General features: G+C 70.7%; 40 protein-coding genes and 1 pseudogene (2 of these 41 cut by a window edge). 25 read left to right on the top strand and 16 right to left on the bottom strand.

Annotated elements, in window-relative coordinates; all coding sequences use genetic code 11:
• From OC490_RS32955 to OC490_RS32940, 4 genes are all read left to right on the top strand, one after another.
• Positions 1 to 414 carry the 3' portion of a phosphotransferase family protein gene (locus tag OC490_RS32955; RefSeq protein ID WP_262061711.1) on the top strand. 498 nt of this gene lie to the left of the window's left edge, so the window shows 414 of its 912 coding nt (coding positions 499-912); its start codon lies off the left edge, out of view; it ends in the stop codon at positions 412 to 414.
• Between the two features lie 332 nt (positions 415 to 746).
• Positions 747 to 902 (top strand): hypothetical protein, encoded by a 156-nt coding sequence (locus OC490_RS32950; protein ID WP_262061682.1) that lies wholly within the window; start codon positions 747 to 749, stop codon positions 900 to 902.
• A 435-nt stretch (positions 903 to 1,337) separates the two neighbouring features.
• Entirely contained in the window at positions 1,338 to 1,847 is a 510-nt protein-coding gene (locus OC490_RS32945; RefSeq protein ID WP_262061681.1) for a hypothetical protein, read from the top strand.
• A gap of 253 nt (positions 1,848 to 2,100) precedes the next feature.
• Positions 2,101 to 2,697, top strand: coding sequence for an MBL fold metallo-hydrolase (locus OC490_RS32940; RefSeq protein WP_262061680.1), 597 nt, complete (start codon positions 2,101 to 2,103; stop codon positions 2,695 to 2,697).
• 362 nt (positions 2,698 to 3,059) lie between these two features.
• Here the strand turns inward: OC490_RS32940 and OC490_RS32935 are convergent, their stop codons facing one another.
• Positions 3,060 to 5,042 carry a hypothetical protein gene (locus OC490_RS32935; RefSeq protein ID WP_262061679.1) on the bottom strand — a complete coding sequence of 661 codons (1,983 nt, stop codon included), beginning with the start codon at positions 5,040 to 5,042 and terminating at the stop codon, positions 3,060 to 3,062.
• 287 nt (positions 5,043 to 5,329) lie between these two features.
• Between OC490_RS32935 and OC490_RS32930 the strand changes: the two genes are divergently transcribed.
• On the top strand, positions 5,330 to 5,623 hold the full coding sequence (locus tag OC490_RS32930) for a hypothetical protein (RefSeq protein ID WP_262061710.1): 294 nt from the start codon (positions 5,330 to 5,332) through the stop codon (positions 5,621 to 5,623).
• Between the two features lie 82 nt (positions 5,624 to 5,705).
• On the opposite strand, the gene OC490_RS32925 is transcribed toward OC490_RS32930, so the two are convergent.
• Positions 5,706 to 7,025, bottom strand: a complete 1,320-nt coding sequence (locus OC490_RS32925; protein ID WP_262061678.1) for a DEAD/DEAH box helicase — start codon at positions 7,023 to 7,025, stop codon at positions 5,706 to 5,708.
• A 278-nt stretch (positions 7,026 to 7,303) separates the two neighbouring features.
• On the opposite strand from OC490_RS32925, the gene OC490_RS32920 reads away from it, so the two are divergent.
• Together OC490_RS32920 and OC490_RS49635 are read left to right on the top strand one after the other, a co-directional pair.
• Complete coding sequence (locus OC490_RS32920) at positions 7,304 to 7,798, top strand: peptidylprolyl isomerase (protein ID WP_262061677.1); 495 nt, start codon at positions 7,304 to 7,306, stop codon at positions 7,796 to 7,798.
• Between the two features lie 117 nt (positions 7,799 to 7,915).
• Positions 7,916 to 8,053: pseudogene (locus tag OC490_RS49635) on the top strand (hypothetical protein); the annotation flags it as partial.
• A 166-nt stretch (positions 8,054 to 8,219) separates the two neighbouring features.
• Here OC490_RS49635 and OC490_RS32915 read toward each other — a convergent pair.
• Positions 8,220 to 9,536, bottom strand: a complete 1,317-nt coding sequence (locus OC490_RS32915; RefSeq protein WP_262061676.1) for an amidohydrolase family protein — start codon at positions 9,534 to 9,536, stop codon at positions 8,220 to 8,222.
• Between the two features lie 39 nt (positions 9,537 to 9,575).
• A complete protein-coding gene (locus tag OC490_RS32910; RefSeq protein ID WP_262061675.1) occupies positions 9,576 to 10,751 on the bottom strand; it encodes a trans-sulfuration enzyme family protein in 1,176 nt (391 codons plus the stop codon).
• A gap of 155 nt (positions 10,752 to 10,906) precedes the next feature.
• On the opposite strand from OC490_RS32910, the gene OC490_RS32905 reads away from it, so the two are divergent.
• The gene (locus OC490_RS32905) at positions 10,907 to 11,350 is read left to right on the top strand and encodes an Lrp/AsnC family transcriptional regulator (RefSeq protein ID WP_262061674.1); all 444 of its coding nucleotides are present in this window, start codon (positions 10,907 to 10,909) and stop codon (positions 11,348 to 11,350) included.
• 19 nt (positions 11,351 to 11,369) lie between these two features.
• On the opposite strand, the gene OC490_RS32900 is transcribed toward OC490_RS32905, so the two are convergent.
• Positions 11,370 to 12,218: a PhzF family phenazine biosynthesis protein gene (locus OC490_RS32900; protein WP_262061673.1), complete on the bottom strand. Its 849-nt coding sequence runs from the start codon at positions 12,216 to 12,218 to the stop codon at positions 11,370 to 11,372.
• A gap of 386 nt (positions 12,219 to 12,604) precedes the next feature.
• Between OC490_RS32900 and OC490_RS32895 the strand changes: the two genes are divergently transcribed.
• From OC490_RS32895 to OC490_RS32880, 4 genes are all read left to right on the top strand, one after another.
• A complete protein-coding gene (locus OC490_RS32895) occupies positions 12,605 to 13,606 on the top strand; it encodes an Lrp/AsnC ligand binding domain-containing protein (RefSeq protein ID WP_262061672.1) in 1,002 nt (333 codons plus the stop codon).
• A 147-nt stretch (positions 13,607 to 13,753) separates the two neighbouring features.
• Positions 13,754 to 15,772 carry an ATP-binding protein gene (locus OC490_RS32890; protein ID WP_262061671.1) on the top strand — a complete coding sequence of 673 codons (2,019 nt, stop codon included), beginning with the start codon at positions 13,754 to 13,756 and terminating at the stop codon, positions 15,770 to 15,772.
• Positions 15,773 to 16,155: 383 nt separating this feature from the next.
• Positions 16,156 to 16,440 (top strand): hypothetical protein, encoded by a 285-nt coding sequence (locus OC490_RS32885; protein ID WP_262061670.1) that lies wholly within the window; start codon positions 16,156 to 16,158, stop codon positions 16,438 to 16,440.
• Between the two features lie 107 nt (positions 16,441 to 16,547).
• Positions 16,548 to 17,315, top strand: a complete 768-nt coding sequence (locus OC490_RS32880; protein WP_262061669.1) for a transglutaminase-like domain-containing protein — start codon at positions 16,548 to 16,550, stop codon at positions 17,313 to 17,315.
• 15 nt (positions 17,316 to 17,330) lie between these two features.
• Here the strand turns inward: OC490_RS32880 and OC490_RS32875 are convergent, their stop codons facing one another.
• Both OC490_RS32875 and rutA read right to left on the bottom strand, forming a co-directional pair.
• Positions 17,331 to 17,963 (bottom strand): isochorismatase family protein, encoded by a 633-nt coding sequence (locus tag OC490_RS32875; RefSeq protein ID WP_262061668.1) that lies wholly within the window; start codon positions 17,961 to 17,963, stop codon positions 17,331 to 17,333.
• 97 nt (positions 17,964 to 18,060) lie between these two features.
• Positions 18,061 to 19,134 carry a pyrimidine utilization protein A gene (gene rutA, locus OC490_RS32870; RefSeq protein WP_262061667.1) on the bottom strand — a complete coding sequence of 358 codons (1,074 nt, stop codon included), beginning with the start codon at positions 19,132 to 19,134 and terminating at the stop codon, positions 18,061 to 18,063.
• A gap of 333 nt (positions 19,135 to 19,467) precedes the next feature.
• Here rutA and OC490_RS32865 point away from each other — a divergent pair, with 333 nt between their 5' ends.
• Together OC490_RS32865 and dacB are read left to right on the top strand one after the other, a co-directional pair.
• Positions 19,468 to 22,425, top strand: coding sequence for a SpoIIE family protein phosphatase (locus tag OC490_RS32865; RefSeq protein WP_262061666.1), 2,958 nt, complete (start codon positions 19,468 to 19,470; stop codon positions 22,423 to 22,425).
• A 141-nt stretch (positions 22,426 to 22,566) separates the two neighbouring features.
• Positions 22,567 to 23,886, top strand: a complete 1,320-nt coding sequence (gene dacB / locus OC490_RS32860) for a D-alanyl-D-alanine carboxypeptidase/D-alanyl-D-alanine-endopeptidase (protein WP_262061665.1) — start codon at positions 22,567 to 22,569, stop codon at positions 23,884 to 23,886.
• Positions 23,887 to 23,904: 18 nt separating this feature from the next.
• On the opposite strand, the gene OC490_RS32855 is transcribed toward dacB, so the two are convergent.
• From OC490_RS32855 to OC490_RS32820, 8 genes are all read right to left on the bottom strand, one after another.
• Positions 23,905 to 24,678 carry a maleylpyruvate isomerase family mycothiol-dependent enzyme gene (locus OC490_RS32855; protein ID WP_262061664.1) on the bottom strand — a complete coding sequence of 258 codons (774 nt, stop codon included), beginning with the start codon at positions 24,676 to 24,678 and terminating at the stop codon, positions 23,905 to 23,907.
• 71 nt (positions 24,679 to 24,749) lie between these two features.
• A complete protein-coding gene (locus tag OC490_RS32850; RefSeq protein ID WP_262061663.1) occupies positions 24,750 to 25,430 on the bottom strand; it encodes a hypothetical protein in 681 nt (226 codons plus the stop codon).
• A gap of 3 nt (positions 25,431 to 25,433) precedes the next feature.
• A complete protein-coding gene (locus tag OC490_RS32845; protein ID WP_262061662.1) occupies positions 25,434 to 26,312 on the bottom strand; it encodes a TauD/TfdA dioxygenase family protein in 879 nt (292 codons plus the stop codon).
• A gap of 38 nt (positions 26,313 to 26,350) precedes the next feature.
• Positions 26,351 to 27,046 (bottom strand): hypothetical protein, encoded by a 696-nt coding sequence (locus tag OC490_RS32840; RefSeq protein ID WP_262061661.1) that lies wholly within the window; start codon positions 27,044 to 27,046, stop codon positions 26,351 to 26,353.
• Positions 26,991 to 28,049: a GSCFA domain-containing protein gene (locus tag OC490_RS32835; protein ID WP_262061660.1), complete on the bottom strand. Its 1,059-nt coding sequence runs from the start codon at positions 28,047 to 28,049 to the stop codon at positions 26,991 to 26,993. The genes OC490_RS32840 and OC490_RS32835 overlap by 56 nt, the downstream gene beginning before the upstream one ends.
• A 10-nt stretch (positions 28,050 to 28,059) precedes the next feature.
• The gene (locus OC490_RS32830) at positions 28,060 to 37,176 is read right to left on the bottom strand and encodes a non-ribosomal peptide synthetase (protein WP_262061659.1); all 9,117 of its coding nucleotides are present in this window, start codon (positions 37,174 to 37,176) and stop codon (positions 28,060 to 28,062) included.
• Entirely contained in the window at positions 37,176 to 41,159 is a 3,984-nt protein-coding gene (locus tag OC490_RS32825) for a non-ribosomal peptide synthetase (protein WP_262061658.1), read from the bottom strand. Before OC490_RS32825 ends, OC490_RS32830 begins: the two co-directional genes overlap by 1 nt.
• Positions 41,160 to 42,221: 1,062 nt before the next feature.
• Entirely contained in the window at positions 42,222 to 42,662 is a 441-nt protein-coding gene (locus tag OC490_RS32820; RefSeq protein WP_262061657.1) for a RidA family protein, read from the bottom strand.
• 142 nt (positions 42,663 to 42,804) lie between these two features.
• Here OC490_RS32820 and OC490_RS32815 point away from each other — a divergent pair, with 142 nt between their 5' ends.
• The 8 genes from OC490_RS32815 (at position 42,805) to OC490_RS32780 (ending at position 51,998) form a co-directional block, all read left to right on the top strand.
• Positions 42,805 to 43,629, top strand: coding sequence for a fumarylacetoacetate hydrolase family protein (locus OC490_RS32815; RefSeq protein WP_262061656.1), 825 nt, complete (start codon positions 42,805 to 42,807; stop codon positions 43,627 to 43,629).
• Between the two features lie 2 nt (positions 43,630 to 43,631).
• Positions 43,632 to 44,117, top strand: a complete 486-nt coding sequence (locus tag OC490_RS32810) for a cupin domain-containing protein (protein ID WP_262061655.1) — start codon at positions 43,632 to 43,634, stop codon at positions 44,115 to 44,117.
• Complete coding sequence (locus tag OC490_RS32805) at positions 44,114 to 45,046, top strand: acyl-CoA thioesterase (protein ID WP_262061654.1); 933 nt, start codon at positions 44,114 to 44,116, stop codon at positions 45,044 to 45,046. Before OC490_RS32810 ends, OC490_RS32805 begins: the two co-directional genes overlap by 4 nt.
• A gap of 70 nt (positions 45,047 to 45,116) precedes the next feature.
• Positions 45,117 to 46,775: an AMP-binding protein gene (locus OC490_RS32800; protein WP_262061709.1), complete on the top strand. Its 1,659-nt coding sequence runs from the start codon at positions 45,117 to 45,119 to the stop codon at positions 46,773 to 46,775.
• Entirely contained in the window at positions 46,772 to 49,141 is a 2,370-nt protein-coding gene (locus OC490_RS32795; protein ID WP_262061653.1) for a bifunctional salicylyl-CoA 5-hydroxylase/oxidoreductase, read from the top strand. Before OC490_RS32800 ends, OC490_RS32795 begins: the two co-directional genes overlap by 4 nt.
• Positions 49,138 to 49,587 (top strand): acyl-CoA thioesterase, encoded by a 450-nt coding sequence (locus OC490_RS32790; RefSeq protein WP_262061652.1) that lies wholly within the window; start codon positions 49,138 to 49,140, stop codon positions 49,585 to 49,587. The genes OC490_RS32795 and OC490_RS32790 overlap by 4 nt, the downstream gene beginning before the upstream one ends.
• A gap of 12 nt (positions 49,588 to 49,599) precedes the next feature.
• Positions 49,600 to 50,451 (top strand): PaaX family transcriptional regulator C-terminal domain-containing protein, encoded by an 852-nt coding sequence (locus OC490_RS32785; RefSeq protein WP_262061651.1) that lies wholly within the window; start codon positions 49,600 to 49,602, stop codon positions 50,449 to 50,451.
• A gap of 443 nt (positions 50,452 to 50,894) precedes the next feature.
• Positions 50,895 to 51,998 (top strand): acyltransferase family protein, encoded by a 1,104-nt coding sequence (locus tag OC490_RS32780; RefSeq protein ID WP_262061650.1) that lies wholly within the window; start codon positions 50,895 to 50,897, stop codon positions 51,996 to 51,998.
• Between the two features lie 89 nt (positions 51,999 to 52,087).
• On the opposite strand, the gene OC490_RS32775 is transcribed toward OC490_RS32780, so the two are convergent.
• On the bottom strand, positions 52,088 to 54,643 hold the full coding sequence (locus tag OC490_RS32775) for an alpha-L-rhamnosidase C-terminal domain-containing protein (RefSeq protein ID WP_262061649.1): 2,556 nt from the start codon (positions 54,641 to 54,643) through the stop codon (positions 52,088 to 52,090).
• Positions 54,644 to 54,994: 351 nt separating this feature from the next.
• On the opposite strand from OC490_RS32775, the gene OC490_RS32770 reads away from it, so the two are divergent.
• The 3 genes from OC490_RS32770 to OC490_RS32760 form a co-directional block, all read left to right on the top strand.
• Positions 54,995 to 55,651 carry a class I SAM-dependent methyltransferase gene (locus OC490_RS32770; RefSeq protein WP_262061648.1) on the top strand — a complete coding sequence of 219 codons (657 nt, stop codon included), beginning with the start codon at positions 54,995 to 54,997 and terminating at the stop codon, positions 55,649 to 55,651.
• A gap of 309 nt (positions 55,652 to 55,960) precedes the next feature.
• Positions 55,961 to 56,095, top strand: coding sequence for a hypothetical protein (locus OC490_RS32765; RefSeq protein ID WP_262061647.1), 135 nt, complete (start codon positions 55,961 to 55,963; stop codon positions 56,093 to 56,095).
• 121 nt (positions 56,096 to 56,216) lie between these two features.
• Positions 56,217 to 57,671: the 5' portion of a sensor histidine kinase gene (locus tag OC490_RS32760; protein ID WP_262061646.1), read on the top strand. It continues 303 nt past the right edge of the window; 1,455 of the gene's 1,758 nt are visible here — the first part of the coding sequence; its start codon is at positions 56,217 to 56,219; the stop codon falls past the right edge of the window.

Genomic DNA, 57,671 nt, shown 5'->3' with positions numbered 1-57,671 from the left:
CCGCCCTACGAAGGGCGATTCCTGCACCGGGACTTCCACCCCGGCAACGTGCTGTTCGACGTGTCGCCCCCATCCATGGCGGGTCCGCGGATCACGGGGGTCGTCGACTGGGTGGAGACCTCCTGGGGCCCGGCGGACCTCGACGTGGCGCACTGCTCCACCAATCTCGCGATGCTGCACGGACCAGCCTGGGGCCTGCGCTTCGCCGACGCGTACGAGGAGGCCGGCGGGATCCTGGCGTCGACGGCGAATGAGCGGTTGTACTGGCGCTTGCTGGACGCGCTGGCATTTACGGGTGGCGTGGCACTCGTGGTCCGGCCGTGGCAGCACACCGGGAGGGTGGAGCTGACGACGCGGGCGGTGGAGGAGCGGCTGGATGCCTATGTCACCGCTCTGATGGACGCGCTGGGCTGAGCCAAGGCAGTCCGGGGTGCGGGTACGGCAGCGAGCGACAGGCCCCGCTCCCAGGTCCGGCAACGGAGCCGATCGCACAGTCGCACCGGGGCATCCCCAGTACGGACTGGCTCCCGGTCGGCGGCTCTGCGACGCCGTGCTGCCAAACCGCGGTCCCGGGAAACGATGGTGTTCGACAGGATCGACGACGTGGACGTCGAGAAGGTGGCCGTCGGGTTCGGCACGGTTGACATCACGGCGAGGGGGCGGTCTGTTGGTGAGCTCTGCCCGGACTGCGGTTGCTTCTCGGACTCGTGACCCTGCTACGGGTCCGACGCTTTGCCTGCGGCAACGTGAACCGTCCGCGCCGCATCTTCGCCGCGCCGTTCTCCCAGCTGACCGTCCCGTACGCGCGCGTCACCATGCGGCTCAACCACATGCTGCAGCGTGTCGAACTCGCGCCGCCAGGACGGGCGGTGCCCGGCTCGCCGCCCAACTGCACCTCGTAGCAGGGCGAATGCCCGTGCTGCTCCGGGTCATGGCGCTGCCGGATCCGCAGTTCACCACGCCTCGGGTGCTCGGGTGGACGATTTCGCCGCCCGCCGCGCACACTCGTACGCCTCCGTGATCACGAACGGCGAACGCCACCGCCCCCCTGGACGTCCTGCCCGGCCGCGAAGCGGCGCCACCAGCGGTATGGCTGACCGCGCGGCCGGGCGTGGAGGTGATCTGCCGGTGCCCACCCTGAGGGCGCCCGCGTACCTCGCCGCGCACCGCAAAGGGCTGGTCTGATCGATACTCGGGATGCTCGTGGTGGTGGTCGTGGGCTGGAGTCCGCCGAGAAGGGCGTCTGTCGGCACGGTTGCGCCGTAGAGAAACGCGATGCAGCAGTGTCGGCGGATGTGCGAGCCTTCTTTTCCGAAACGCCGACCGAGAAGACACCGATGACCCGCGATGAAGCCCTCAAGCAACTCAGCCACATCGCGCACGAACGGGCATTCGGTAGACACGTCGGGTCCGACCGGCTCATCCAGGCAGGGCTTGACGCACTCATGGCCGAGGTCGACAGTCCCTCCCTCGCCATGTTGGCCGGCCTCCTGCGGAGCGAGGAATCCGAAGCGCCAGCGCTCTTCGACCAGGTACTGGAGGAGCTGGGACTGCTCTTCCGTCCGCCCGGCGACCCCGGGGCCGCAAAGTGGGCGATGGCCGACTGGATCGCCGGTCAGATAGCCGACGGAACCCTGGATCCCGCCACCGGCACCCACCTCATCTGGTCAGACATCGCCTACGAACTCGGCTACCCCGAAGAGCTGCAGTCCCTCGTCTCGTGCGCTCTCAACCTGGATGAGTGCGAGGAGAGTTGGGGAGTCCCCGTCGAGGAGCTCAACAGGGAAGCAACCGAGGCGGCGAAGCGGTTCCTGCGCAAGAGGCTGGTAGTAGAAGGGGGCAGTTGACCGTTTGGGTCTTGCTCGCTGCAGTTCGGCCGCCCCCTACGATCGATTCCGTGCATGCTGGATCCCGAACTGCCGGAATGGATCACCGTGCGCCGTGCGGAAGCTGGGCGAACCCGATAGCAGTTGGCCAAGCAATTGGCAGAGGTGCGGGCCGAGCACGACGAACGCACCCAGGCCGCGCCGATGCCCAAGCAGGTGGCAGCTCCGATCCGATCCGGGGATCACGTACGGGACATCCCCTAGGCTCACGCGGATGCGGATTACCAAGTACACCCATTCCTGTGTCCGGTTGGAACACGGCGACGGCACGCTGGTCATCGATCCCGGCATCTGGAGTGAGCCCGAGGCACTCGTAGGCGCGGACGCGGTCCTGGTGACCCATGAACACTACGACCACGTCGACCTGTTGCGGCTGAGGGGGTTGGGCGTCCCCGTCTACGCCCCCAGGACCGCACGGATCCCTGGCCTGGACTTCACCGGCGTCGTCGCCGGCGAGGAGTTCAGCGCGGCCGGCTTCCGTGTGACCGCCCACGGCGGGCGGCACGCGCGCATCTACGGCGACCGCCCGGACTGCGCCAACCTCGGCTACCTGGTCGAGGCCGACCTCTACCATCCCGGGGACTCCCTGCACCTCCCCGACCAACCGGTGGAGACCCTGTTGGTCCCCCTGCAAGGTTCATGGATGAAGACGGACGAGGCCATCGACTTCGTGCGCGCCATCGATCCGGAGCGGGCGTACGGCATCCACGACGGTCAGGTCAACGAGCGGGGACTGAGCAGCCTCAACGGCTGGCTCACCGAGGAGTGCGGTGGTCGCTACCGCTGGCTCCCGCCGGAGTCGATCGCCTGACGACCGAGCCGTCCGCCGCCGTCCTCTTCACGGTCACCGTCACCGTCACGGGGCCATGGCAGCCGGGCCGCCTCCGCACCATGTCGAACTCGGTCTCAGCGACGAGCCGGGCCTCGCCCAAGCCGCCGGACCGCGGTTCGTCCCCCTGCCCATCCCCGACCTCACGGTCCCGCCGATCCCCGTCACAACTGCCCGTGTCCGTCAGCCCCGTGACCAGCGGATGGACGTGCTGATCGTGCCGGCGGTCGGCTACCGGTGGCGGGCGGACCTGCTGGTGGGTCTGGTGGTCAACCGCACGGTCAAGGCAATCGACGCGAAGACCGTCCCGTCCTCGATGTCAGCCGCTCCGGCGCACTGCGGATTCAGGTTCCAGGAGTGCCGACGGCGTCCAACCATCCTTCGCCGGTGGCAATGCGCGCTCGGACGTTGATGTGCGGGTTGTGGGGAGCGGGTACGGCGAGTGTGCGGGACTGCCTCGTGGTCGTGACGTCGCCGCTCATCGAGAGGCCTGTGACGGCGCGGCTGCCGGCGGCCAGCGCGTACCAGTGGCCGTTCGGGGAGCGCCAGCCGCTCGCGGCCACGACGTGCTGCCCGAAGCGGCTGCAGGCCGCGGTCGCGCGGGCCCGGGCGACCGTCCGGGCCGGGGCGGCGGGCGCGTATCCGCTGGTGCGGAAGGAGACCGTCACGTCGCCGGGTCCGCGCCAGGTGTCCGCGCGAGCGCAGGTCCACACGGCATGGCCGCCTCCGTCGGGCAGGTCCTGTTCGGCGAAGTCCCAGTTGTTGACGGCGCGTACGCCGGTGTCGTGCAGCTGCTGCAGGGCGCAGGCCTGGTGGGCCCAGGCCGGCAGGGCCTGGGGGCCGGTGGCCTCGCGGGGCTGGCGGGCGGGCAGCGTGCCGTGTCCGGGCAAGGGGGTGTAGGTGAGGTGGACCGGGGACAGGTCGCCGAGGGGGGCGAGGAGGAACGCATGGTGTTCTGCGATGCGTGGCGAGGAACGGAGTTGCAGGACCGGCCGGCTGTCGCAGTTCGCTGCAGCGGGCAGGGTGGGGACCGGGTCCGTGACTCCGTCCTTCGAGACGTGCAGCGCACGGGCGAGGACATCGGGGCGCAGCAGGTCGCGGGTCTGTGCCTCGGCCACCCAGGGGGCCAGCAGGTAGCGGGCGGTGCCGCCCGCCGGGGTGAGGGTGACGGCCGCCGCCGTGGTGACGTCCGCGTCGTCGACGCGGGCGATGCTCAACTCCGCGTCCCGCGCTGCCGATCGGGTCCCGCTGTAGCGGGCGAGGCGCTGTCCGTCGTAGAACAGCACCACCTCGCGGTCGCCGACGTCGCCCGCGTACAGCAGTTGCGGTGCGGTCGCCGGTGGGATCGCGGTCGTGGCGGGGGCGAGGTGGAGGCGGGTGCGGGCCTGTGGGTGCGTCCATGCGTTCAGGGCACGGTCCAGGAGGTTCTGGTCGTGGACGCGGGAGCCCCGGGTCGGCCAGGCGGTGAAGTCGACGCGCGAGGTGTTGTCCCACAGCCCGGCGGCCGTGCGCACCAGGTCCGCCGGACGCGGCATGCCGTGTGCCGCCGGTGTCCCGGGGTCCGGCCGGTGTGCCGTGCCGTCATTCGCCACGGCCAGGGTCACTGCCGTCACCAGCCCGATCGCGGCGGCCCCGAGGAGCAGGCGGGTTCGCCGGGTGCGACGGAGCAGGTCGGTGGGGCCGGCCTGCAGGGCGCAGGCGTCGAACTCCTGTGATGCGAGCAGCGCGGCGGGCGATCTGCGCGAGCTCTCCTCCAGGATGCCCGCGGTGCGCAGGGCGGCGGCCGTGTCCGGTGCGTCGGCCGATTCCAGCAGGTCGTGGACGGCTTCCAGGGACAGGCCGTGGACCGTACGCAGCAGGAAGGCGGCGCGGGCCGCGGCCGGGGCGGCGGACAGCCGTTGCGCCAGGGCGAGTTCGTCCGCACCGCCCGAACGCGGGAACAGCCGCAGCCCCAGGACCAGGGGCAGCCGGGGTCGCAACGCGCCCGGGTGGACGAACCGTGCGGGCCACATCCGCGGGCGCCGCCCATGGGCCAGCGCGGCACGCAGCACTTCGGCCAGGAGACGACGCTCCACGGAGTTCCCGGCGCCGGACTCCCCTCGCGGAGAGGGGACGGCGGGCCCGGAGCGTGTGGCGCCCGCGCGGCGCAGCGCCCGCTGGACGAGGGCGTGCGCCACGAGTACCCGCCGGTGCCGACCGAGCGAGGCCGGCAGAACGAGGTGCGCCAGACGGACCAGATCGCCGTACTGCTCGACGAGGACGGACTCTGCCTCCCGAACCCGAGACCTGACACCCCCGGCACGGGGGCGGAGCGAGCGAAGATGCATGGAACGGGACGCTTTCCGGGAGAGGACGCAGCGAGGTGCCGTTGCGTCAAACGAGTGAATCCCCGGCAGGTCACCGTTCCCCGCAGCCGAAGAGGAGGTTCGCGCGGACATGCGGACGCTCGGCTACCGGGCGTGAGGAGTGAACCCGAGTAGCGGCGCACCTCCGTACGCTCTTCGCCCCGTCCCTGTTGCGCAGGACGATGGCCAGGCCACCACCACCGGCGAACGAGGCACGCGGGCGCCGGTGGCCGGTCGTACACGACACGAGCGAGGAGCGGACTTTGGCTGTGGTGATGTTCATGCGCTGGACAGGTGTCACCCCCGCGCAGTACGACACCGTGCGGGACACCGTGGGCTGGGAAGAGACGAGCCCCGCAGGCTCACAGGTGCACGTGGCCTGGTTCGACGACGAAGCACTCAATGTGACCGACGTCTGGGACTCCGAACAGGCCTTCCAGACCTTCTTCGCCGAACGACTCGCTCCCGCCGTGGAGAAGGCCGGTATCGCCGGTCAGCCCGAGAGCGAATTCCGACCCCTGCATCGCCGCTTCGTCACCCCCGGAGTCGTCGGCGGCGCATGACCGCGAGTTCCGGGGCCGAAACGGGAACCCGCGCGCGTACGACCCCGGCCTGACGGCTTCGATGCCGTCGTCGTCCGTGGGGTCAGCGGCTCTTGCGTACCCGGGCCGCCGCGCGGGCTTCCGCGGTCTTGCGGGCCTCGGCGGCCTTGCGGGACTCCTTGGCCGGTCGGCCCGGACGGGTGCCCATCCCGCGGAAGGGGGCGTTGCCGGTGGTCTTCGTCCCCGCCGGAGGGCGCTTGGCTCCGGTGATGGCCGTCAGCTTCTCCTCGCCGGAGCGCACCTGTGTGACGGTCGGCCGGATGCCGGCCTCGGACATCATGCGGTTCACTTCACGCCGCTGGCCGGGCGTCACCAGGGTGACCACCTTCCCGGACTCCCCGGCGCGCGCGGTACGCCCACCCCGGTGCAGGTAGTCTTTGGCATCGGCCGGCGGGTCCACGTTGACGACGAGGTCGAGCGCGTCGATGTGAATGCCGCGCGCGGCGACGTTGGTGGCCACCAGCACGGTGACCTCGCCGTTCTTGAACTGGGCGAGTGTGTGGGTGCGCTGCGGCTGTGACTTCCCGCTGTGCAGGGCCGCCGCCCGTACCCCGCCGGCCCGCAGGTGGCGGGTGAACTGGTCGACCCCCGCCTTGGTGTCCAGGAACATCAGCACCCGGCCGTCCCGGGCGGCGATCTCGGTCGCCGTGGCGTACTTGTCGGCGCCGTGAATGTTCAGCACGTGGTGTTCCATCGCCGGGACCGAGCCCGCCGCCTGGTCGACCGATGCGAGAACGGGGTCGTGGAGGTAGTCCTGGACCAACCGGTCGACGTCGCGGTCGAGCGTGGCCGAGAACAGGAGCCGCTGCCCGTCGGGGCGGACCTGGTCCAGGATGTCCGAGACCTGCGGCAGGAACCCCAGGTCGCACATCTGGTCCGCCTCGTCCAGCACCGTGATCCGTACCTGGTTCAGCTGGCAGTCGCGGCGCGACACCAGGTCGGCCAGCCGCCCCGGCGTCGCGATGACCACCTCGACACCGGTGCGCAGCAGCGCCTGCTGTCGGTTGATCGACAGACCGCCGACCACCGTCGCCAGTCGCACGCCCACTGTCCGCGCGTACGGTGCGAGCGCGTCGTTCACCTGCTGTGCGAGTTCCCGGGTCGGCACCAGGACCAGCGCGAGCGGCCTCTTCGGTTCCGCGCGCAGGCCCGCGGTCCGTACGAGCAGCGGGAGCCCGAAAGCGAGTGTCTTGCCGGAACCGGTCCGTGCCCGGCCCAGCACGTCGTGGCCGGCCAGCGCGTCGGGCAGCGTCGCCGCCTGGATCGGGAAGGGCTCGGTCACCCCGAGGTCCGTCATCGTCCCGACCAGCTCGGGTGGCAGTCCGAGCGTGGCGAAGGAGGCGGTCGGCGGCGACGCGTTCATGGGAACCTTCCTCGGTCTGTTGCCCGCAACGCGCCGGGGCCCGCACCCCTTGGTACGGGCCCCGGCGATCTCGAAGCGTTGTCCCACTTTATCAGCGGACACCCACGGCACCCGCCGATCCGCCGGCCCCGCACAGTACGCACTGTCGGTACCGACAGTGAGGACATCGGGTCTGTGGATAGAGTTCTGCTATCAGGGCTATCTGAGGTAACGGTCCGGCGTTCGGCACACTGCTGCGCCGGGCAGTGTGCAACACACTGAAAGTGACAGAATTTATTATGAGCAACGTCTACTTCGACATCACCATCGACGGTGCCCCCGCAGGCCGCATCGTCTTCAGCCTCTTCGACGAGGTCGTCCCGAAGACCGCCCGGAACTTCCGCGAGCTGGCCACCGGGCAGAACGGGTTCGGCTACGCGGGCTCCGGCTTCCACCGCGTCATCCCGCAGTTCATGCTGCAGGGCGGTGACTTCACCAACCACAACGGCACCGGTGGCAAGAGCATCTACGGTGAGAAGTTCGCGGACGAGAACTTCGACCTGAAGCACGACCGCCCCTACCTGCTGTCGATGGCGAACGCCGGCCGCAACACCAACGGCTCGCAGTTCTTCATCACGACCATCGTCACCTCGTGGCTCGACGGCAAGCACGTCGTCTTCGGCGAGGCCATCGAGGGTCAGGAGATCATCGACAAGATCGAGTCCCTGGGCTCGCAGTCGGGCGCCACCAAGGCGAAGATCGAGATCGCCGCTTCCGGCGTCGTCGAGGGCTGAGCTGGACCCGTGCGCGGAAACCATGTAACTCCGCACGCAGGGTCGTGAGTTCCGGAGGCCGGGCCCCGGGGATGATGTCTGATCCCCGGGGCCCGGGCTGTTTCGGCGCCAGATCGGATGAACCGCATCGATCGCATGATCACCCCCGGCGAAGGCGCCCGGGACACCCCTCGCCCCACACCGCACAGCGAACTCAATCCCGCCGGTACTGAGGACACCGATCTCGCCCTGGAGCAACTGGCCCGCGCCCGTCTGATCACCCTGGACAACGACGCGGTCGATCTCGCCCATGAGGCGCTCATCATCGCCTGGCCCGGCTGCGTGACTGGATCGACGCCAGTCGCGAACTCCTGCGCAATCACCGGCGATTGGTCGGATCGTCGCCCGGCCGCAGTCGTACGACCTGCGTCGTCGAGCCCTCCTACTTCGCCTCCGGGCGCGGACGCCAGGTGCCGTCGAGCGGGATACCGGCGGCCTCCGCGATCCGGTTGCGTGAGGCGAGCAGGCGGGAACGCAGGGCCGGCAGGTCGACTCCCACGAGCACCCCGTCGCGCTTGACCACGCGACCGGCGACGAGGACCGTGTCGACCAGGCCGGGGTGCCCGGCGCTCACCAGGGTGGCGGCCGGGTCGGTGACCGGGAAGACGGTCAGGTCGTCGGTGCGGAGCAGGATGATGTCGGCGTCCTTGCCGGGCGTGATGCTGCCGACGCGGGCGTCGAGCCCGCAGGACCGAGCGGCGTCGACGGTGGTGAACTCCAGCAGGTCGCGCGAGCGCAGGCCGCCGTCCAGTCCGCGCTGTACGGCGAAGGCGGTGCGGAGCGTGGAGAACATGTCGCCGCCGACGGACGGGACGTCGTCGACGGACAGCGTCGGCCGCAGGCCCGCCGCCAGTACCCGGCCCGTCATCGGCCAGCCGAAGCCCATCTTCAGCTCGACGTCCGGGCTGATCGACACCGAGCTGCCCGCGTCGGCGAGCATGCGCAGCTCTTCGTCTCCGAGCCCGTTGGCGTGCACGAAGGTGGTGGTGTCCCGCAGCAGGCCGTGCTCGTGCAGATCGGCGACCGGGTGCCGCGTACCGTCGCCGCCGCTCGCACCGTCGCCGTCGACGTGCAGGCTGGTGCGCAGGCCGAGTTCGGCCGCGAGCTTCAGTTCGCGGGCGACGGTGTCCATGCTGGTGTCGTCGGCGCCGCGCAGCCCCAGCGCCATGGTGACCAGGCCGTCTCCGGTCAGGTCGGCGCGGACGCGGCGGATGTCGGCGTCGACGGAGCCGGAGGTGCCCCAGCCGGCGCCGAGGCAGAAGATCGACCTGCCCGGCGCGTCCCGCAGCGCGGCGACGGCGGCGTCCTCGTGCGCGTGGCTCTGCGCGACGTGGTACCAGTCCAGCATCGTGGTCACCCCGGAGTGCAGGGCCTCCAGGCGGCCGAGCAGGGTGCCCGCGTAGACGTCCTCGGGCTGGTAGTGGGGCTTGACCGTGCCGTGCATGGCCACCGCCCACTCGGGGAACGTCCAGTCGGCGCCCACGCCTCGGAACGCGGTCTGCCAGGAGTGACGGTGGTTGTCGACGAAGCCGGGCATGACGATCCGGTCGGTCGCGTCGATCACCTCGGCGTCCGGTGCGTCGATGTGCTCGGCCACCTGGACGATCACGCCGTCGTCGATCAGCACGTCCCCGCGTCGGAGGTCGCCGACAGCCGGGTCCATGCTGACCACGGTGCCGCCGGTGAGCAGGGTCTTCATGGGAGAACTCCTTCACAGAGGCTTTCGGATGGTTGAGGGTCACGTCGTGGTGAGCACCGCGTCGGCCGCGGCGAGCGCGTCGGCGACCAGGTCGGCCGTGTCCTCCGTGCCTGCGGCGAGCCGGACCAGGCCGAGCGGAACCGACTCCGCGATCTGTTCCTCGCTGAGCATCCCGCGCCACATGGACGCCGGATGCACGGCCAGCGACTCGACGCCGCCGAGGCTGGCCGACCGGCGGGGGTAGCGCAGGTGGCCGAGGAAGGCGTCGGCCATCTCGAAGCCGCCGGTGAACTCGATGCCGAGCACCCCGCCGAAACCGCTCATCTGGTCCACGGCCAGCTTGTGTTGGGGGTGGGTCGTCAGACCGGGATAGTGCACCTTCGCCACCGCCGGATGCGCGGTCAGGGCCTCCGCGAGTGCCAGGCCGTTGGCGTTGTGCCGGGGCACGCGCAGCGGCAGGGTGCGTATGCCGCGCAGCAGGAGCCACGCGTCGATCGGGCCGAGCGTGGCACCGGTGAGCAGGCCGACGTCCCAGACGCGGTCCAGGATCTCCGCCGCCCCGGCGAGCACTCCGGCGGAGACGTCCGAGTGGCCGTTGAGGTACTTGGTCGCGCTGTGCCAGACGAGATCGATGCCGTGGTCCGTCGGCCGCTGGTTCAGCGGGGTGGCGAAGGTGTTGTCGGCGACGGTCAGTACGTCGTGCGCGCGGGCCAGGTCCGTGACGGCGCGCAGGTCGGTGATCTGCAGCAGTGGGTTGCTCGGGGTCTCCACCAGGATGAGGCGGGTCTGCGGGGTCAGTGCCCGCGCGAACGCCTCGGGGTCGGTCTGGTCCACCAGGGTGGTCGACACGCCGAGGCGCGGCAGCAGGTTCAGCAGCACCGACGCCGTGCCGCCGTAGGTGGACCTCTGCCCGATGACGTGGTCGCCGGCGGACACCAGGGCCAGGACGGCGGTGGTGAGCGCGGCCATCCCGGACGCGGTGACCATGGCCGCCTCGGTGTGCTCCAGTTCGGCGACGACGGCCGCGACCTGGGCGTGGTTCGGGTTGCCGAAACGGGTGTAGAAGTCCTTGCCGCGTGGCGCGACGGCGCCCTGTGCGAACGTCTCGGCGTCCTCGGCCGAGAACGCCGCCGTCTGGTAGATGGGCGGTGCCACGGCACGGCTGGGGTGGACTTCGCGATCGGCGTGAACGGTGATGGTGCTGTTGCCCGGCATGGCTGCCCTCCGTGGACCGTCGGTGTGACTCCATGAAGAAGCGTGGCCGACCGGAGCTCCGATACATCCGGATCTCGGCAATTTTGGCAGCAAATTGCGCGCAACGAGGGTGCATGATTGTGCTAGGCAATCCCCGGGAGCAATAATCTGCCACCATGGATGAGGTGGACCGGTCGATCCTGGCCGTACTCGAACAGCACGGCCGTATCAGCAACAACGAGCTCGCGGCCCGGGTCGGGCTGTCGCCGTCTCCGTGTCTGCGGCGGGGGCGTCAACTGGAGGAGGCCGGGGTGATCCGCGGCTACCGGGCGCTGATCGATCCCGCCGCGGTCGGCCGCGGCCTGCGGGTGTTCGCGGGTGTACGGCTGATGCGGCACACCCGCGCGGACGTGGTCGCGTTCGAGAGTGCCGTGACCCGGCTGCCCGAGGTGGTCCACGCCCACCACATCACCGGCAACTTCGACTATCTGCTCCAGGTCGAGGTGGCCGACCTGCCGGCCTACGAGGACTTCCACGCCAACCAGTTGGCGAGCCTGCCCGGCGTGGCCACGGTGACCAGCTACGTCAGCATGAAGACGCTCTCCGCCGACAGCACGTGAGGATCGCGGTCAGGGGGTGTCAGAGGGTGATGGTGCCGCGGATTCGGATGGTGGCGGCGCCGCTGACCCAGACGGTGCCGTCCGGGTCGGCGGTGATCTCGATGCTCGCGGCCCGTCCCAGTCGGGTGCCCTGGGAGACGCGGTAGGAGGAGGGTGCGGCGCCGGTGGAGGTGAGCCACTGGCCGACGCCGGCGTTCATGCTGCCGCAGGCCGGGTCCTCGGGCACGTCGACGGCGGGGGCGAAGGTGCGCATCTCGTAGCGGTACGGATGCCCGGCGGGGTGGGCGCCGATCGCGCCGACCATCGCGCCCGGGATGAGGGAGAGGTCTGGTTCGAGGGCCAGGACCTCCTCGGCCGTGGGGAGTTGGAGCACCGCCCAGCCCGGACCGTTGTCGACCCACTGGTGGGCCACGACCCGGTCCCGCGCGATGCCGAACGCGGCCGTGATCCGCTGCAGGTACTCGTCGTCGAGCGCACCCTCTCGTACTCGGGGCGGGGCGGCGAAGGACAGGGTGTCCTCGCCGCGGCGCACGGTGACCAGGCCCGCGGCGCACTCCTGGACGATGCGGTCGGCGTCGCGCGGTGTGCCGCCACCGTCCAGCCAGGCGCGGGCGGAGCCGAGGGTGGGGTGACCGGCGAACGGCAGCTCTCCCCGGGGCGTGAGGATCCGCAGCCGGTAGTCCGCCTCCGGGGCGGTGGGTGGCAGTACGAACGTGGTCTCGGAGAGGTTCGTCCAGCGGGCCAGGCGCTGCATCTCCTCGTCGGTCAGGTCCGTCCCGTCCAGGACGACCGCGACCGGATTGCCTGAGTAGGGGCTCGTGCAGAACACGTCGACCTGCACGAACGAGCGGGTGCGCGGCATGGTCATCAAGGGCCTTTCGAGCGGCTGCGGCGGTTTCTGCGCCATCTCAGCGGGCGGCTGCGCGGCGAGGACAGGGCCAGCCGCAAGAAAGTGGATTGATTCGCGCCCCGTGCGGCCCAGCCTGGTGGCAGGACTACTCGGTGGTGGCAAGGAACCCCTCGGCCGCGTGGTGGTCGGCGATCCGCAACGCGCCGTCGCGGAACAGCTCGTCGGTCTGCACCGCGGTGAACACCCGTGCCCGGGTGGGTTGTTCGAGTCGGCCGGCCGGCAGCTCACCGGAAGGAGACCGCCCCGCCCTGCGTGATGCCCCTGGCCTTGCCCGTCCCGGTTGCTCCGAGGCGTTTTCGTCCGGGAGTATCGATCCGGACCTGTAGGAGAGGTTGAGACCACGGATGAAGGACAGCAGATCCAGGAATTCGGCGAAAGCAAGCCAACCGCTCAACGAGACGGACAGTCGGATCGCCGCCGCGCTGCTCGCCTCCCCGCGGGCCTCGTGGCGCACGGTCGGGCGTGTCCTCGGCATCTCGGAGCGCACCGTGGTGCGTCGCGCGGCACCGCTGTTCCACGACCGGACGCTGCGCGCCACCGCCGTACGCAACCCCCTGTGGTTTCCCGATCTGATTCCGCTGGCGCTGCGCATCAAGTGCCGGCCCAACCAGATCAGTGCCATCGCCGCCACCCTGGCCCGTCGCGCCGACACCGTCTGGGTGGACGTCCTCGGCGGCGGCGACGAGATCTGCACCATCCTGTTCCTGGACGGACCGGACGCACGCAACTCGCTGCTGCTGCGCGACCTTCCCGCCACTCCCGCCGTCCAGTCGTGGACCTCGCACATCCTGCTGCGGGTCTTCCCGGCGGCCTTCGACTGGAGCGGCGGCCTGCTGACGGAGGCCGAGCTGACCAGCCTGAGGTCGGAACCCTCCGTCCCGGCCGTCCGCCAGGGTCTCCAACCCGTCGACCACACCCTGGTCACGTCCCTGATCGAGGACGGGCGGGCCTCCTACGCCAATCTCGCGCGCCGCGCCGACACCACTCCCCTCACCGCCCGGCGCCGGCTGGAGGCGCTGCTCGACAACCAGGTGCTCAGGCTCGCGACCGAGGTCGACCTGGCCAGGCTGGGCATCCGTACCGAAGCACTGCTGTGGATCAACGTCGCACCCGTCGGTCTGGAGGAGACGGGCCACAGGCTCAGCCGCCATCCACAGGTCCGCTTCGCCTCCGCCACCACCGGCGCCGCGAACCTCCTCGTGGCGGTCGCCGCCACCGATCTCGACGCGCTCTACCGCTTCGTGAGCGACACCATCGGCGCCCTCCCTCACATCTCCACCCTGGAGGTCACGCCCCTCCTGAGCGGAGTCAAGCGGACCGGTCTGGTCCGCCCCGGGAGCCTCTGAACCGACGGCGTCACGGCGGACCGGCCACGAGGCACGGAACGACCGATTGATTATCAAGCCCGATCACCTGTGACCGTTTCCCGCGAGAGGGTTTAGTGCCGTGCTCAGGCCGTGCAGGATGGGACCGTGGTAGGCAACCTCCCCGTCGTGACGACCAGCTTCGTCGGCCGCGCAAGCGAACTCGACGCAGTCGGAACGGCGTTGACGCAGCATCGGTCGGTCACTCTCACCGGTGGCGGAGGTGTGGGCAAGAGCCGGCTGGCACTGCGCGTCGCGGAGCAGGTTCGGGACCGGTACGCCGACGGGGTCTGGTGGGTCGACCTGTCGAACCTCTACGACGACCGGCTGTTCACCGCCACGGTCTGCGACGCCGTCGATCTCCTGGACCACAATCCGCGCGCTCCCGTCGAAGCACTGTGCGAGTGGCTGGCCGGCCGACAGGTGCTGCTCGTCTTCGACTGCTGCGAGCGTGTGCTGCCCGCCTGCCTCCTCCTGGTGAGCGAACTCCTCGCCTCCGCACCGGAGTTGACGGTCATGGCCACCAGCAGACAGCCCATCGGTGTCCGGGGTGAGCAGCTCGTCGAGGTGGCTCCGCTGTCGATGGACGACGGCGGTGCCAGCGACGCCGTACGCCTCTTCCGCGACCGCTGTGCCACGGCCGCCCCGGACGTGTCCCTCGACTCCCCCGCCTCCGCCGAGACCGTCGCCGCCATCTGCCACCGCCTGGACGGGATCCCGCTCGCGGTCGAACTGGCCTGCGCACGGCTGCGGGAGAACAGCCTCGGCGAGATCGCCGAGCGCCTCGCCTCACGCCTCGACACGCTCGTCGACGAGACCGCGTGGCCCCGGCGTCACCGGGCCCTTCGTACGGCGATCGGCTGGAGCCACGAACTGTGTTCTCCGCTGGAACGCCTGCTGTGGGCAAGGCTCTCCGTCTTCCGCGGCCCCCTCGACGCGGCGGACGCGCAATCCGTGTGCGCCGGCGGCCCGCTCGACGCCGATGCCGTCCCCCGGCTCCTCGACCGGCTGGCCGACCAGTCCGTGCTGCAACGGGTGGGCGTCCGCTACCGCATGCTGGACACGCTGTGCGAGTACGGCGCCATGTGGCTCGCGGAACTCGGTGAGGAACAGACACTCGTCAAACTGCACGCCGCGCACTTCGCCACCGTGCTGGAAGAGGCCGAGGCCGGCTGGCTCAGCGAACAGCAGGTCGCCTGGTACGCGCGGATCTCGGCCAGCCACAGCGACGTACGCGCGGCACTCGACCACCTCATCGAGACGGACCACGAGGCCGCCCTGGAGATGGCCGGCCGCACCGGCCTGTTCTGGCCCTGCTGCGGACACCTCCACGAATCCCGCGACTACCTCGAACGCGCCCTGGCCCTCGACACCCCCAAGGGCCCCTCCCGCACCCGCGCCCTGTGGGCCCTGGGTATCACCCTCACCCTCCAGGGCGACCACCGCAGCGCCCTGCGTATCGGGGAGGAATGCACCGCCGCCGCACACCAGGACGGTGACCCGCAGTCGGAGCTCTTCGCCGCCCACACGGTCGGCCTCACCCACCTCATGGCGGGCCGGCCCCAGGACGCGTACGACGTCTGCGACCACGCCCTGATCACCCACGGCCAGTCGCCGCCGTCGGGCGCGCCGCAACTCTGCTGCATGGTGATCCGCACCTTCGCCCACTCCGCGCTGGGCCGACTGGCCGAGGCCTACGAGGCAGCCGTCGCCCTGCGCCGCCTCAGCGTGCGGTACGGCGAGCACTGGGCGCGGTCGTACGCGTTCCACCAACTCGCCTTCATAGACCTCCTCCAGGGACGCGCGCACGACGCCGAACTCCATGCCCGGGCCATGCTCACCAGCAAGCACAACCTCAACGACAATCTCGGAATCGCCCTCGCGCTCGACCTCCTCACCGGGGCGAACGCGGTGCAGGGCAACGGCATCGCGGCAGCGCGTACGTCCGGCACCGGGAACACCTTCTGGCGCATGCTCGGCCACCCGAACCACGGCACACCCGAACTCTCCGCCGTCCGCGAGGAATGGGAGCTCCAGGCCCGCAAGGCGGTCGGGGACGACGCCTACGACAGCGCCTTCCACAAGGCCCTGAACAACGACGCCGAACAGAGCCTCGCCCTCGTGATGCAGGGCCCGCTCGCGTCCTGACCACGGACTGCACGGGACGGGCGGGGTCGGCGATGCGGGCGCGGAGCAGTTCGACGGCTGTTCGGCCGATCTCGCCGGGGTGCACCAGGCCCTCGACCGCCTCGCCGTGGGCGCCCAGGGCCGCATGGAAGGCCGCGGCGCGCTCGCGGCCGGAGAAGACGCGTTCACTGTCGCCGATGTAGGCGATGCGGCGGTGGCCGTGCCGGTGGAGGTGGTGAAAGGCCATGCCGGAGGCGTTGTCGGACATCACGCAGTCCACGGAGATGCCGCTCATCGGGCGGTCCATGGCCACCAGCGGTACGCCCGCGTCCAGTTCGGGCTGGAGGTAGGCGTGGTTCTCGCCGAACGCCTCGACGACGATGCCGTCGAGGCGCTGCCGGCACATGGAGACGTTGATGTACTCGGGCCGCGCCGACGGCGGACCGTACGACCACGCCTACATGCAGCTCTCCGGCTTCAACGGCGCACCGCTCACCGTCCGGGGCGACACCACGTTCAGCTACTGGATCCTCCCGCAGTCCCATGCCACCACCCCCTGGGTGGACGCCGGTTCCGACAACAGCACCTGCGTCGCCGTCGACCTGGTCTTCACCGACGGCAGCAACCTGAGGGACTCGGGCGCCGCGGGCGGCTACCGCGGTTACGTCGACGACCTCCACATCGGCTGACGGACGGGCAGCATACAGAGTTGAACACGTTCAACTTCTCCTTCATGATGGTCATCGCTGAAGGACACCCCTGACCGTCGGGGCCGTCCGACGAGAGGACCACGATCATGACCAGTTCGCTGCTCACACCGCGAAGGCGTTCCCGTGTCGGCACGACCGGCGGTGTGGCAGCGACGGGGAGCACGGCCCCGACGCGGATCCTCGACTGGCGGGATCCGCTCGTGGCCTCGCTGCTCGACGGGCTCGACGTGACGGCGGACGCGGACAACGCCCGACGGATCGAGACCTTGCGCCACGCCCACCGCCGGATCACCGAAGCGGTACGGCCGGTGTACTCGGTGCAGGACGAGCGGCCGGTGTCCGAGGTGCTGCGCCGGGGCCGTGGCTCGTGCAGCCAGCGGCTCGCCGTACTCGAAGCCGTGGCGCGGGCCGCCGGGGTGGCCACCCGGGTGCGCGGTCTGCTGGTGGACGGGACGTTCTGGTATCCGCGTTTTCCCCGGTTGCGCCGGATCGTCCCGGACCGGGTTCTGCTGGCCTGGCCGGAATTCCGTCTTGACGACGGGCCGTCCGCCTCCTGGCTGGCGGTGTCCGAACTCTTCGGCAGCCTTGGGGAGTTGAGCGACGGTGACGAGGCCGGATTCACCAACTCCGGCTCGGAGACGCTGTTCGAGGCGTTGTCCAGAACGGCGATCGACTGGGACGGCACGACGCTCTGCCCGACGGCGGGCGCCGGATGCGACCTCTCGGCCTACGTAGTGGCGGATCTGGGCCGCTTCGACTCACGCGACGAACTCTTCGCCCGGCACGGTCAGACCCTCTGCCCGGTGGCGAGAGTGCTGGCCGAGCCCGTCATGGGGCGGCACCGCGCGGCGTAGCAACCGGCACCCCGGTCAGCCGAACGGCTCCAGGTACTTCTGGACGCGCTCGATCGGCCAGACCTCACCGATCTTGTGCGCGATGTCGAAGAGATTCACCGCGTGGATGTCGGGATCCCGGTCGCCGACCGCCTCCTCGACCACGATCGGGACGAAACCGTGCTGCATGGCGTCCAGGGCGGTGGCGCGGACGCAGCCGCTCGTCGAGAGTCCGCCGATGAGGACCGTGTCGATACGGGCCGCGGTGAGGTGATCGGCCAGCCCGGTGCCGAAGAAGGCGCTCGGGCACTGCTTCGTCACGGTGAGTTCGTCCGCCGTCGGTGCCAGTCCGTCGATGAACTCGCCGAAGGGGCTGCCTTCCACGAACACTCGCAGGCTCGGCACCTTGCGTAAGAAGATCCCTCCGTCACTGCCGTCCGCCCTCAGCAGCACCCGCGTGACGACGACCGGAATCCCGGCCCGGCGTGCGTCGGCCAGCAGGGTCCGCATCGCGTCGACCGCCGGTTCGACGCCGGCGTAGAGCGGGCAGTCCGGGTCGACGTAGGCGCGGGCGGGGTCCACCAGGATCAGCGCCGGGGAGGTGCCGGGGCTGAGCCGCCCGTCGAGCCCGGCGCGCTCGTAGTCCTCCTGCTGGGAGCGACGGGTCATGGCGCGTCCTTCCTGTCCTGGCGGGTCCGGAGCGACGCCCGGAGCGGTCGGACAGTGGGTGTGTCCGGCTCCGGGGCCGCCTTCGCGCGGAAAGGGGTCAGCGGGACTGTGCCCGGGACTTCATCAGCGGCTGGATACGCGTACCGAAGTTCTCCAGGCCTTCGAGGAAGTCGTCGAAGACGAGCATGATGCCCTTGGTGCCCTCGACCTCGGCGACCTCGTCGAGCATCCTCGCGACGGTCTCGTACGACCCGACCAGTGTGCCCATGTTGAAGTTGACCGCGCCCTCGGGCAGCACGATGGTGCGGGCGGTGGAGGTGTCGTCGGCGGTGGTGTCGGTGGCCGATTCACCGGCCATGTACGCCAGCGCCGCGTGGTCGGCGTTGTCGTGGTAGTCCTGCCACTTGGCGCGGGCGGCCTCGTCGGTCTCGTCGGCGATGACCATGAAGAGGGAGAGCGCGCCCACGTCACGGCCGGTCTCCTCGGCCGCTTCCACGAGCGTGGCCGTGGTGCCCGACAGCGCGAGGGGGGTGTTGACACCGCTGCCGAGGATGAAGTTGTACTCGGCGTGCTCGGCGGCAAACCGGATCCCAGTGTTGCTCTGTCCGGCGGCAACGATGTCGATGTGGCCGTCCGCCGGGCGCGGGGACAGCACGCAGTCGTCCATCTCGTAGAACTCGCCCTTGAAGTTGCTGACGCCCTCGCTCCACAGCTCCTTCATCACGGTGACGTACTCGGCGGCGCGGGCGTAGCGGTTGCCGAAGTGTTCGTCGCCGGGCCACAGGTCCATCTGGGAGTACTCGCCGGGGGCCCAGCCCGTGACGATGTTGATGCCGAAGCGGCCGGGAGCGATGGAGTCGATCGTCGTGGCCATCCGCGCGACGATCGCCGGGGGCAGCACCAGGATGGGGGTGGAGGCGTACAGCTTGATCCGCTCCGTGACGGCGGCCAGGCCCGCCATCAGGGTGAACGACTCCAGGTTGTGGTCCCAGAACTCCGTCTCACCGCCGAATCCCTTGAGCTTGATCATCGACAGCGCGAAGTCGAGCCCGTGCTCCTCGGCCTTCTGCACGATGGCCTTGTTCAGCTCGAAGCTCGGGCGGTACTGGGGCGCGCTCTTCGATATGAGCCAGCCGTTGTTGCCGATGGGGATGAATACGCCGATGTCCATGCCGCTCCTCGTTGGCGGGTGGGCGGTGAGCCTGACGGTGTGACAACGTGCGGGCATGATCAAGGGGTTCCTGGACGACCACGAAGGTAGTCGTCGGTCGTTACCGCTTGCCACCCGTTCCGTGAACGCCGCACCGCCGACGGGCCCTTCCGTCGCACAGGGCGCGGGTGTCCCGGATGCCGAGTATTGTCACCCGAGGGAACATCGGCGGAACTCCGATGCAACTCGGCCTGGAGCGCTGGTTGTTGAGAGCCGTGGGCGACAGCTTGAGCCAAAGGTGGGAGTCCTGCGGAGCACCGTGTCATGTGAGGCGGGAACGGTAAAATTTACGGTATGAACGCACGTCTGGCTCTGCTCGGCACTGTGGACCCCGGCGTCACCGAGAGCGAAGTCTTCCGGCTGGCACTGCAGCACGCGGTGGGCGAGCTGGGGGCCCTCGGTGGAGCGATTCATCTGCGTGGCCCGATGTCAGCGCTGCGGCTGGTGTCGTCGACCGGTCTGCCTCCCGCCCTGACCCGCCCGTGGGAGATCATCGACCAGGAGGGCCCGACGGCCCCGGCCAGGGCGCTGCACCAGGGCAGCGGTGTGTGGGTTCCGGTGGAGCCCGCGCCCGTGAGCCGGTCCGCGGGCCAGAAGCTCTCCTGGCCCGGCACCGGCCTGGCCGCCGTGCCGGTGTCCGGCGGGGACCGCAGCATCGGCGCGCTCACGGTCCTGATGGGCGAGCAGGGTGAGCCCACACCGCGGCAGTGGGCCTTCCTCCGGGACCTGGTCGCCTGGACCGAGGAGCGCATGAGCCAGGCGCCGCCTCCCTCCGGCCCCTCCAGCACGGAGCCGGCCGGCCACCGTGACCGGCTGCGGCAGGCGCTGAAGCAGGTCAGCGTCGGTTCGTGGGACTGGGACATCCGCAGCGGCGAGCTGATCTGGGACGAGGCGGCCCTGGAGCTCTACGGCACCAGGCCCGAGGACTACACCGGCAAGATCGAGAACTGGATGCGGATCGTCCACCCCGACGACCTGGCGCCGACGCTGGACGCGGCCGGCCGGGCGATCCGCGACCACGGCGTGTACGAGGCCGAGTACCGGGTGCGCCGCCTGGACGGGACGTACGGCTGGACCCAGGCCCGGGGCCGGGCGACCTACGACGAGCACGGTGAGCCGCTCCGGATGATCGGCGTGGGCTGGGAGAGCAACGAGTCACGGTCCGCCCGGGACTCCCTCAGCCGGGCCCTGCGCCATATGAGCGACGGGTTCCTCGCCGTGGACGACGACTGGCGCATCACCTTCGCCAACCTGGAGGCGGAGCGAACGCTGGGCCTGTCCGAAGAGGAGCTGTTCGGGCGCCTCCTGTGGGAGCTGCCCACGGTACGGAACGTCCCGGGCCTGGAGGACCGCTGCCGGAAGGCCGCGGCCGAGGAGACGCCGGTCGGCTTCGACGCCCAGTTGGAGGGCACCGGCCGTCGCCACCACCTGCGGCTGGTCCCGGGGCCCGACGGAGTGACCCTCTATCTCACCGACGTCACCGAGAAACGGCAGCACGAGGAGGAGCGCAGGGCGTCCGAGCTGGCGGCGGCCCGGCGCGCGGCCCGGATCGGGGAACTGACGGCCGCCCTCGCCAAGGCGACGACCTCGCAGGACGTGGTGGCCGCGGTCGCCCGCCGGGTGCTGCCGCCGTTCGCCGCGACCGGACTTCTGGTGCAGGCCATCGAGGGCGACCGGCTGTACACCGTGGGAGCGGACGGCTACCCGGAGGAATTCCTCGGCGTTGTCGACGGCCACGCCCGGACCCCCGGCGAGCCGTCCTGGGACGTGATCGCGTCCGGGGTGCCGCTGTTCCTCTCCTCGGTCGACGAGTACTCGGCCCGCTACCCCGAGCTGGCCGCCAGACCGGCCAGGGCCGAGAAGCAGGCGTGGGCGTTCCTCCCGCTGACCGCGTCCGGCCACACCTTCGGCGTCTGCGTCGTGGCCTTCGACCACCCGCGCCGGCTCACCGACGAGGAACGCACCCTGCTCGCCACGATCTGCGCCCTGGTCGCCCAGGCACTGGAACGAGCCCGGCTCTACGACGCCGAGCACGACCGTTCCCGTGAGCTGCAGCGCAGTCTGCTTCCCCGGGCGCTTCCCGAGCTGCCGGCGTGCACCGCCGCCGCCCGTTACCTCCCGGCGGGCCAGGGCATGGACGTGGGCGGCGACTGGTACGACATCATCCCGCTGTCGGGCGGTCAGGTGGCCCTCGTGGTGGGCGATGTGATGGGCCACGGTCTGCCGGAGGCGGCGACGATGGGCCGGCTGCGTACCGCGCTGCACACCCTCGCCGATCTGGAGCTGCCGCCCGACGAGATCATGAGCCATCTGAACGACCTCGTCGCCGGGATGGGCGAGGAGTCGTACGTGACGTGTCTGTACGCGCTCTACGACTCGACGACCCAGATCTGTTCCATCGCCGCGGCCGGTCATCCGCCGCCGGCCGTGGTCCACCCGGACGGCACGGTGCACTTCCCCAAGCTGTCGGCCGACCCGCCGCTCGGCGCGGCGGAACCGCCTTTCGAGACGGTGGAGTTGAAGGTGCCGGAGGGAAGTCTGCTGGTCCTCTACACCGACGGTCTGGTGGAGTCGTCGAAGCGTGAGATGGACGAGGGCATGGCGGATCTGGCGCGGCTGCTGAGCGCGGCGCACAGGTCCGGCGGGGAGGCGGACCTGGGGCGAGCGGGCCTGGAGCGGCTGTGCGACACCCTCACGGCGGGTCTGCTCCCCGCCGAGCATCCGACGGCCGACGACGCCGCGCTGCTCGTCGCCCGGCTGCACGCCCTGACCCCCGACAAGATCGCGTCCTGGTCGCTGCCCGAGGATCCGCGAGCGGCCGGTCAGGCCCGCCGTCATGTGCGGGAGCAGCTGAGCACCTGGGGACTGGAGGATCTGGCCCCGACCACGGAACTCCTGGCCAGCGAGCTGGTGGGCAATGTGGTGCGGCATGCGAAGGGCCCGGTCAGCCTGCGCCTCCTGCACGGCGCCGAGCTGATCTGCGAGGTCTTCGACGGCAGTCTGACGATGCCGCGTATCCGCCGCGCCACGGACACCGACGAGGGCGGGCGCGGCCTGCAGCTGATCACCGCTCTCACCCAGCGCTGGGGCACGCGCTATACATCGACGGGCAAGTGCATCTGGACGGAGCAGGCGCTGACCGCCTCGGGCGCCCGGCAGGAACTGCCGGACGACGCCTTGGAGTTGATGTTCCCGAGCCTGGAGGGCTTCACCGGGGACCTCGACGCGCTGCCCTTCGGGGACGACGACTGACGGCACCGTCGTAAATCGGCCAGGCTCCTGCTCTTCACAACGTACCCATGGGTAACGTGAGTTGGAGCTGTTACTTTCCCCTTTCAAGATCCCCGGATCTTTCGTACGCCCCCACTCACACCCCCCTGCACCGAGGCGGCCATGCCCAACTCCCCCTCCACCGACCACGCGAGCGGACGCCACCGCAAGAGCAGAACGGTCAGTCCGATGTTCCGCCGGGTCGCCGTCATCGCGGTGACCGCCCCCGTCGCCGGGACGATCCTGTTCGGCACGTCCGCGTTCGCCGCCGGGCGGACCGCCGCCACGCTCGACCCCTCCGAGCAGAAGATCGCGACCAACCTCGACACCCGCATCCAGGACACCCGGCTCGGCACCACGCTCAGCGGGGTGGTCATCGACGCGCAGTCCAACAACGTCGTGTGGGGCCATGACGCGACCACCGCGCTGATGCCGGCGTCCAACACCAAGCTCGGCACCTCGACGGCCGCGCTCACGGTCCTCGGCCCCGATCACCGCTTCACCACGAAGGTCGTCTACGACGCCGGTACGCTCACCCTGGTCGGGGGCGGGGACCGCACCCTGACCTCCGCCGACCTCGGCGCGATGGTCACGACCGTCGTCGCGGGTCTGAAGAGCGCGGGCCTGACCTCGGTGAAGGTCCAGGTGGACGACAGCCTCTTCCCCCAGCCCTCGCTCGCCGTCGGCTGGAACGACGGCTACTACCCCGACTCCATCGCTCCCGTACGGGCGTTGGTGGTCGACGGCCACCACGTCACGGACACGTCCCTGGACGCCGGCCAGACCTTCGCGAAGCTCCTCGCCGCGCAAGGTGTCACGGTCACCGGCAGTGTCGTCCACGGCGTGGCGGGCACCGGAGCCGTCCCCGTGGCGGAGCACCGGTCCGCGGCGCTGTCGGCCATCGTGGAGCACATGCTCAAGGTGAGTGACAACGATATCGCCGAGACCCTGCTCCGGATGACGGCGCTCGCCTCGGGCCGCCCGGCCACCTTCGAGGACGGCACGGCGGTCGTTCGCCAGGTCCTCACGCAGTACGGCATCTCGCTGGCCAACTTCGAGATCCACGACGGCAGCGGGCTGTCCCGCTCCAACCGCATCCCGGCGCAGACCATCGCCGACATCCTCGACCTGGCCGACGACCCGGCCAACGCCCCGACGCTGAAGTACATCGTGGACGGACTGCCCGTCGCGGGCGAGGCCGGCTCGACGCTGGGACCCGAGTGGGGCCGGTTCGACACCGCCGACTCCCAGTGCGCGGTCGGCAAGGTGATGGCCAAGACGGGCACGCTCACCGGTGCGATCGCGCTGAGCGGACTGACCAAGGCGGCGGACGGGAACTGGAAGGTCTTCTCCTTCATCGAGAACAACTCCACCGCCGACCCCGCCGCCACGAAGGACGCCCTCGACGGCCTCGCCGCCACCGTCAACGGCTGCTGGGCGTAGGTAAGTTCAGGGCGTCGGCTACGGCGCCGTGAACAGCCCCGGGAAGCGCGGCCCGAGCCACGGTTTGCGGCCCCAGACGATCACCTTGGCGCGGGCCATGGTGGTGGGGGCACTCCAGCGGCCGAGGGCGAGGAGGAGGAAGGCGACGGGGTCGATGGCGATCGTGCAGTCGGGCCGCCGGGGCGGCTCGTCGCTGACCGCGGGGACCCCGTCCGTGAAGGTGACGGCGAAGCGGTCGCGGCCGGTCCGCACCACGTAACACGCGTGGTGACCGGCCGCGCCGGCGTTCACGACGCGCGGCATGGCGAGCCGCATGAAGGGCAGCGTGAACGGGACGACCTCCCGGCTCACCATGTGCGGCCGGCGCAGCGCGACCGCGATGTCGTAGCCGTGCCCGAGCAGATGCGTGAGCAGGTACGAGCCCAGGGTGGCCAGGTCCATCGGCCCCATCGGTGTCAGCACCTGCTCCTGCGGCGAGCGGCCTGCGGCGGCCGTGACGAAGGCCCGGGCCTGGTCCGCTATCACCGTGCCGAGGACCACCGGATCCCGCTCCGGAAAGGCGGCCAGGGACGCGCTGTTGGCCGCCGCGAGCCCGCCGGGCGTACCGTCGCCGTAGTGCCGTGTCTTGCCCGCCCCGATGTCCCCCATCAGCTTCCCCGCCAGCGCGAGGTGCGCCGCCGCCTCACCCACCGTCCACTCGGCGCCCGGCAGCGGCGTCCGCGGGTCGGTCCCCGCCGGGAGCAGCGCGGCGATCCGGTCGGCGGTGGCGGTGATGGCGTCCTCGACTGTCATGCACGGGATCGTGTATGGACCCGGCCGCCGTGTCCAGTGCCGTACACAGGTGCATTCGGGGAACCCGCCGCCTACGGCCCCGGTGTCGCCAGCGCCGAGAGGAGCCCCTCCGCCAGTCGCGCGGCCGGGGCCGGGTCGCCGCGTTCCGCCATGACCCGTACGACGGCCCGGAGTTGGGCGGCGGGAAACGTGTCGGCGTACGCCTCGCACCCGTCGTCCGCGTAGGCCCGTGCCAATGCGGGACCGAGTGCCTGTGCGTGGGCCTCGGCGCAGGCCCGAGCGTTCGCGTCGCTGCTCAGCCGGGCGTACTCGTGGCCGTATCCGTCCGCCTCCGCCGCGGCGAAACCGTTGGCCAGCGCGTAGTCGCGGGCGCCCGTGTGGGCCTCGGTGTACGCGCCGGTCCGGTCGTAGGCCGCGTCGTAGAGGTGCAGGAGCATCGGGGTGAGCGTCGTTCTCCAGGTGTCCCGGTCCGGCGTCCAGCCGTGCGCCGCCGCACGGTGCAGGTCCCCCGGAGCCTCGAACACGGCGGCCTCCCCCTCCTGCACCCCCTCGGCGAGGAGCGGCAGGACCGTCGCGGCCTGCCAGACATGGACGGCGAACAGGCCTCCCGCGTCCGGGACTTCGGCGAGAAGGTCGTGCAGACGGGCCCTCCAGTCGTCCCGGACGTCCATCGGCAACTGCTCGTGGAGGTCCGCGGCGACGTCCCGCAGCCAGGCCGGGGCCGCGGTGGGAAAGATATCGGTCGTGGGCATGGCTCAGGCCTGCAGGGAACTGCCGTTGACGGCCACGCGGCGGCCCTCCCGGGTGTGCGGGAAGTAGTCCCAGACGGCATGGTGCTGGACGCTGCGGTTGTCCCAGAGGACAAGGGTGCGCTCCTGCCAGCGGACCCGGCAGTGCAGCAGCGGAGTGTGGGCTATGTGCGCGTAGAGCAGGTCGAGGAGGGCGTCGCTCTCGGCGCGGGACAGCTGGGTGATGTGGGAGGTGTAGGGGGCGTTGACGAACAGCAGCTTGCGGTCGTTCTCCGGATGCCGGACGACGACCGGCTGCTCGGTGCGCGGTACGTCGTACTCGGGCGGCGGGGTCTGTCCGGCGGCGGTCCAGGGCAGGGCTCCGTCGTGGAGTGCGGTGAGGCCTTCGAGGAAGCTCCGCATCGCCGGTGAGAGCAGTTCGTAGGCGAGGTGCATGTTGGCGAAGACGGTGTCGCCGCCGCTGCCGCCCTCGGGGACGGTGGTGATGTAGAGCAGTGATCCGAGGGAGGGTTCGGGGTCGGCGGTGCCGTCGGCGTGCCAGCCGTTGCCGGCCACCGCCCGGGACTCCTTGGTCGCCTTGATCTCCAGGATGTACGGGTCGGATCCCTCGGGTGCGAGGGCGACGGGGTGCAGTTCGCCGAAGACGCCTGCGAACCGCTTGTGTTCCTCGGGGGTGATGTCCTGGTCGCGGAAGACCAGGACGTGGTGGGTCTGGAACGCGTGCTTGAGTTCCTTCTCCTGCTGGGGTGTCAGCTCCCGGGACAGGTCGAGGCCGGTGACCTCCGCACCGAGCAGCGGGGTGATCGGGGCGACGGACAGGGTGTCGTAGGGCTCGGCGGGACGGGTGGTGAGCCGCTCGACGGCCTTGAGCGCGTAGTCCTCCATGAGGGACCTCCTTGGTTTCGGTGGGGAAGGGGCGAGGCTCACAGGCCTCGGTCGAGGAGTTCGGACACGACGAGGCGGCCGAAGGCGAGGTTGCCGTGGATGGTGTCGTCCGGCTGGCAGAAGGCGGGGCGCTGCAGGCCGGTGTGGTCGGTGACGCGGGTCCTCAGGTCGACCAACTCGACGCCCCTCGCGGTGAGTTCGTCCACGAGGATGTGCTGCGCGGCGAAGAAGACCTCCGGGTCGGACATGCCGGGGACGCGCTGGGGCGGCAGGGGCGCCAGGACGCGCAGTCCCAGGGCGGCGGCGTGGTCGTAGAAGGCGAGTGCGCCGCGGGTGGTCGCGCGGATCAGGTCGGCGAAGAGGCCGCTGCGCAGGAAGGTGTCGGGGACGGTTCCGTGCCGGTCGCGGTAGAGGTCCCAGTTCTGTCGGGTGGCGACGGTGTGGGCGCTCAGGCCGAAGGTGCACACCAGCGGCACCCGCAGTCCGGCGAGTGCGGTCACGTCGAGGGTGTCGAGGAACTCGCGGTACAACCGCTGTGTCCCGGCCTGCCGGAAGGTGAGGTCGGTGGCGTCGGTGTCGAAGAAGGGCCCCAGGAAGTCGCGCCCCGATCCCAACGGGCCTCCCACGAAAGGCAGTTCGGCCGCCTGGGCGGCGCGGCCGACGCAGCCGGCGTGGGAGTCACCGAGCAGCAGGAAGCGGGCGGGGGTTGTAGTAGTCGAGCACTGCGTCGTCACACCGGTTGTCCTCTCCGCCGTCGACGGGGGTGGGGGTGATGGGCGTGGTGGTCCGGCCCTGGACGGCCTCGAAGAAGTGCCGCATCACGAAGGCCACCCCGTCGGGGCTGACCGTGCGGAGGTTGGGTTCGTAGAAGGCCGCCCGGTAGGGGTGGCCGGTGACGATCTCGTACGACGGGAAGTAGTCGATGTCGTCGCTCTCGTCGGCGAGTTGGCCGGCCGCCGCGCGCAGGACGGACTTGGAGTGGGTGGTGGCGACGAGGGCGTGGCGGCCGGTGGCGGTGGCCGTCAAGGGGACCGGGGAGACGGTGAGGACCATCCGCAGCCGGGAGTTGACGGTGCGGGCCAGGGCGAGCAGGGCCGTCAGGTCGTCGTGCACCTGGGCCACCGTGTGGTTGCGCAGGACGTGCCGGGCGGGGTCGAAGGTGCCGCGTACGGTTCCGGGGCACATCGGCAGGACCGTGCCGGTGCGGGTGTCGTGCCAGGCCTCGGTCAGGCCGAGGGTGAAGACGAGGACGTCGGCCTTGGCGAGCGCGGTGCGGACGGCGGCGAGGGTGGTGTCGCGGGAGCGCAGCAGGTCGGTGGGCGAGGCGAAGCCGTCCGGTTCGACGCTTGGCCGGTAGGGGTCGTGGAAGGCGCCGTCCTCCGCCCAGACCTCCTCGGGCGGCTTCCCCTCGTCGAGCGCCCAGGCGATCCACTGGCGCAGTGCGGCGGCGGTGTAGACGTTCCCGGTCCGGAAGGAGAAGCGGCGGTAGCCGCGTGCCGACTGCTCGGCTCGGGTGAGGCCAGGCGGTGGTGGTTCGGCGTCGTACCAGTGCATGCCCTCCTCCAGGAGGGCCCGTCCGATGTGGGCGGCGAAGCAGGATCCGGCGGTGACGACGGGGTCGTCCTGGCCGATGGTGAACTTCGGGGTCCACAGGTCGGTGATGTCGAGCGGGTCGGGTTCGGCGACCGCGGTGCGCCAGAAGGACCGCTCGGGCAGGCGGGTGTAGGGGTGCTGCACGGTGGCCTCCTCAGGATCGTCCGGCGGAGCGGAGCAGAGCGCCCTCTGAAGGCGCTGTCGCGAGTGCGGCGGCGATCGCCTGTACATGGGGTTCCGCGACGAGTTCGTAGTGGGTGGCGTCGAGGTGGTGGAGGCGGTAGGGGCTGAGCAGATGGGCGTCCCATGCGCCGGGCGCGGTCGGTTCCGGGGTCAACAGCCCTTCCGCTACGGGGCGTTCGGCGATCCACACCTCGGCGGGGGTCCGGTGCAGTCGTGGCAGCCGGTGTCCGGCCATGGCCGCGAGGTTGGTTCGGCAGCACTGTGCGAGGCGTTCGGCGTAGGCGCGGCCGGACTCCGACAGCGGTCCGCCGGCGTTGCCGCCGAGCTCGCGGGTGAACACGGCGTCCACCTGCTGTTCGTCGTAGGCGGCGAGGCGTTGGCCGGCGCCGGGTGGCGGTGGGTCGAGGAGGTGGACGGCGTCGACGGGCCGGCCGTCGGCCTCGGCGAGTGCCGCCATGGACAGGGCGGTCCAGGCGCCGAACGACCAACCCGCGAGGCTCAGACGGCAGTTGGGGTCCGGGAAAGCGGCCCGCACAGCCTCCAGGTAGTGCGCGGCCCGGTCGGTGATCGACCGGGCGGGCAGTCCCGGGTCGCGCAGTTTCGGGTCGGCGATCAGGCACACGGTCGACTCGGCGGGGAGGGCCGCCACCAGCGGTCTGTAGGCCTGGATGTCGCCGCCGACCGGATGGACCAGGCACAACACGTCCGGGCCGGGCCCTCGTTGCCACACCTCGACGGCCACCGCGGCGGATGCGCGGGTGCCGGTGTCGAGGTGACCGAGGATCTCGGCGAGACTCACCCGGTGGCTGAGCCGGGACAGATCGATGTCGGTGCCATGGCGGCGCTTCACCTCGTCGATGAGTTCCAGCAGGGTGAGCGAGTCGGCGCCCAGGTCGTACAGCGCCTCCTCGGGGTCGACGGTGTCCACGCCGAGGAGGTCGCACAGGATCTCGGTGAGGTCGGCGGCGGGGTCGCCGGGGGCGGGGTGCGTGGCGGGCACCGGCCCGGAGTCGGCGACGGGGGCGTGCTCGTAGAAGTAGTGAGCCTCCGCCAGGGGCGTGGTGTTGACCATCAGGTGCGGCAGTTGCAGGTGCAGGGCCCGCTCGAAGACAGCCGCGCCGTCCTCGGGGGTGAGCGCCGTCCTCAGGTGTTCCTGGTGGCGGGCGTCGGTGGTCAGGGCGTGCTGTGCCATGCCTACGTCACGCCAGGCGTCCCAGCCGATGGTCATACGGACGGTCGCGTCGTCGGCGCCGGGCGGCGCGTGGTGGGCGTAGGCGTCCAGGCAGGCGTTGGCCGCCGCGTAGTCGAACTGTCCAACTCCCCCGAACCGGGCGGCCATTGAGGAGCAGTAGGCCGCGTAGTCGGGGTCGTGCTCGGCGATGATCCGCTCGACGAGCAGGGCACCGCGCAGTTTGGCGGCCGTGGCCCGGCGGGCGGTGGCCGGGTCGCGTCGGACGAGGAGCCCGCCGGCGGCGGTGCCCGCGGCGTGGACGATCCCGGCGAGGCCGTCGAGGTGCGGGGCCAGCAGGTCCACGACCGTGTCCAGGTCGTCGGTGGCGAGGTCGGCCCGGACCATCGTGACGCGGTCCCGGTGTGCGCGTAGCGCGGGCGGTGTCCCGGTCCCCCGGGCGACGAGGACCACGCGGTTGCCGGGGTGTTCGAGGAGGCGGGCGGCCAGGGTGGTGCCGATGCCGCCGGTGCCGCCGAGCACCAGGTGGGTGCCGGGAGCGGCCGTACGGACGGCGGCAGTTGGAGATTCGGGTGCGCGTACGGGCTGAAGAGTGCGCTGCCACCAGAAGCCGTCGCGCAGGCCGGTCGACGGTTCGGTGATCGTGTCGTCCAGGAGCAGGTCCGGCAGTTGGGCCGCCCACTCGGCCGGGCGCGGTCCGGGCAGGTCGATCCAGCGCAGGGTCACGCCCAGTTCCTGCCGGGGGACTTCGAGGGCGGCGGCGAGCAGGCCCGCCTCGGGGGTGCGGACGGAGCCGGTGACCGGCTGCGCCCCGTGGGACAGCAGCCAGACGCGGGGCCGTTCGGCGTCGGGGACTTGGGCGAGGGCGCGGGCGAGCGCCGCGACGGTGTCGAGGCAGGCCCACTGGGCCGCGTCCAGCGCGTGGTCGTCGAGGCTGCCGTCGAGGGTCAGGGGAAGGGTGTGCAGCCAGTCGACGCCGGGGCCGGTGTGCCCGGTGATCTCCGCGAGCACAACGGCGAGTTGTTCGGTATCGGCGGGGTCGGCCTCGTAGCGGTCCTCGTCGAGCCGGGTGAGTCCCTGCCCGGCGCGCACGGTCACCACTCGGGCGTAGTGCCGTTCCAGGAACCGCCACGCTGTGCCGTCCGCGTCCGGTGCGGTGACCACGACGGCGGTGCGCCGTGGCTGGTGGGCGCCGGTGCGGGCGCGGCGCAGTCGTGTCCACAGCGGCTGGTGCAGCCACTGGTCGGCGGGCAGCCGCCGCGGGGCGGCCGACCACCCGGAATCGGGCGCGCTGGTCGCGGACTCGGAGTCGTCGTTTCCGGGCGCGCGCCGAAAGTCGTACTCCGCCGTGTCGAAGGCGGGCGGCGGGAAGTCCCAGGGTGCGGGTGCGGGGCCCTCTGGCCATACGAGGGTGTGTCCGGCCGTCCATGCCTCGGCGAGGGCGTGGGGGTCCCGGTCCGGTGTCCTGAGCGCGGTCTGCGCGAGCGGCTCGCCGACCTCACCGAGCGTGTCGAGCCACGCGACGGCGGAGTTGACGTCCGGGCAGACGGCCGCCACCCGGTGCGCGAGCGCGGGCCGTCCGGCCTGGAGGTGGCGCAGCACCTGCGGGTAGCTGTCGGGGTGTGCCCTCAGGTAGGCGGCGACACGCCGTCCGTCCTCGCGCACGGCGGTCGCGGAACTGCCGGACAGCGGCAGGCACATCACCGTGTCGGCCGGAACGGGACCGGGATCCGACAACTCTCTTTGTTCCAGGAGCAGATGGGCGTTGGTCCCGCCGATGCCGAAGCTGCTGACGGCGGCCACTCTCGGAGTGTCGGACGGCCAGGCTTCGGCGGTGACCGGTATCCGGAACGGCCCGTCCTCTATCTCGGGGTTGAGCCGGCCGAAGTCGGCCGTCGGCGGAACGACCCCGTGGTGCACGGCGAGCACCGCCCGCACCAGGCCGACGACGCCCGCGGCGGCGCCCAGGTGTCCGATCTGGCTCTTCACGGAGGACAGTGCCACGCGTGCGTCGTCCGCGAGCCCGTAGGCCTGCCGCAGCGCGGCCGTCTCCACCGGGTCCCCGAGCCGGGTACCGGTCCCGTGCGCCTCCACGTAGCCGAGGTCGGTGCCGCTACGGCCGCTGCGGTGCAGGGCGGTTCGGATGGCGGCGCGTTGCCCGGCCAGGGCGGGGGCGCTGTAACTGAGCTTGTCCGAACCGTCGTTGTTGATTCCCGAGCCGGAGACGACGGCGTAGACGGTGTCGCCGTCCCGGCGGGCGGCGGCGAGCGGTTTGAGCACGACGACGGCGGTGCCGCTCGCCCCGACGGTACCGGCGGCGTCCGCGCTGAACGGCCGGCAGTGGCCGTCCGGCGAGAAGATGTGCTGCGGCCGGTAGGTGTAGCCGTCGGTCAGGTCGATGTCGACGAGGACACCGCCGACGAGCATCACGTCCGCGTCGCCCTGCCGGAGCATCCCGGCGGCCACGTGTACGCCGACGAGCGAGCTGGAGCACGCTGACTGCACGGTGAAGGCGGGCCCGGTCAGTCCGAGGTGGTAGGCGGCTTTGGTGGCCAGGAAGTCCTTCTCGTGGTGCAGCGCGAGCCGGAAGGTGTCGGGGAGTTGGGCCGGGTCGGCCTCGCGCAGCATGCGCTGGAAGTAGGTGTTCTCGCCGCAGGCGGCGAGGAGTCCGACCCGGTGGGCCGCCGGGTCCGCGATGCCGGCGTGGGCGAGCGCCTCGACGCAGTTCATCAGGAGGTGCCGTTGCTGGGGGTCCATCAGCCGGGCCTCGTGCGGGCTGATGGTGAAGCGGCCCGGGTCGAAGGCGAGCGGTCCGGCGAGCTGGCTGCGGGCGCCGACCCGGCCGTCCGCCGTCGGGAAGTGCTCGATGCTCCGGCGGCCGGAGACGACCAGGTCCCAGAAGGCGGCCAGGTCGGGGGCGCCCGGCAGTCGGACGGCCATCCCGATCACGGCGATGGGTTCGCCGACGGGTCGTGGCGTGCCAAGGGTCATCGAATCCGTGCTCTCGGACTCGCGTCCCTCGATGAGGCGGGCCAGTGCGCGAAGGCTGACGTGCTCGAACAACTCCGGGACACCGAAGGCGAGTTGGTCCTCGCCCGCGCAGCGGAGCTGGAAGCGCATCAGGTCCAGGCTGGTGGCGCCGGCGTCGAAGAACCGCTGCTCGACACCGATCGCCTTGCCGGTCACCGTCTCGAACAGGGCGGCCAGCCGTGCTTCGAGGGGTGACAGGGCCGCCTGGGCGGTCAGGCCCGCCGGGCGCAGTTCACGCCCCTGGGCGGTGAGCGCCGCCCGGTGGTCCAGTTTGCCGCTCGGGGTGCGCGGCAGTTCCGTGAGGCGGCGGAACCTGCTCACGCGCACATAGCCCGGCAGCAGCCCGGCCAGATGGTCGGCGAGGTCCTTCGGGTCGGGGTCGCCGCCCCGGCACTGCAGACAGGCCACCAGCAGTCCGTCCGCCACGGCCGCGACCGCGTGGGTGATGCCGGGATACTGCAACAGCGCGGCCTCCACCTGCCCCAACTCCAGCCGGTGTCCCCCGAGTTTGACCTGACTGTCGTCGCGGCCCGCGTAGTGCAGCAGGCCGTCCGTGTCGAAGCGCGCGAGGTCGCCGGTGCGGTAGAGGGTGCCGAGGTCGGGGTCGTCGGTGAAGCGGTCGCGGTGCGGTGTGTCGTCGCCGAGGTAGCAGCGGTGGGCCATGAGGCCGCCGATCAGCAACTCGCCGGTGACGCCCGGCGGGACGGGGTGGCCGCCCTCGTCGACGACCCGCAGGACGGCGTTCGCCACCGGCCGTCCGATCGCGGGGCGCAGCGGCCAGGCGGCGGGATCACCGTCGAGGCACAGACCGCTGACGACATGGGTCTCGGTCGGGCCGTAGTGATTGAACAGGCGGGCGTCCGGCAGTCCGGCGAACCAGCGGCGGATCGCGTCCGTGCACACCAACTGCTCCCCGGCGGTGACGACTTCACGCAGCCGGGACGGGAACCGCCCGGTGCGCACGCCGTGTTCGGCGAGCAGTTGCAGGGCGACGTACGGCAGGAAGATCCGCTCCGCTCCCCCGGTCTCCAACTCCCTCAGCAGGGACGGGACATCGTGCCGCCAGGCGGGTTCCACCAGGCGCAGCAGCCCCCCGGAGCACAGGGTGGTGAAGATCTCCTGGAAGGAGACGTCGAAGGACAGCATGGAGAACTGCTGGGTGACGGCGGGCCCGCGCAGGCCGCCGTCGGTGCGCTGCCAGGTCAACAGGTTGCACAGGGTCCGGTCGAAGACCTGGACGCCTTTGGGAGTGCCGGTGGAGCCGGACGTGAACAGGGTGTAGAGCGGACGCGCTCCTTGGTGCCCTGGAGTGTCGGGCCCGGCAGTGGGGACGTCCGCGAGGGTCAGGGTGTGCCGTGGCAACGACGCCGGCGCGATCACGGCGAGGGCGTCCTCGTCCTCCGGCGCCACAAGCACGCACAACGGCTCGGCCTGGTCGAGCACATGGCGCAGCAGGGACGGCGGATAGGCAGGGTCGAGCGGTACGACGGTGAGGTTGAGCCGGGCTGCCGCCAGGAGGGCCACGATGTGCTCGGCGGAGGGCCGGAGATGGAGCGCCACGGCCGCCGGGGCGGCGGGATCGGCCGGGAGACGGGCTGCGAGGAGGGTAGCCAACCCGGCTGCCTGCGCATCGAGTTCGGCGTAGGTGAGGGTCAACTCGCCGCTGGCGACGGCTGGTTCGTGCGGGCTGCGCGCCACCTGCCGGGCGAAGCCCTCGGCAACGGTGGCGAAGTCCGTTGGCCGCGCGGGTCCTTGGCCGTGGTCGGGCAGGGTGCGGCGGTAGTCGGCGACCAGTTCGTGCAGGGTGGTGTGGGCGTCGCCGGTCAACTGGTCGAGGGCCTGACGGAAGAGGCGGGCCGCGGCCCGGGCGCGTTCGGCTCCGATGTCATCGCGGTACTCCCACAGGCAGTCGAAGCCGCCCTCGTGCTCCACCACCGACAGCGTGAGGGCGCATTTGGCGCCGAGCGGCTCGGGCCACACCGGCCGGACGTCGCAGCCGTCGAGCCGCAGCGCGGAGAAGTCGGTGTTCTCCAGCACGAACAGGTAGTCGAACAAGGGGGTTCGCTCGCCGAAGGCGCGGTCCGCGAGGACGTCGGCGAGGGCGACCTCCTGGTCGCGCAGGACGGCACGCACCGCGTCGGCGTGGGACGAGAGTTGGGCGTCCAGTGAGTGGTGCGGCTCCATGGGCAGGTCGAGGAGCACGGTGTTGGCGAACATGCCGACGGTGTCGGCGAATTCGGGCCGGGGCCGGTTCGCGACCGGCGTGGCGATCAGCGGGCGGCCCTGCCCGGTGACGCCGTAGACGCTCGTGGCGAACGCGGACACCAGCAACTGGAAGCGGGTCAGGCCGAGTTGTGCGGCGCGCCGGTCCAGTGCACTGCGGCGGACGACGTCGAGCGTGGTGCGCAGCAGGCGGGCCCGTGACGTGTCGGGGACCGGCTGTGCGGGTGACGGTTCGCCGTCGCGGCCGTAGTGGGTTCGCAGCCGTGCGCGCCGGTCCGCGTAGGCGGGACTCGTGTGCCAACTGCGCTGCCAGTGGGCGAAGTCCAGGGGCGTATGAGTCGAGCCGTCGGCGATGCAGGCGTCGGTCAGGTCGCGAAGGAGGAGGTTGAGCGACCAGCCGTCCACGGCGACGTGGTGCAGATGCAGCAGAAGCAGTCCGCCGTCGGCCCGTGGCACCCACGCCACGCGCAGCATCCGAGCCTCGGTGAGGTCGAAGCGGTGGTCGAAGAACCGGTCGGCGGTGTCCTGCCACTCCTCTCCGGGGCGGGCTTCGAGATGCTGCCACGGGTCGTAGGGATCGCCGGTCCGCTGGAGCAACCCGTCCGGGGTGGGGACCAGCCGGGTACGCAGGGCGACATGCCGTTCCACCAGAGCGCGCACCGCGCGATGCAGAGCCGCCGTGTCGACGCGGCCCCGGACCCGGAACGCCAACGGCACGTCGTAGGACCGGTCTTCGGGCGCTCGCTGCCGCAGGAGCCACAGCCGTTCCTGCTCACTGGTGGCCGGCGCGGTCGTCTCGCCGGCGGGGCCGGGTACGGGTGGGTGTTCCCCTACGGTCGTGCCGGCGGCGTCGACGGCGTCCGCGAGGGCGGCGAAGTCGGCCCGCAGGACCAGGTCGTGCGGGAGGTCCACGGCGTAGCGGTCGAGGATCTCGAAGCGGAAGCGCAGCGCCTTCAGCGAGTCGCCGCCGCTGGCCGCCCAACGGTCCCCGGGACGCAGGCCGTTGACGGCGAGGATGCCCTCGGCGATGTCCAGCACCCTCCGTTGTCCGGCGCTGACGGACGGTTCGTCGTCGTCGGGCGTGCCGCGCCACGGCGTTTGGGCATCGCGCAGCAGGGCCTCCTGGTCGACCTTCCCGTTGGCGTTTCGCGGCAGTTCGGCGACGAGGTGGGTGTGGTGGGGGCGCATGTACGAGGGCAGGGTCGCGGCGAGGTGCCGGTCGTAGGTGTCGTAGGAGAGTTCGCCGCCCAGGACGAGGAAGGCGAGCAGTTCGTTGCGGTCCTCGTCGTCGCGGCGGGTGCAGACGTAGGCCTGGCGGACGGTGGGCAGGGACAGGATCTGCCGTTCCACCTCGCCCGGTTCGATGCGGAAGCCGCGCACCTTGACCTGGCGGTCGGCCCGGCCGACGTAGGTGATCCGGCCCTCGCCGTCCTGGCGTACGAGGTCGCCGGTGCGGTACCAACGCCCTTGCCCGTCCCGCTCGTTCGGGAGTCGTACGAAGCTGTGGGCGGTCCGGTCGGGGAGGTTGCGGTAGCCGCGCGCCAACGCCGGTCCTGAGAGCAGGAGTTCGGCCACCTCCCCCGGTTCGGCGGTGCGGTCGTCCTCGGTGCGCAGGAGGATGCCGGTGCCGGGAAGCGGGGTACCGATGGGGATCGTGTCGCCGACGAAGTCGCGCGGGATGGGGTGGCAGAGGGCGAAGGTCGTCGCCTCGGTCGGCCCGTACACGTTGTGCAGGACGGTGCGGGCCTCCGGGTTGGTCTCGTACCAGCGGCGGACGATACGGGTGTTGAGCTGTTCGCCGCCGACGAGGACCTGTCCTACGGTGGCAAAGCAGTCGGGGACCTGCTCGACGACCGCGTTGAAGAGTGCCGTGGTGATGAACAGCGTGTCGACGCGGCGCTCGTCGAGCGCCCTCGTGAGTCCGGGCGCACTCTGCACCTGGCTGTCGTCGAGTACGACACAGACCCCACCGGTCAGCAGCGGCACCCACACCTCGAAACTGAGCGCGTCGAAGGCGGGGTTGGCCAGAGAGGCGAATCGGGCGCCGGGCCGCAGGTCGAGATAGCCGGGCCGGGCAAGTCGCAGCACTCCCTCGTCGGTGACCTCCACGCCCTTGGGGTGTCCTGTGCTGCCGGAGGTGTAGAAGACGAAGCCCGTGGCGGTGTCGCCGGGGTGTCCGGCGGACACGGCGGGCAGGTCGGTGCCGTCGCCGCTCAGGAGCAGGTCGATGTCCAACACCGGGAGGCGTGAGGGCAGTTGGGGACCGCCCCCATGAACCACGGCGACGGCGCCCGAGTCGTCGAGGATGTGGCGCTGCCGGTCGGGCGGGCTGAGGCGGTCGAGGGGGACGACGGTGGCTCCGGCCCGGCGGATGCCGAGCATGACGCAGACCAACTGCCAGGAGCGCGGCAGGTGTACGGCGACCGCGTGTCCGGGGCGTACTCCGGCCGCGTGCAGCCGCGCCGCCACCAGGCCACTGGCCCGTTCGAGTTCCGTGTAGTCGAGGACCCGGTCGCCGTCCTCGACGGCAGGGGCGGCGGGGGTGCGGCGGGCCTGTGCGAGGAGGGTCTCGGCGAGGGAGGCGGACCGTGCGGGGGTCGGGTCGAGCGATGCCGGGGAGACGGTGCGGGCGGGGCGGAGGTCCATCACGCCTCCCGTATCGGCAGGGCCAACTGGGCGGTGTGGTGGGCCAGTTCGGCGCCGAGCAGGGTGCCGACCCGGGCCGCTCCGGCGCCCTCCAGGATCTCCCAGTGGTCGCACTCCAGCGTCTCCACCCGGAACTCGCCCTCGGCCCTGCGCTGCCAGAAGGCACGGACCTCGGCGTGGAAGGGGGTGTCGGTGCCGTCCGGTACGGCCTGGGCGAGGACCAGGCGGGCCGGGGAGGCCGCCGGGAGGTGTTCGCGGGCGGTGAGCCGGTTGTGGTTGTAGAGGTGGAAGTAGCGGTCGACCTGGGCGTCGTCGATGCCGGGGTACATCCCGTTGAACCTCACGAGTTTGTCGCGGAACTCGGTCGCGTCGACGGCGCCGATCTCCGCGCGGGCGGTCGCGTCGTCGGTGGCCTGGGTGTCCAGGAGGACGACACTGACCGCGCGGTGTCCGGCGGCGGCCAGCAGACGTCCCATCTCGTGGGCGACCAGGCCGCCGTAGGACAGGCCGGTCAGGACGAGGGGGTGTTCGCCGAGCGGTTCCAGGAGGCGCAGGTATGCCTCGGCCATGGCTTCCACGCTGAGCAGGAGGTCCTCCTCGGGGTTCACTCCCGGGGACTGGATGCCGTAGAGCCCGACGCTTTCGGGCAGGAGGGCGGCCAGGGGCAGGTAGCAGAACGCGGTGCCGCCTGCGGGGTGCACGCAGACCACGCGCGGGCCGGTGCCGGGGCGGAACTCGATGAGGCTGCCGGGGGCGCGGGCGGTGCCGTCCTCGCGGAGGAGCGCGGCCAGGGCCTCGATGGTGGGGCGCGTCATCACCTCGCCGACGGGGAGTCGGCGGCCGAAGGTCTCGGTGACGTCGTGGGCCATCTTGATGGCGGACAGTGAAGTGCCGCCGATCTCGAAGAAGTTGTCGCTGACACCGATGTCGGAGTGGAGCAGGATGCGCTGCCAGATCCGGTACAGGCCGTGTTCGACGTGGTCACGCGGGCTGGCCGTGTTGACCTGGTCGGAGGTCGACTCCTGGGCCAGGCGCAGCAGTTGGGGCCGGTCGAGTTTGCCGCTGCGGTTGAGCGGCAGGGCATCGAGGTCGAGGAAGACGGCGGGGATCATGTAGTCGGGCAGTCTGCGGGCGAGGTCGGTGCGCCAGTCGTGCGCGGTGCGGGCGGGTGCCGTGCCGCGGCCGATGCCGGCGATCAGCCGGGGCTGGCCCGTCGCGTCGTGGTCGACGAGGACCGCCGCTTCGCGTACGCCATGCAGGGCCGTGAGCGCCGCCTCGACCTCGGCCGGTTCGATCCGGAAGCCGCGCAGTTTGACCTGGTCGTCGGCGCGTCCGAGGTAGTGGGCCTGGCCGTCCGGCCCCCGGCGGGCGAGGTCCCCAGTGCGGTAGATCCGCTCGCCGGGCACGAACGGGTCGGGCAGGAAGCGTTCCTTGGTGAGGTCGGGGCGACCGAGATAGCCGCGGGCCAGCGACGCTCCGCCGAGGTAGACCTCGCCCACCACTCCGGGCGGGACCGGTTCCAGGCGGCCGTCGAGCACGTACATGCGGGTGTGCGGCAGCGGTCGGCCGATGGGGCACGGCCGTTCCAGCGGGCCGGGGTCGTAGTAGGCGGTGCTGTAGAGGGTCGCCTCGGTGGGGCCGTAGCCGAAGCAGATCCGCAGGCCGGGGAGATGCTGTGTCATGCGGTGCAGCGCGGCTTCGGTGAGCGACTCGACGCCGGTGAGCAGCTTGCGCAGGGGCAGGCCGTGCAGTCGTACGGCGGGGTCCTCGTCGATCCACTTGACGTAGGCGGGCGGCAGGAATGCCTGGGTCACCGCGTGTTCGCGCATCCACGCCAACAGGGCCTCGGGGTCGCCGCGCAACTCCTCGGGGACGATGTGGAGTTCGCCGCCGGTGGTCAGAGGCAGCAGCAGTTCGTGGATCGAGGCGTCGAAGCCGATGCCGGACCAGGCGGAGCCGGCCTCGCCGGGGGCGGTGCCCATACGGGCGTGCCAGGTCGCGAACAGGTCGAGGACGCTGCGGTGTTCGACCGCGACACCCTTGGGCCGTCCCGTGGACCCGGAGGTGAAGATCACGTAGGCCAGCTGTTCGGGCGTGTGGCGGATGTCCGTCGGTGGTCCCGGCCGGGTCGCTCCTTCGGCCTCCACCGCCGCCAAGTCGAGCCATTCCGGGTCGCGTTCGACGCTGTCGTGGTCGCTCAGCACAAGAGGGCAGGCAGCGTCCTCGATCATGCGGGCGAGGCGTTCGGCGGGCTGGCCCGGGTCGAGCGGGAGGTAGGCGGCGCCCGCCTTGAGGATGCCGAGGATGCCGACGGCCAGGTCGCGGGTGCGTTTTGCGTGCAGGCCCACCACGTCGCCGGGGCGGACGGACCGGGCGACCAGGGCGTGCGCGAGGTGGTCGGCGCGGCGGCCGAGTGCCGCGTAGTCCAGCGAGCCGTCCCGGTCGACGACCGCGGTCTGCGCGGGGCGCTCGCGGACCTGTGTCTCGAAGAGTTCGACGAGTCCGGACGCCGAACGCAGGGCGGTCTCCGCCGTGTTGGGCGGCGCGGCGGTGTCGGGTCGCGTGGCGTCGCCGTCGAGGAGTACCCGTCGGCGTTCCTGCGGTGTCATCAACTCCAGTGCCCGGATGTCGCGTTCGGGGTGGCGGACCATGTCGGTGAGCAGATTCCGGAGATGGCCGGACCAGCGCCGGGCGGTGTCGGGGTCGATGAGCGCGGTCGCGTGGTCCAGGTGTCCGGTGATACGGCCGTCGGACTCGGTCGCCGACAGGGCGAGGTCGAACTTGGCCGGGGCGTGGGCGATCGGCAGCGGCTCGGCCTCGACTCCGGGCAGGTGGAGCAGGCCCCGCCGGTCGGGCTGCCAGGCCAGCATGGTCTGGAACAGGGGTGTGCGGGAGGCGCTGCGCGGTGGGTTGACCAGTTCCACGATGCGCTCGAAGGGCAGGTCCTGGTGGGCGAGGGCCTCGCGTACGACGGCGCGGGTACGGGTGAGGGCCTCGGCGGCGGTGAGGGCCCCCGAGAGATCCACGCGCAGCGGGAGGGAGTTGACGAGGAAGCCGATGAGGCCGGCCGCTCCCGGTCCGCGCCGGCCCGCGAACGGGCTGCCGACAACGATGTCCTCCTGCCCGGAAAGCCGCGACATGAGGATCGCCCATCCGGTCAGCAGGGCCACGAAGGGCGTGGCGCCGTGCCGTCTCGCGAGACTCCGGAGTTCGGCCGTGACCTCGGCGTCGAGGGTGAACTCGGCCCGCCCGCCCTCGTATTGCTGTTCGGCCGGCCGTGGACGGTCGGTGGGGAGTTCCAGGACGGGCGGGGCGTCGTGCAGCGCGCGCCGCCAGTAGTCCTCCTGAGTACCGAGGTCGGCTTCGCGCTGGGCGCACGCGTGGTCCGCGAACTGCACCGCGAGCGGCGGCAGGGGGTTCGGGGCGCCCTCGCCGAACGCCTCGTAGAGCTGGCCGAGTTCGTCCATCATGACGTTCATCGAGACGCCGTCGTAGATGCTGTGATGGAACGTCAGGAGCAGTACGTGGCGCTCGGGTCCCGTGGCGAGCAGGCGGCCTCGGCCGAGCGGGCCGGCTTCGAGGTCGAACGGCCTTTCTGCCTCGTCGAGTTGGCGGACGGCCACCCGCGCGTCCGCGTCGTCGACGGTGGTGAGGTCTTCGCGGGTCAGGGCGAATCCGCTGCCCGGCGGATCGATGTGCTGGCGTACGTCGCTGTCCGTTGCCACCAGCCGTGTCCGCAGCGACTCATGACGGTCCGTCAGCGTGTCGAGGGCGCGGGACAGCAGGTCCGCGTCGAGCGGGCCGGTCAGGGTGAAGGCGATGGTCTCGTTGTACGCGGCGTTCGCGCCCGGCAGTTGGGACAGGAACCACAGTCGCTGCTGGGCGAAGGAGGCGGGCCGGACCCGAGGCGTCGCTTCGGGGCCGGGCGGGGGTGTTTCGGTGGACGCGCGGGGAGCGGGGACAGGGTGGGGGGTGTGGTGCACCGGCGGTACCTGGCCTTCCCATCGGTGTGGGGCTGGGTGACATCGGGGCGCGACAAGCCGGGATCACCGGGCTGCCGACGGTCCGGAGAGAGCGCGCTCGCCATCGAGCGGGTGCCGTGGGGAGGGAGGGGAGGTGGCGGGCGCGGGGCCGGCGGCCGGGACGCGCGGGGTGCCGTCACCGCTGAACGCTCGCCGGGAGACGAGGCACACATCAGGTCGTCGATGAAGGGGGACGGTCCATGGGCGAGGCGGCAGAAAGCGCCCGGAGATTCGACAATTCGATGCCCGAAATCGCTGGCCAATTACCTCGTCACATCATTTTCCTACTCTCTCGGATTCCCTTCCGGAACTCCGTGACACGGTCGTAATCATCAATCACGTGCTCCAGGCATGTCAACACTAGATATTTCCCGGAGCCGCACCGGGGCGTCACCTGGAATAGGAATCCCGCGAAACTCCCATACAGGAAGAAAGTTTGCACACCGTCACACAACTTCCTCTGAAGGAGGGCGAATCGGCGGCATGAGCGGCGACACGGGCAAAGACGCCGCCTATTTCTGCAGTCGAACTGGATTGAATGTTTGAAATCCGCACCGCTCGGCAGGGATGTCAGAATGGCCGCGCGCAGAGAGGAAGCAGAACCCCTGCAACGGGGTCATGAAATGCTCGCCTTGACCGGACCTGCCCGCCACCGGGGCCGGCGTAGTCGGCTCCATGTTCCGTGTACAGCATGGCACTGCCTCCGTCGCCCACACCGGGGGCGTGGAAGTCGGTGCGGGCAACCGTCACGGAGGCGATCTGGAGGGCGGGAGCCGGGCCGGTTCCGCCGTTCGGCAGGTTCATCGAGCCCCAGCCGCTGATCGCCACGCGTCCAGGTCGGGTGGCGGAACTGCTCACTTCCCAGAGCGATCGGCCGATCAGAAACCTGCGTGGGCGGCCTCTAGCAGCGCAGGCCGGTGACGCTCCGCGACCAGCACTCTCCGAGCCCCGCCCAGAGCCGGCAGCGCAACATCACAGCCGCCTGACGCAAGCCCTCTCACGCACCCCGTACACCGCGGTCCGTCACGCCCCCGGAACGCCCCGCTCCGCCACCCGGACGAGCCGCTCGTCCGGGATGACCGCGACGCCGAGGATCTCGATCATCGCCTCCGGCTGCCAGAGCGCGGTGGTGCCGATGCCGGCCATCGCCGGGTAGACCGGGCCCGCGAGTTCGCGCCAGACCTTGCCGATCTCCTTGCCGTGCGCCTGGTAGTCGGGGATGTCGGTGAGGTAGATCGTCAGGCTGACCAGGTCCTCGGGGATGCCGCCGGCGGCGCGCAGCGTGGTGAGCACGTTGCCGAACGCCTGCCGGAACTGCTCGACGATGCCCCCCGGGACGATCCGCATGTCCGCGTCCAGAGCCGTCTGTCCGCCCAGGTGGAGCGTGTTGCCGCTCAGGGTGCCGTGCGAGTAGCCGCTCGGTGCGGGGAGCGAGGGCGGGTTCACCGGGATCGGAGTCGTCATTGCGGGTTCCTCCTCGGACGGGCTGGTGCAGGCAGCGTAACTCATCTATTGACTGTTTTCGACGGTCGTGAAAATCTCGCTATACAGTCGACGCGGCTCGGTCGCTCCGACCACCGCCCCGAGCACCGAGGGAGCACCGCCCATGAAGCTCGCCACCGTGGCCCACGAAGGCCGCACCACGGCCGCCGTCCTGGACGGCGACCGCTGGCGGGCGCTGCCGGCCGACGACCTCTCGGCGCTGCTGGCGACCACCGCGCCCGACCGCATCGCGAGCCTCGCCGAGGCCGAACTCCCGAGCGCGACGCCGGTGTTGCCGCTGCCGTCGCCGCGCAAGGTCGTCTGCTGCGGCCTCAACTACGCCGACCACATCACCGAGATGGGCCGCGAGCTGCCCCACCACCCCACGCTCTTCGCCAAGTTCGCCGACACGCTGACCGGCCCGGAGGACGAGCTGTCCCTCCCGCACGGTCTCGACGTGGACTGGGAGGCGGAGCTCGCGGTGGTCGTCGGGGCCGAGTTGAAAGGCGCGGACCGGGACACGGCCGGACGGGCGATCGCCGGGTACACGGTCGCGAACGACATCAGCGTGCGGGACTGGCAGAAGCGCACGCTGCAGTGGTTCCAGGGCAAGGCCTGGGACCGCACCACCCCTCTGGGCCCGGTGGTCGTCACCCCCGACGAACTGGACCCGGTCGTGGGTGTCGAGGTGATCTGCCGGGTCAACGGCGTCGAGCGGCAGCGCGGCAACACGCGCACGCTGGTGTTCGACGCGGCCGACCTGCTCGCCTATGTCTCCACCTTCACGGTGCTGCGTCCCGGCGACCTCGTGCTGACCGGCACCCCCGGTGGCGTGGGGTCGGGCATGACCCCGCCGGTCCGTCTCGCCGACGGCGATCTCGTCGAGACCGAGATCCCGGGCATCGGCACCCTGCGCAACCGTCTCCGTCTCACCGACTCCAGGAGCTGATCATGGAACCCGATTTCTCCAAGTACGTCCTAGAGGGCGACAACTCCTTGTACGCCAACGAGTCCGGCCTGGTCGTACCGGTCGTGACCCGCGCGGGCCTGGAGGTCGGTGACACCGGCCAGTCCGCGGGCGCGAGCCGGATCTCCGGTGTCTCCGTCCAGCACACGCCTGCCACCAAGCTGTGGTTCGGGAAGGTGAGCAACGAGTCCGGCTACCGCTCGGTGCCCCACCACCACGGCGAGGCCGAGACCGGCGGCTACGTCCTCTCCGGCCGGGCCCGCATCTACTTCGGCGAGCGCTTCGAGGACTACCTCGACCTCTCCGAGGGTGACTGGGTCTTCGTCCCGCCGTTCATGCCGCACGTCGAGTGCAATCTCGACCGCAACAACCCGCTGACCTGGATGACGACCCGCACCCCGGAGAACATCGTCGTCAACCTGGAGCAGGTGGCGGACGCCGACCTGCGCGACTGGCTGGACCGGCCGTGACCGATTCCCGAGCCACCGGCGCAGACGTCCGGTCCGTCCCGACCTCGGCGGTCTTCACCGCCGCGATCGCCCTGACCCCCGCCGAGCCCGAGCACTTCGACCTCGCCTTCACCGCGACCACCCAGCCGTGCCCCTGGCCGAAGGCCTACGGCGGCGACATGGTGGCGCAGGCCGCCGCCGCCGCGATGCGTTCGGTCGAGGGCAAGACGCTGCACTCGATGCACTCCTACTTCCTGCGGCCGGTCGACATCGGCGCCGAGGTCCGCTACGAGGTGGAGCTGCTGCGCGACGGCCGCGGCTACGCCACCCGGCAGGTCCGCGGCTTCCAGAACGGCAAGCCCGTCTACACCTGCCTCGCCAACTTCGCCGCGGGCGAGCCGGGCGCCACCTTCGCCGCCGAGCCCCCGGCCGGTGTCCCGGACCCCACCGAACTGCCCAGCTCCGCAACGTACTTGCGCGACACCACCGCGGCCCGGGGCACGATGACGGCCACCTCCGAGGAGTACTGGAGCGGTGGCCGCAGCTTCGACATGCGGCATGTGCCCGGCCCCGTCTACCTCACGGTCGAGGGCGAACGCGTACCCCAACAGGCCGTATGGGTAAGGCCGTTCGACGCGCTGCGCCCCGTCGACGGCCTCACCGACGAGCAGCGCGACCTCGCCGCGCTCGCCTATGTCTGCGACTACACGATCCTCGAACCCGTCCTGCGCATGCTCGACCTGTCCTGGGCGCAGCCGGGAGTCGTCACCGCCAGCCTCGACCACTCGATGTGGTTCCACCGGCCGGGCCCGATGGACGAATGGCTCCTCTACGCCCAGGAAGCCGTCGCCGCCGACTCCGGTCGCGGCCTCGCCGTCGGCCGGTTCTTCACCGCCTCCGGTACCCACCTGGCCACCGTCGCCCAGGAAGGCCTGATCCGCAGCTCTTGATTCCCACGCAGCTCCTGATCCCTGCACGGCCCGCCCCCGGCCTGCGGAAAGGAACCTCCCGATGCAACGGATGGACCAGTCGGACCCGATGGGCCTCGCGCCCTCCGCCTATCCGGACACGTTCGCCCGCGACCACCTCCCGCCACGCGCCCAGTGGCCGGTCCTGGAGTTCACCACCGACGACCTCCAGTACCCCGAGCGTCTCAACGCCGGCACCGAGCTCATCGACGTACCCACCGCCGCCTTCGGCCCCGACCGTCCGGCCCTGCGCACACCGGACGGCGAGGTGTGGACCTACGGCGAACTCCTGCGCCGCGCCAACCAGATCGCCCGCGTCCTCACCGAGGACCTCGGCCTGGTCGCCGGCAACCGCGTGCTCCTGCGCGCCCCCAACAACCCGTGGATCGTGGCGTGTTGGCTCGGCGCCCTCAAGGCAGGCGGCATCGTCGTCACCACCATGGCAGCCCTGCGGGCCCGCGAACTCACCCCGGTCGTCGAGAAGACCCGCCCCACCGTCGCCCTCGTCGACCACCGGTTCACGGCGGACGTCGAAGCCGTACGCGACACGGTCCTGCCGGACCTCAAGATAGTGGCGTACGGAGGCGACGCACCCGACGACCTGACGCGCCAAGTGGCGGCGAAACCAGGGGAGTTCACGGCCGTCGACACGGCCGCCGACGACGTCGCCCTCTTCGGACCCACGTCCGGCAGCACCGGCGTCCCGAAGATCACCACGCACTTCCACCGCGACATCCTGTCGATCGACAACACCTTCGGTCGCCACACACTTCGGCTACGGCCCGACGACCTCGTCTCGTGCACGGCGCCCCTCGCCTTCACCTTCGGGCTCGGCATCCTGGTCGTCTGCGCCCTGCGGGCCGGGGCGTGCGCGCTGCTGACGGAGGCGGTCGCGCCGGAGCCGCTCGCCGAGTTGGTCGCCGAGGCGGGCGTCACCGTGCTGGCGACCGCACCGACGGCGTACCGGCAGATCCTCAAGGCCGGGAAGGCGGACCGGCTGCACGGTCTGCGCGGTGCGGTCAGCGCCGGGGAGCACATACCGGAAGAGGTGTGGCAACAGCTGCACGAGGAGACCGGGATCAAGGTCATCGACGGCATCGGCGCCACGGAGATGATCCACATCTTCATCTCCGCCGCCGGTGACGACATCAGGCCCGGTTCGACTGGCAGGCCGGTCCCCGGATATCGGGCCACCGTCCTCGACCTGGACGGCGAGGAGGTCGGCCCGGGTGTCGAGGGGCGGCTGGCCGTGATCGGCCCGGTCGGCTGCCGTTACCTGGACGACCGGCGCCAGGACAACTACGTCGTGAACGGCTGGAACGTCACGGGCGACACCTTCGTGCGCGACGAGGACGGCTACTTCTACTACCGCACCCGCACGGACAACATGATCGTCTCTTCCGGCTACAACATCGGCGGTCCCGAGGTCGAGTCCGCGATCAACACCCACCCGGATGTCGTCGAATCGGCGGTGGTCGCCAAGCCCGATCCCGAACGCGGCTCTGTTGTCTGCGCATTCGTCGTCCTGGCCGAGGGGGTCGTCGGCGACGACGCCAAGGTCAAGGACATCCAGGACCACGTCAAGGCGCAGCTGGCGCCCTACAAGTACCCGCGCGCGGTGCGCTTCTGCGACGCCCTGCCCCGCAACACCAGCGGAAAGCTCCAGCACTTCCTGCTGCGTCGGATCGTCGAGAAGGAGAACCAGGCATGAGGATCGCGATCGTGGGCGGCGGGCCGGGCGGTCTGTACCTCGCCGCGCTGATGAAGCAGCTGGACCCCGGCCATGAGATCACCGTCTGGGAGCGCAACGCGCCCGACGACACCTTCGGCTTCGGCGTGGTCTTCTCCGACGAGACCCTGGGCGGCATCGAGAACGCGGACACCGTCGTGCACGACGCGATGGAGAGCCGGTTCGCCCGCTGGACGGACATCGACATCGAGTTCGACGGGCACCCCTTCACGGTCGGCGGCCAGGGCTTCGCGGCGATGGCCCGCAAGGACCTGCTGCGCATCCTCCAGGAGCGGGCCGCCGAACTCGGCGTCACGGTCCGCTACCGCACCCTCGCCCCGGACGTCGACGAACTGCGCAGGTCCTACGATCTCGTGGTCGCGGCGGACGGCATCAACTCGGCGGTACGCACCAAGTACGCCGACGCCTTCGTCCCCTCCCTCGACCAGCGGACCAACAAGTACATGTGGCTGGGCACCGACCGGGTCTTCGAGGCGTTCCAATTCCTGGTCAAACAGACCGAGTTCGGGACCATGCAGATCCACGGCTACCCCTTCTCCGACGCCGGTTCGACGTTCATCGTCGAGATGGCCGAGGACGTGTGGCGCAAGGCGGGCCTCGACTCGACGGAGGGCACGCAGTTCCCGCCCGGCGTCAGCGACGAGGGGTCCGTCGCCCGGATCCGCGAGCTCTTCTCCGGTGAACTCGCCGGCCACAACCTCCTTACCAACAACTCCCGTTGGCTCAACTTCACGACGGTCCGCAACGAGCGCTGGCACCACCACAACGTGGTCCTGCTCGGCGATGCCGCCCACACCGCGCACTTCTCGATCGGCTCCGGCACCAAGCTGGCCATGGAGGACGCCCTCGCGCTCGCCGCGTGTCTGCACGAACACCCCACCGTGGACGAGGCGTTGACGGCGTACGAGACCGAGCGCCGCCCGGTGGTGGAGTCCACCCAGCGTGCCGCGCAGGCCTCCCTCGAATGGTTCGAGAACATCGGCCGCTACGCCGACCAGGATCCCGCGCAGTTCTGCTTCAACCTGCTGACCCGTTCCCGCCGGATCACCTTCGACAACCTCAAGGACCGCGACCCGGGCTTCGCCGACCTGATCGAGCGCGGCTTCGCCGAAGCCCAGGGCGCGCCCGAGTCCGCCCCGGCGATGTTCCAGCCGTTCAGCATCGGCGGCCTGGAACTGAAGAACCGGATCATCGTCTCGCCGATGGACATGTACTCCGCCGTCGACGGCGTGCCGGACGACTTCCACGTCGTCCACCTCGGTTCCAAGGCGCTCGGCGGCGCCGGCCTGGTGATGACCGAGATGGTCTGCGTCTCCCCCGAGGCCCGCATCACCCCGGGTTGCACGGGCCTGTGGAACGACACACAGCGCGAGGCGTGGACCCGGGTCACGTCCTTCGTCCACGACCGCAGCACGGCGAAGATCGGCCTCCAGCTGGGCCATGCGGGCCGCAAGGGCTCGACCCGCCTCATGTGGGAGGGCATCGACGAGCCCCTCGACGAGGGCAACTGGGAGGTCGTAGGCCCGTCCGCACTTCCCTACGGCTCCGACTGCCACGTACCGCGCGAGATGACCCGGGCCGACATGGACGCGGTGGTCGCCGACTTCGTGTCCGCCGCCCGCCGGGGCGCCGACGCGGGCTTCGACCTGCTGGAGGTGCACGCGGCCCACGGCTACCTCCTCTCCTCCTTCCTCTCCCCCGTCGCCAACCGCCGCACCGACGAGTACGGCGGCGACCTCACGAACCGGCTGCGCTTCCCGCTGGAGGTCTTCGACGCCGTACGCTCCGCCTTCCCCGCCGACCGCCCGGTGACAGTACGGATCTCCGCCACCGACTGGGTCCCGGACGGGAACACCGAGCACGACGCGGTCGAGATCGCGCGGGCCTTCGTCGCGCACGGTGCGGCGGCCGTCGACGTGTCGTCCGGCCAGGTCACCAAGGACGAGAAGCCGGCGTACGGCCGCTCGTACCAGACCCCGTTCGCCGACCGGATCCGGCACGAGGTGGCCGCTCCGGCGGGCGCGGCCGTGATCGCCGTAGGAGCGATCTCGTCGTACGACGACGTCAACTCGATCCTGCTCGCCGGCCGGGCCGATCTGTGCGCGCTGGGCCGCACGCATCTCTACAACCCGCAGTGGACGCTGCAGGCAGCGGCCGAGCAGGAGTACCGCGGCCCGGGCGCCGACTGGCCGACCCAGTTCGCGGCCGGCCGCCGCAAGCCCCCCACCTCACGGACCGACGCGGTCCGTCCGCGCCTCGCGCTGCTGCGCGAGACTCCGCGGGACGCCGTGCACCTGCGGTGGACCCCGGGCAGGACAGCGGAATGAGCGGCCCCTGCGCCATCCACCGCACCCGCGTGGAGTGGATCGACACCGACGCGGCCGGGATCTACCACAACACCACCGTCGTCCGGTTCGCCGAGGCGGCGGAGGCAGAGCTGATGCGGGCGTACGACATCCCGGGGTACTTCCCGGTGGCCCCGAGGGTGCGGTACGAGGTGGAGTTCGAGGCGTCGATCCGCTTCGGCGAGGAGGTCGAGACGCGGGTCGAGCTGATCCGCCTGGGCCGGTCCTCGATGACCTTCGGCTTCGAGGTGTGGCGCACCTCCGGGGACGGGCCGCGCCGTCGCGCGGCCCGGGGCAGCTATGTCACCGTGCACGTCCCCGACAAGGCGACGGGTGGCAGCGCCCCGTGGCCTGCCGCCTGGCGTGCGGCGCTGGGCGGGACGGGCACGTCCGACCTGGCCGAGCCGCACGCCCGCCCGGCGCACTAAAATAATCCGATCATGACGGCAAGCGATCTCGTTGACGACAGCCCGGGCCAGCCCGCACCTCCGCGATCCCTCATCGTGACGGTCTACGGCCTCTACGCGCGCGAGGTCGGCGGCTGGATCAGCGTGAGCACGCTGATCCGACTCCTCGCCGAACTGGACGTCGACGCCCAGGCGGTCCGTTCCTCGATCTTCCGGCTGAAGCGCCGCGAGATCCTGGTGGCCGAACGACGTGACGGCCGCGCGGGCTACGCGCTCTCGCCGTACGCCCGCTCCGTCCTGGAGACCGGTGACCGCCGTATCTTCGAGCGCCACGCCGCCACCGACGACGGCTGGGTCATCGCCGTCTTCTCGGTACCCGAGAGCGAACGGCAGCACCGCCACCAACTCCGTTCCCGGCTGGCCTGGTTGGGCTTCGGCACGGTCTCCTCCGGAGTCTGGATCGCCCCGGCCCACGCCCTCGACGACACCCGCGACCACCTCCTCCAGCACGGCCTGGACCAGTACGTCGACCTGTTCCGCGCCGACTACGTGGCCTTCGGCGACCCCGCCGAACAGGTGGGCCGCTGGTGGGACTTGGAGGCACTGCAGAAGCTCTACGACGATTTCGTCGCCGAGTTCACGCCGCTGGCCGCGCGCTGGGCCGGGGCCGGCGGGGACGCGCTGTCGGACCGGGAGGCGTTCATCGACTACGTCCATGTCCTCACGGCCTGGCGCAGGCTGCCCTACCTCGACCCGGGCCTGCCCAACACCCTTCTCCCCGCCACCTGGTCGGGCGCGACGGCCGCGGATCTCTTCGGCGCACTCCGGAACTCCTTGGCAGAACCGGCCCACGAGTTCGCCAGAAGCCTGCTGACCGAGGGTTAGGGGCTCGCCGATACGGTCATGCTCCACGTCGAGACACAGACAGGCACGGCCTGATTCCTGACGGCCCCTACCGATGAGCGGGCCGGAGGGTGGCGAGCGGGAGTTCCGGGGCGGCTGCCACAGACGTCGGCAGACCAGTGAACTGCGGGCACATTTCCCGGACTTGAGCCTCGTCGAGTTGCTTCGGCCGGTATCGCACCACCATCGTGTAGGGCGATCCGGGGTAGATCATGGGGTTCAGGGCGACGCCCTGCTCAGCACCGTGTCCGATTCACCGGTCACCCGGAGGAACATGAGAATTTGTGTGATCCCCGTCCGGCTGGGCAGACGCCGCCGTTATGAGCACCCTCCATCGAAGCGCGGTAGACGAGGCCACCGGACAGAGCCCTGACGTAAGAGACATAAGTCAGGGCTCTGCGTCCGCGCTGCGCGGTGGTGGGCGGGTGGCGGGGCTGGACGGACTGCGGACGGTCGCCGTCGTGCTGGTGATCGTCTACCACGTGGAACCCGCCCTGGTGCCCGGTGGTTCGGTGGGCGTCGACGTGTTCTTCACGATCAGCGGTTTCGTCATCACCCGGCTGCTGGTCACCGAGTACGCCCGTACCGGCCGTATCGGACTGTGGTCGTTCTACCGCCGACGGTGGCTGCGGCTGATGCCGGCCCTGCTGGTGATGTGCGCGGTGACCGCCGTCCTGTCCGTGGCGTTCGCGCTGCCGCTGTTCCAAGGGGCGTGGATGGCGGCGGTGTTGGCCGCGGGTTCGGTCGTCAACCTGGTCCGGGCCGGGAACGCCGGGACGTACTCGGATCTCGCCGCACCGCTCAGCCACACCTGGTCCCTGGGAGTGGAGGAGCAGTTCTATCTGGCCTGGCCCCTCCTCCTGCTGGTGCTGCTCCGGCGCGCGAGGGCGCGTGCGGTGCTGGGGTGGGTCGCGGCGCTGTGCGTGCTGCCGGTGATCTGGCGGACCGTGCTCTGGGATCCCGCGGCGGCACACCGTATCTACAACGGCCCCGACACCCGCGCCGACCAGCTCCTCGTCGGCGCTCTGCTGGCCCTCGTGCTGGCCCGGCTGCGCGCCGACGACCCCCGGCTGGCCCTGCTGCGCCGCTGGGCGGGGCGACTGTGCTGCCCCGCGCTCGTGCTGCTGGGGCTGATCGCCTGGCGGATCCCGATCACCGAGGTCAGCGGATGGAATCCGGTCTGGTACACGGTGGGGTTCCTGGCCGCCGCTCTGCTGACGGCCTGTGTGGTGGCCGCGTTGGACCTGCGCCCCGAGGCGTGGCCCACCCGTCTGCTGTCGCTGTCCGCGCCGGTGTGGATCGGACGCAACCTGAGCTACGGGATGTACCTGTGGCACTACCCCGTCATCCGGTTGCTCCACGACCTCGGGGTACGCGGCGACCCGTTGCTCCCGGCCGGCCTCGCGGCGACACTCGTGACGGCTTTCGCCTCGTACGCCCTCGTCGAACGGCCCCTGATGCGTCGCGAACGGTTCCGTGTATGGCGACTGGAGCCGGTCGCCGTCCCGGTACGCTCACCGGCGTCTTGACCGGGGCCGAAACGCTCCGGGACAGACGCACATCGGCCTGTCCCGGAGCGTTTCGCTGCGGTGGTGGGCCAACGGGGCCCCGAATGCGGTCAGTTGCCGCGCGTCTCGCTCACGAGGCTGTGCTCGCCCGGGCCGAGACCCGACACCGTGACTGTGCCGTCGACCACGGTCACGTCGGGGGTCGACGCCCGCTTCCCGTCCCAGAGGGTCCGCCGACCGACGGACACGCGTTGCCCGCTCGCGTCTCCGGGCAGGACGACGGAGCCCTGGGTGTGCTTGGGTACCCGGACGGTGAGGCGGAAGACGCGGGTGCTGTTCTCCCACTCGACGCCCAACGGGCCGTGCGGGGTGGGGAGTTGCCCCGTCGCCCAGTCGACTCCGCCGGGCTGCGGGCGCACTTCCCAGGTGGCGTAGCCGGGTGAGGTCGGCCGGGCGCCGAGGAGGTTGTTGGTGAGCGCGGGCAGGACTCCGGTGGACCAGCCGTGCGCCATGCTGGTGTACGCGTCCTCGTACAGGGACCCGTTCGGGCCGATGCCTTCCCAGTTGGTGATGCCGGGGTCGTTCTTGTCCATCCAGCCGTACATACGGCGGATCTGGTCGAGCGCGGAGTCGGCCTGACCGGTGAGGAAGCGGGCCTCGATCTCCGGGTAGGAGGTGAAGGCGTAGACCCGCTGGGAGGCCTGGTCGAAGATCGTGTCATTGTCCATGAAGGCGTTCCCGTACGCCCGTTTCGTCGTCGCGTCGAGATGGGCGAGCGCGGAGGTGGCACGGGCCGCGTCGGCGATGCCGGTGACGACGGCGAGGGAGTTGCCGTCCTGGGCGTGTCGCACCGCACCCGTCGAGGAGTCCAGGTACGCACCCGCGTCCGCGTCCCACAGCAGCGAGTTGACGGCCTGCGCGACCTTGTCCGCCCGCCCGCTCCACCGAGTGGCGTCGGCCTTCTGCCCCAGCAGTCGCGCCAACCGGGCGGCGTTCTGGAGGGCTTGGACGTAGAGCGCGTTGTAGTAGGTGACGCGGCCGGTGCGGCCGAGGAACGCGTAGTCGCCGTAGCCGCCGGTCCCGTTGAGGCCCTTGCTCAGCAGGCCCGCGTCGTCCGTGACGCTGGGGTACCAGGTGTCCAGGACCTTCAGCAGGGTGGGGTAGTAGCGCGTCGCGTACTGGCGGTCCCCGGTGTAGAGGACGTAGTCCCAGCTGCAAGTGACCCAGTACAGCGGATAGTCGAAGAGGGGCAGGGTGTAGTTGCCGATGGATGCGGGCGGTATCCAGCCGTCGGCGCGCTGGTGGTCGGCGAGGTCGGCCAGGACGTTGCGGGCCGCGGCTGCCGCGTCGTCGTGGGTGAGGTAGAGGGTGCGGGCGGAGACGGCGAGGTCGCCGACGTACGGGTCGCGGTCACGCTTCGCACCGTCCTGGAGGACCAACTTCCCCTCCAGCGTGGCGCTCCAGGCGTTGCGTGGATCGACGTCGTCCTGGCGGAAGGTGTCGGTGACCAGTTCGTTGGTGTAGGCGGCGCCGTACCAGTAACGATTCAACTCGTCGTCGGAGCACAGGAACCAGCCCCGGTAGGTGCTCGGTGTGCCCACGTACGCGGTGAACTGCAGGGCCACGGAGTCGATTTCGACCGTCCCCCAGGGCTGCGCGGCGGGGCTGTCCGTGGCGAGTGCGTCGAGGCTGATCTTGAGGTAGCGGAATCCGTGCAGTCCGTCCGCGAAGACCTTGTCACCGGTCTGGAAGCCTTTGTGGTCGGTCCAGTTGGCGCCCTTCGCGGGTACGGCGAACTGGTCCGTGCCCTGTCCGGCGCCGCCCGCCTGGTCGGAGCGGGTGAAGTCCGAGCGGTCGGTGAGGAATTGGCGGGTCTCGGAGAACGCGACGCGTACACCTGGGGAGTTGGCGGAGGCGGAGGTGAACCTGATCTGCGGAAATCCGACCACGACCTTGCCGAAGTCCACCGTGACGCTGGGCACGGGGATCGGCTCGACCGGTGCGGGCCAGACCTCGTTGATCCGGGTGAAGTTGCCGTGCGAGGTGTCCTGGGCGTGGGTCACCGTGATGCGCACGCGACCGGTGCCGACCGGCTCCGTGAACGGAACGGCCTTCTGTACCGCGTCGTTGCCGGTGACCGTCGCGGCGGTGTGCCAGTCGCCGTCGCGCCACACGTCGACGGTGTAGTCGGTCGGCACGCCGTCGCTGTTGGAGATCACCGTGATGCCCTGCAGGGTCGCGACCTGCGGCGCGGTGATGGTGAGGACGTCGGGGAACACTCCGAGCGTGTCGTCGTTCCAGAAGGTGTCCGGGTTTCCGTCGATCGCGTTGGAGGCGTCGTAGGTGCGCGGTTGTCCGTCGTTGCCGTTGTTGCCCGCGTGCGCCGACGAGGCTTCGGCCGTGGTGCCGGCGGGCCAGGTGGGCGCCGCCGCGGGCTGCGGGCGCCGCAGGACGGATCTGGAACCGCCGGGCTTGAGCAGCGCGTTGGGGTTCTTCACGTCTCCGGTCGACGCGACGATCCGCACCGGCCGGACCGTGCGCGAGGAGGGTCCCTGGACGTAACGGTGCCAGCCGCCGGCGCGGTGCGACGGGCTGCCGGTGAGTGAAGCGGAGGCTTCCGCGGCGGGGAGTGCCTCCGCCGTGGGAAGTCCGGTCGAGAGGGACACTGCGGTGAGTCCGACGGTGCCTGCTGCGGCCAGAGCTGCGCGACGGGAAATGCCCTTATCCGGTGTGTTGTTCGACGCCATACTGTCCCCTTGTGCGGCAGTGGATTGAATCGTTTCACTCGGCAGCTGCGTGGTGACGGTATCTCGAACACCGGAATCCCGTACAGCGTTGGGACAGAAGTTGTTCGACGTATCGGGCGTCGGTCAGGTCATACGGGGAGTCAAGCCAGGGGTGACATCGGCCGCACCCCGCGCACCGTCGGGCGATGGGCTGCGTCCGACAACCCGCAGGCGATTGAACTCTGTTCGGAACAGGGTGCGCATGCCGCAGGAACTTGATGGACTGCGGCAATGAAGATCTTGTCGCCTCGTGCGCTGCGGGCTCTTGAACGCTTCAACGCCGCTTATCCCTGGGACCACAACGCCCACTACCATCGCTGGATCCTGCGGCAGTTGCCGAGGCGCTTCCACCGCGCCCTGGACGTCGGTTCCGGCAGCGGCGACCTTGCAAGACTCCTCGCCGGACGAGCCGACTCTGTGCAGGCCGTCGATTCCGATCCGGTGATCACAGCTCAGGCCCGAAAGCTGACCCCTTCCGGACTCCCCGTCACCTTCACCGTCGCGGATGCAATTACCGAATCCCCGGCAGGCCCATACGACGTCATCACGTGCGTCGCCACGATCCACCACCTGCCGTTCGCCCAGGCACTCACCCGTTTCCGCCGTCAGCTGGCGCCGGGAGGAACCCTGGTGATCGTCGGCCTGTCCCGCGCACAGACCCCGGCAGACCACCTGCTCGGCGCCATCGCCATTCCGGCCAACGCCGCCACGGGCTGGCTGAAGAACAAGGGGCGCCCCGCGCAGCGGCCCGTCTCCATGACGGCCCCTACTCGCTCAGCGGACATGACCTTCGACGACATCGTCCGTGAAGCCAGAGACGTCCTCCCCGGCGCACGAGTGCGGCGGCGATTGTTCTGGCGCTATACGCTTGTATGGAATCGGTCCTGAGCAGCCCGTGGCCCCTTCGACCAAGTGTCGGTGCAGAAGCTCTTGCAGGTCAGGGGGCGGGCGGTGGCGCGACGAGCGGACGACTCGGTCGTAGTTGGCTGAGCTGCCGCGCACGGCCGGCGATGTCAGGGCATGAGCCCAACAGGCCGATGGCGTACGGGTGTCGTGCGGAGTCGGCCATCCTCCGGCACCGGGAGTTCCTCGACGACCCGTTCCGCGTGCGACTTGAAATACCCTCTTCAGCCGGTGGAAATGGATCCGGCGAGGAATCGCCGCCACATCGACGGTGTGCGGGCCATGGTCAAGTGCATGAACGGTCACGGGATCAAGAGCGTGGTCTCCGACGGGAATTGGGGACTGGTCAGCGGTGACAGCATGAACCTGCCCGGCTTCGACAAGTACAGGGTGGAGTGCCAGGTCAAGTCCTTCAGCGACAACGGCTGACGGACTCTCGACAACACGTGGCTTGGCCTGCCGACGCCTCGGCCCGCCGTACGACTTTGGTCGCTCGTGGTTGCGACGAACGGAGGCTGTGCGCGCGGGCGTTGATGTCTACCGTTGGCGCGTGGACGTGAAGACGAAGGCGCGCGAGGTCCGGAAGCAGTTGGGTGCGGCACATCTGTGGTCCCGGCGGCAGGTCGTCGGCGAAGCGGTGCTGGCCCTCGCGCTGGGCCTGATCGGGATGCTGAGTTTCATCGGCGAGGGCGTGCCGCTGATGATCGCCGGGGCGGTGACCGCCATGGTGCTCTCGCTGCTGCGGCGGTCCTTCCCGGCGACCGTGCTGGTTCTCACGGGTGCGATCGCCGGTGGGTTCGGCAGTTTCGGGCTCGTGCTGATGGCCGCGAGCTGGTCGGCCGGGGCGCGGATCGAGGCGCCGCGGCGGGCGCTCGCACTGTTCGGGACCACCTATGTCCTCTACACGGGACTGTCCGTCAGCCAATCGCCACTCGGCCTGTTCACGGTGCAAACGCTGGTGTTCACCACGCTCGCGTTCCTGGCGACGACGGTCGTGCCCGGTCTCACCAGTCGCTACCGCGCCCAGCGGCGCAGGCTCGTGCACGCGTTGCACGAGCACAACGCCCAACTGCTGCGCGAACGCGAGATCATCGCGTCCCACGCACGCCTGCGCGAGCGGCAGCGCATCGCGCAGGACATGCACGACAGCCTCGGCCACCAACTGGCGCTGATCGCCGTCCACACGGGCGCCCTGGAGGTGGACCGGGACCTGACGGACGGGCAGCGCGAGGTGGTCGGCATCCTGCGGGAGGCGTCCGTGGCCGCGATGCACGAACTGCGCGAGGCCGTCGGCATCCTGCACGACGGCACACCGGACCGGGCCCGGGAGCAGGAGGCCGACCCGGAGCCCGCGGCCAGGGGTGTGGCGGGGATAGCCGCCCTGGTGGCGACGTCGCGCGGCGCGCATTCGGTCGTGGAGCTACGGCAGGCGGGCGAGGCACGGCAACTGACCCCCGCCGCCGACCACGCGGCATACCGGATCGTGCAGGAGTCGCTGACCAACGCCCTGAAGCACGCGCCGGGGGCATCGATCGCCGTCGAGTTGCGGTACGAGCCGGACTCCCTGGTGGTCGAGGTCGCCAACGGGCCGATTCCGGTGACGACCGGCGGCGGACGGCACACCGTGGTCAGCGGCGGGCAGGGCCTCACGGGCCTTCAGGAGCGGGCCCGACTGGTCGGCGGCATGGTGCACACGGGCTCCACGGCCGAGGGCGGGTTCCGGGTCGCGGGCGTTCTGCCGTACGGCCCCCCGTCGCGCACGCCGGACGGGGACCAGCTGCGGGCGGACTCGATGCGGAAAGGAACGACGTTCGTCGACGGGGCGAACGACTTCCGGGGGCAGAGCGAAGGGGTGCTGCCCGGCGACGGTGGTGCGGACATCGACTGGTCCGGTGCGCCGGACAGGCAGAAGGAGTTCGACATCGCCATGGGACGCAAGGGGAAAGGCCTCGTGATCGGGTGCAGTGCCGCAGTGGTGACCTTCCTGGTTCTCGGGGTACTGGCC

Source organism: Streptomyces sp. STR69, assembly GCF_024519455.1.
GTDB lineage: Bacteria > Actinomycetota > Actinomycetes > Streptomycetales > Streptomycetaceae > Streptomyces.
The sequence above is the reverse complement of the archived record's forward strand: the minus strand, read 5'-3'. Positions and strand labels throughout refer to the sequence as shown.

Excerpts from the sequence above, each read along its gene's own strand:
- OC490_RS32795 (WP_262061653.1), top strand. The coding sequence starts at position 46,772 with ATGAGGATCGCGATCGTGGGCGGCGGGCCGGGCGGTCTGTACCTCGCC.
- OC490_RS32900 (WP_262061673.1), bottom strand. The coding sequence starts at position 12,218 with ATGACCATGCCGCGCACCCGCTCGTTCGTGCAGGTCGACGTGTTCTGC.
- OC490_RS32855 (WP_262061664.1), bottom strand. The coding sequence starts at position 24,678 with ATGACAGTCGAGGACGCCATCACCGCCACCGCCGACCGGATCGCCGCG.
- OC490_RS32910 (WP_262061675.1), bottom strand. The coding sequence starts at position 10,751 with ATGCCGGGCAACAGCACCATCACCGTTCACGCCGATCGCGAAGTCCAC.
- OC490_RS32880 (WP_262061669.1), top strand. The coding sequence starts at position 16,548 with ATGACCAGTTCGCTGCTCACACCGCGAAGGCGTTCCCGTGTCGGCACG.
- OC490_RS32945 (WP_262061681.1), top strand. The coding sequence starts at position 1,338 with ATGACCCGCGATGAAGCCCTCAAGCAACTCAGCCACATCGCGCACGAA.
- OC490_RS32815 (WP_262061656.1), top strand. The coding sequence starts at position 42,805 with ATGAAGCTCGCCACCGTGGCCCACGAAGGCCGCACCACGGCCGCCGTC.
- OC490_RS32850 (WP_262061663.1), bottom strand. The coding sequence starts at position 25,430 with ATGCCCACGACCGATATCTTTCCCACCGCGGCCCCGGCCTGGCTGCGG.
- OC490_RS32765 (WP_262061647.1), top strand. The coding sequence starts at position 55,961 with ATGAACGGTCACGGGATCAAGAGCGTGGTCTCCGACGGGAATTGGGGA.
- dacB (WP_262061665.1), top strand. The coding sequence starts at position 22,567 with ATGCCCAACTCCCCCTCCACCGACCACGCGAGCGGACGCCACCGCAAG.
- OC490_RS32935 (WP_262061679.1), bottom strand. The coding sequence starts at position 5,042 with ATGCATCTTCGCTCGCTCCGCCCCCGTGCCGGGGGTGTCAGGTCTCGG.
- OC490_RS32915 (WP_262061676.1), bottom strand. The coding sequence starts at position 9,536 with ATGAAGACCCTGCTCACCGGCGGCACCGTGGTCAGCATGGACCCGGCT.
- OC490_RS32865 (WP_262061666.1), top strand. The coding sequence starts at position 19,468 with ATGAACGCACGTCTGGCTCTGCTCGGCACTGTGGACCCCGGCGTCACC.
- OC490_RS32800 (WP_262061709.1), top strand. The coding sequence starts at position 45,117 with ATGGACCAGTCGGACCCGATGGGCCTCGCGCCCTCCGCCTATCCGGAC.
- OC490_RS32920 (WP_262061677.1), top strand. The coding sequence starts at position 7,304 with ATGAGCAACGTCTACTTCGACATCACCATCGACGGTGCCCCCGCAGGC.
- OC490_RS32940 (WP_262061680.1), top strand. The coding sequence starts at position 2,101 with ATGCGGATTACCAAGTACACCCATTCCTGTGTCCGGTTGGAACACGGC.
- OC490_RS32830 (WP_262061659.1), bottom strand. The coding sequence starts at position 37,176 with ATGGACCTCCGCCCCGCCCGCACCGTCTCCCCGGCATCGCTCGACCCG.
- OC490_RS32820 (WP_262061657.1), bottom strand. The coding sequence starts at position 42,662 with ATGACGACTCCGATCCCGGTGAACCCGCCCTCGCTCCCCGCACCGAGC.
- OC490_RS32875 (WP_262061668.1), bottom strand. The coding sequence starts at position 17,963 with ATGACCCGTCGCTCCCAGCAGGAGGACTACGAGCGCGCCGGGCTCGAC.
- OC490_RS32790 (WP_262061652.1), top strand. The coding sequence starts at position 49,138 with ATGAGCGGCCCCTGCGCCATCCACCGCACCCGCGTGGAGTGGATCGAC.
- OC490_RS32925 (WP_262061678.1), bottom strand. The coding sequence starts at position 7,025 with ATGAACGCGTCGCCGCCGACCGCCTCCTTCGCCACGCTCGGACTGCCA.
- OC490_RS32885 (WP_262061670.1), top strand. The coding sequence starts at position 16,156 with ATGGAGACGTTGATGTACTCGGGCCGCGCCGACGGCGGACCGTACGAC.
- OC490_RS32845 (WP_262061662.1), bottom strand. The coding sequence starts at position 26,312 with ATGGAGGACTACGCGCTCAAGGCCGTCGAGCGGCTCACCACCCGTCCC.
- rutA (WP_262061667.1), bottom strand. The coding sequence starts at position 19,134 with ATGGACATCGGCGTATTCATCCCCATCGGCAACAACGGCTGGCTCATA.
- OC490_RS32785 (WP_262061651.1), top strand. The coding sequence starts at position 49,600 with ATGACGGCAAGCGATCTCGTTGACGACAGCCCGGGCCAGCCCGCACCT.
- OC490_RS32810 (WP_262061655.1), top strand. The coding sequence starts at position 43,632 with ATGGAACCCGATTTCTCCAAGTACGTCCTAGAGGGCGACAACTCCTTG.
- OC490_RS32770 (WP_262061648.1), top strand. The coding sequence starts at position 54,995 with ATGAAGATCTTGTCGCCTCGTGCGCTGCGGGCTCTTGAACGCTTCAAC.
- OC490_RS32895 (WP_262061672.1), top strand. The coding sequence starts at position 12,605 with ATGAAGGACAGCAGATCCAGGAATTCGGCGAAAGCAAGCCAACCGCTC.
- OC490_RS32905 (WP_262061674.1), top strand. The coding sequence starts at position 10,907 with ATGGATGAGGTGGACCGGTCGATCCTGGCCGTACTCGAACAGCACGGC.